Consider the following 57,671-nt stretch of genomic DNA (forward strand, 5'->3'; position numbering starts at 1 on the left):
GCAGTCAGGGGTTTTGTTTTGGGCGGTCGGAAAACGGGGAGAGAGCTGTTGGCCGTAAAAAAGATCCAGCCTGGTTAAAAGCCTTGCTCCCTGATCAACTCAATCAGTGCCCTTAACCCGGCCGGCACATGGCGCCTACCTGGGTAATAGAGGCGCAAGCAGTCAAAAGACGGCGTCCATTCCTCCAGTACGCGCACTAACGTCCCGTTCGCTAAATCGGCAGCGGCATTCCATTCCGTAAGATAGGTCAAGCCTAGTCCCGCCCTGGCAGCCTCAAGCATCAGAGTCGGATTATCCAGGGTCAAAACCCCTTGCACCTCGACAGCAAGCGCTTCGCCATGTCGCTCAAACTCCCAGTGATAGATCGCACCGCTGGGCATCCGGCTGCGAATACACTGATGGGCCCGCAGATCCATGGGACTGACGGGAACTGGGTTGAGAGCAAAATAGTCCGGGCTGCCCAATACCGAAAAACGTTGGGCCGGACTGATATCGACTGCGATCATGTCTTGAGGAACCGTATCCCCGAGCCGAATCCCCGCATCAAACCCCTGCGCGACGATATCCACCAGCCGCCCCTCAGTGACGATATCCAATTTCATCCGTGGATAACGTCGCAGATACTCCAGCAGCAACGGCATCACCTGCTTTGCCGCCCCCGCCGAGGTATTCAGGCGCAAGGTACCGCTGGGTTCCGCGCTGCGATTTCCTGCCTGTTCGAAGGCCGTGCGAATGCTCAACAGTGCAGGGGTAATGGTTTCGACAAACTCCGCGCCCACTTCAGATAACGACACGCTGCGCGTGGTGCGATTGAACAGCCTCACCCCCATCCGCGCTTCAAGCCCCGCTATAGAGTGGCTCAACGCCGATGTCGACACATTCAACTCGGTCGCCGCTGCACGAAAACTGCGATGCCGAGCCACTGCCAGCACCGCTTCCAACTCATTCAGCCCGGATGTATTCATTGTCCTGAAACGCTCATCAACTCATGCCGATTTGTACGGCTTATCAGCTTAATCATAGTGACTTACCGTAGGACGCACTAGCTCAGCGTCCCGGAGGACCTATGCAATACATCAACCAGATTTACATCAACGGCGCCTTTGTGACGCCCCATGGCGAAGAGCTTTTTGACCTGTTCAACCCTGCAACAGGCCAGCGTATCGGCCAGGTTCGATTGGCAAATGAACAAGACGCCCTGGATGCCATCGCTGCCGCCAAGCGAGCTTTTACCGAGTTCTCCCATAGCTCTAAAGATGTGCGCATCGACTATCTCAAACGCCTTCACGCCGCAGTTGAATCCATTGAGGACGCACTTACCGACGCGATTATCGAGGAGTACGGCGCCCCATTATCCCGTGCGCGGTGGATGGCCAGGCATGCAGCTAGCGTCCTGCAAGATGCCGCTTCAGTACTGGAGAACTACAACTTCTCCCGACGCATTGGCATCGCCGAGGTGGTCATGCAGCCGCTGGGTGTGGCCGGCTTGATCACACCCTGGAACAGCAACGCCGGTTTTATCTGCGGCAAGCTCGCTGCAGCGTTGGCCGCCGGCTGTACCGCCGTGATCAAACCCAGTGAAATGAGCGCAATCCAGACCTCGCTAGTCACCCGCGCCCTGCATGACGCAGGCTTGCCTCCTGGTGTATTCAACATCGTCACTGGCCGTGGCGAAACCGTAGGCGCCGTGTTGAGCGCCCATCCCGACATCGCAAAAGTGTCCTTCACCGGTTCAACCGCTGTCGGCAAAACAATCCTGCGGACCGGCGCCGAGACCCTGAAGCGCGTGACCCTAGAGCTGGGCGGCAAATCACCGGTGCTGATTCTCGATGATGCGGACCTCAAGACGGCCGTGCCCATGGCCCTTCAGGCCGGTTTCATGAACAGCGGCCAGGCCTGTATCGCCGGCACTCGAATCCTGGTACCCGAAAGTCGTTTGGAAGAAATCGAAGCGCTGATGATCGACGAGGTGGGCAACGTGCAAGCCGGCGACCCTCGTGACCCAGCCACTGCGGTCGGCCCCATGGTCAGCCAAAAACAGTGGGAGCGCGTACAGCGCTACATTCAGATCGGGATCGAGGAGGGCGCCCACCTATTGGCAGGAGGTCGCGGTTTGCCTGAGGGCATCAAAGCCGGGTGGTTCGTAAAACCAACCGTATTCAGCCGGGTGACCAACCAAATGGCCATCGCCCGCGAGGAGATTTTCGGCCCAGTGCTCTCGATCATTACCTACGCAACCGAGGAAGAGGCCCTGACCATCGCCAACGACACACCCTACGGCCTCCAGGCATACATCCTGTCTTCAAATCCCGAACGCGCCCGCAGGCTGGCCAGCCGTATAGACGCTGGCCGAGTGCTGATCAATACCCTGGCCCATGAACCTCTAGCGCCGTTTGGTGGCTTCAAGCAATCGGGTATCGGCCGCGAGTACGGCACATTCGGCCTCGAAGCCTTCCTGGAGCCCAAGTCGATCCTGAGCTGATCGTCAGCATAAAAACGCATGAATAAGGTCAACGGCTCAAACCAAAGTGCATGAACAGGCTCCATTAGCACACCGTTCAGGGAAATCGATGCAAAGTGTTTCTGCATTTTTGGTATGGTGCAGCACATTTTCACAAGGACTGATTTTTCCTCCGCAGGAAGCGGCGTCGACCTTATTCAACGAGATGCTGTAGAAATGCCTGAACCAATACCGATCAAGGATCACGAAAAAGAAAACCGCCTGGTCAACAAGCGGCTGCTGGCCTGCGCGCTGCTGGTAATCGGCATTACCTGCGCCCTGGTAGGTCGGATGTACTTCCTGCAGGTGGTGCAGTACGACTACCACTCCACCATTTCCGAAAACAATCGCGTCCACGTCCTGCCGATCACACCGACCCGCGGCCTGATCTATGACCGCAACGGCGTAGTACTTGCCGACAACCGTCCCAGCTACAACCTGACCATCACCCGCGAGCGCACCACCGATCTCAAAGGAGAGCTGGACGCTATCGTCAGCCTCCTGCATTTGCCCGCCGAGGATCGCGGCGTATTTGATAAGGCGCTCAAGCAAGCCCGTCATCCCTTCGTGCCCGTCACCCTGTTCTACGAGCTGACCGAAGAGCAGATCGCCGTGCTGGCCGTCAACGAATTCCGCCTGCCGGGCGTGGATGTCGAGCCGCAATTCGTCCGCCATTATCCGCTGGGTGCGCACTTTGCCCACTCCATTGGCTACGTAGGCCGGATCAACGAAAAAGAATCCAAAGCCCTCGACTCAGTGGAGTACCGGGGCACCCAGTCCATTGGTAAAACCGGGATCGAGCGTTTCTACGAGTCCGAGTTGCATGGCCACGTCGGCTATGAAGAAGTTGAAACCAACGCCCAGGGCCGCGTCCTGCGGGTGCTCAAGCACACCGACCCGATCCCCGGCAAAAACATCGTGCTGAGCCTGGACGTCAAACTCCAGGAAGCCGCCGAAGAAGCCCTCGGCGACCGCCGTGGTTCGGTGGTTGCTCTCGACCCGGCAACCGGCGAAGTGCTGGCGATGGTCAGCAAGCCAAGTTTCGACCCGAACCTGTTTGTCACCGGCATCAGCTTCAAGGAATACGCCGCGCTGCACGACTCCCTCGACCGTCCGCTGTTCAACCGCGTGCTGCGCGGGCTCTACGCGCCGGGTTCGACGATCAAGCCGGAAGTCGCCATCGCTGGCCTCGACAGCGGCGTGGTTACCGCCCAGACCCGGGTGTTCGACCCGGGCTATTACCAACTCCCGGATTTCGACCACAAATACCGCAACTGGAACCACAGCGGCGATGGTTGGGTGGACATGGACGCAGCGATCATGCGCTCCAACGACACCTACTTCTACGACCTGGCCCACAAGCTGGGTATCGACCGCCTGCACGACTACCTGGCCGAGTTCGGCCTTGGCCAGAAAGTCTCCCTCGACATGTTCGAAGAGTCAGCCGGCCTGATGCCGTCCCAAGCCTGGAAGCGCGCTACCCGGCGCCAGCCTTGGTTCCCGGGTGAAACCGTGATCCTCGGCATCGGCCAGGGTTACATGCAGGTCACCCCGTTGCAGCTGGCCCAGGCCACTGCGCTGATCGCCAACAAGGGCGTGTGGAACCGACCGCACCTGGCCAAGACCATCAATGGCGTGCCGCCGGTGGATGAAAACCCGATGCCCAACGTGGTGCTCAAAGACCCACGCGACTGGGAGCAGGTCAACCACGGCATGCAATTGGTAATGCACGATCCACGCGGTATCGCCCGGGCGGCTGCAGCCGGTGCGCAGTACCGGATTGCTGGCAAGTCTGGTACTGCGCAGGTAGTGGCGATCAAGCAGGGCGAGCGTTACAACCGTCTCAAGACCCTGGAGCGCAACCGCGACAACGCCTTGTTCGTCGGCTTTGCCCCGGCGGAGCACCCGCGGATCGTGATTTCGGTGATGATCGAAAACGGCGAGGCTGGTGGCCGAGTGGCGGGGCCGGTGGTGCGCCAGATCATGGACGCCTGGCTGCTCGATCAGGAAGGCCACTTGAAGCCGCAATACGCGACCCCTGCCAAGGCGCCGGGTGATCCCCACGTCTAAAGCCACAAATACACACAGGTGATTGCCCTTACTCCTACATTCGTCTAAATTGCGATTCGTTCTCATTAGCGCTAATCGCCATCATGCCCGAATCGATCCGCCACGCTCACCAGCCTGTTGCCACGCTTTACGGTGCCCATCACCGCTGGCTGGTGGGTTGGTTGCGTGCGCGGCTGGGGTGTTCGCATCAGGCGGCTGACCTGGCACAGGACACCTTCATTCGCCTGCTATTGGCCGACCGGGCCAAACCTCTGGCCGCCGACCTGAAGGAGCCGCGGCACTTCCTGGTGACCATCGCCAGGCGCGTGATGATTGACAGCTACCGTCGCAAGGCCCTTGAGCAGGCTTATCTCCAGGCTTTGGCCGAACAGCCCTTGGCCTACGCCCTGTCACCTGAAGAGCGCCTGCTGATCATCGAAACCCTGCAGCGCCTCGATGCGATGCTCGACGGTCTCGGGCGCAAGGTGAAACGCGCGTTCCTGCTCTCGCAGTTGCAGGGCATGCCTTACAAGGAAATCGCTGAGCAGCTACAGGTCTCGGTCAGCTCGGTGACCAAATACATCGCCAAGGCCACCGAGCATTGCCTGCTTGAAGCGCTGGACCAATGACCCTTGACCCGCAACGCCAGGCGCTGAGTGCCGCAGCCCAATGGGTTGCACGCCTGGCGGAGGTGCCCGGTGATCGCCAGCTTCAGCAGGACTGGAACACGTGGCGCGAAGAATCCCCGTTGAACCAGTGGGCCTGGCAGCGTGTGGAGATGCTCCAGGGCCAACTCCAGTGCCTGCCGGGATCCCTGGCCGTCAATGTGCTGGACAAGGCCGCCGATCATTCCCGGCACCTGGGGCGACGCGGCTTGCTCAAGGGCCTGGTGATCGGTGCCGGGGTGAGCGCCATGGGCTGGACCGGCTATCGCCAGGCACCGATATGGATGGCCGATCAGCGCACCACCACCGGCGAACGTCACACTGTCACCCTCGAGGATGGCACCCGGCTGTCGCTCAATACGGCCAGCGCCGTAGATGTGCGCTACGGCCCGGACCAGCGGCTGCTGATCCTGCGCGCCGGTGAGATCCTGATCGAGACCGCCAAGGATGCACGCCCTTTCATGGTACGCAGCGCCCACGGCGAGATGCGCGCGCTGGGCACACGTTTCACCGTGCGCCAGTTCGACGGCTACACCGCCATGAGCGTCCTGCAACACGCCGTGGCCGTGCGCCCGGGTGATGAGCTGGCAGAGACGGTGATCACCACCGGCAACGCCGTGACCTTCGATACCAGCCGCCTGCTGACGCTGCGCGCCATTGAGCCCGGCGAGGGCGAATGGGCGGCGGGGCGCCTGGTGGTGGACAACTGGCGGCTGGATCGCCTGCTCGAAGAGTTGCAGCGCTATCGGCCAGGTTACCTGGGGTGTGCTGCCGAGGTCGGCCACCTGCGGGTCTCCGGCGCCTATTCCCTGGATGATCTGGACCTGACCCTCACCGCACTGACCCGTGCGCTACCGGTACGGCGCATCTCCCGCACCGATTACTGGACCCAAATTGTCGCCCGCGGATAAAAACGCAAAATATTTATCCGCCGCCGTTGTCGATTTGCCGCGCCTCGCTCGACTCCTCCTGCAATACCTCTTCATTTCTTTCGGTCACCAGGAGTCAGTAATGCGCGCAGGGCAAACTTCAGTCGCCAATCCACCGCTTCGATCATTTCGCAAAAAGCCCCTGCAGGTGGCGTTGTTCGGCGTGTCGTTGATGGTGCAATACAGCCTTCTGGGCCCGTTGCTGTCCCCAGGCTCCAGCGCTGTGGCGGCCAGCCCGCAAAAGACCTTCAGCATCGCGCCCGGCCCGTTGGGGTCGGTACTGAGCCGCTTTGCCAGTGACGCCGGCGTCGTCTTGTCTTTTGACTCGGGCCTGACCGCGGGCAAGCAGAGCCAGGGCCTCACCGGCACCTACAGTGTCGAGCAGGGTTTCGCGCGTTTGTTGGCGGGCAGCGCCCTGAGCGTGGCGGCCAATGGTGATGGCAGCTACGGCCTGATCCCGCAATCCAGCGGCGCCTTGACCCTGGGCGCCACCAGCATCAATGCCGAAGGGCTGAGCCTGACCACCGAAAACACCGGCTCCTACACCACCGGCGCCACCAGTACCGCGACCAAGCTACCGTTGTCGCTGCGGGAAACGCCGCAATCGGTCAGCGTCGTCACCCGCCAGTTGATGGACGACCAACACCTGTCGACCCTCAACGAAGTGCTGGCCTTCACCCCCGGCATCAGCAGCAACCACCGCGACAGCGAGCGTTACTCGTTCTATTCCCGGGGCTTTGAAATCCAGAATTTCCAGTACGACGGTATTCCGTCGCAGGTGGCCAACGAGTCCCAGCAATACACCGGCGCGATCTCCGACATGGCGATCTACGACCGCGTCGAAGTGGTGCGCGGCGCCACCGGGCTGATGAGCGGCGCCGGCACTCCATCGGCCACCATCAACCTGGTGCGCAAGCGCCCGACCAAGGACTTCCAGGCCTACGTTTCCGGCGAAGCCGGGGCGTGGGACCGTTACCGTTCCGAAGTCGATGTGTCCGGCCCGTTGACCGAAACCGGCAACATGCGCGGACGTTTCGTCGCGGCTTATCAAAAACAGAATTCGTTCATCGACTGGTATAAGCAGGACAAGCGCGTGATGTATGGCGCCCTGGATATCGACCTGAACGAAAACACCACGCTGCGCACCAGCCTCGACTACCAGAACAACGACGCCAATGGCAGCACCTACGGCCATATTCCGCTGTTCTACAACAATGGCACCCAGACCCACTTCTCCCGCTCCTTCAACCCGGCCTCGCGCTCCAGCTACATGGACAACACCAGCTACACCTTCACGACGATGCTCGATCACAAGCTGGATGACGACTGGAGCCTCAAGACTGCCTACAGCCATCAGTATTCCTACCGCAAAGGACAGGGCGCGTCGGCCAGTGGCGGCTACCCGGACCCCGTGACAGGGCAGGGCGCGGGTGCCTTCATCTATCGCCTGGACAGCTATCAGACCCAGGACACCGTCGATGTGTATGCCACCGGCCCGTTCCAGCTGGGCGGGCGTGAGCATGAACTGGTGATGGGCGCCAGCAGTTCGCGCACGCACCTGAACTTCCCCGACTACAGCAGCGGTTCGGCCGATAACGACTACGGTCAGGTGGACAACATCTTCACCTGGGATGGCCGGCAGTACAGTCGCCGTTCGTACACCGAAGTCGGTGGCACCGTCACCACTTTGCAACAGACCGGCGTCTACGCCGCCCTGCGCTTGAAACCGATTGATCCGCTGACGATCATCCTGGGGACGCGGGTCAGTTGGTGGAACCAGGAGAACGCCGACCGGGACTACGCAGCAGGCACGAAAACCATCGATAAAACCAGGAAGACCGGCGTGGTCACGCCCTACGCCGGCGTCATCTATGACCTCAACGATACCTACTCGGTCTACGCCAGCTACACCAACATCTTCCTGCCGCAGACTTTCTACAAGACGTCTTCAAAGGGCTCCCTGGCGCCGCAGCAGGGCGACAACTACGAAATCGGTCTCAAGGGCGAATTCTTCAATGGCGCGCTGAACGCCAGCATTGCCCTGTTCGACATCGAGCAGAAGAATACTCCCGAGCAATCCGGCACCGACTCTTCAGGCGCAGCCGTCTACAAGGCCATCGCCGGCACCAGCACTCGTGGCGTCGAAACCGAAATCTCCGGTGAAGTGGCCGAAGGCTGGAACGTATTCGGCGGCTACACCTACCGCGAATCCCACGACAAGGACGGCGCACGCGTGCAGGCCAACCAGCCGATCAACCTGTTCAAACTCGGCACCTCATACCGCCTGCCCGGCAACCTCGACCGCCTGACCATCGGCGCCAACGTCACCTGGCAAAGCGAGATCTATGCGTCCTCCCAAATCAACTACGAAGGCCCGTACTACAAGGCCAAGCAGGACCCGTACGGTGTGGTCGGCCTGCTCGCCAGCTACCAGGTTGATGAACACCTGTCGGTGGGCCTGAACGTCAACAACCTGTTCGACCAGAAGTACTACGACGGCCTGGGCACGTTCAACTCCGGCTCCTACGGCGAACCGCGCAACGCGATGGTCAACGCCAAGTGGCAATTCTGACTCGCTGAAACCGGGAATGCGCAACCCCAGGGTTGCGCATTGGTCGATGTCGCCTACTGTCAATACAGGAGGTGTCTCATGCACGAATCAAATGAAATCAAACGTAAAGTCCTGCTCAACGCTCCACGCCAACGGGTCTGGGAAGCACTGACCGACGCCGAGCAATTCGGCAGCTGGTTTGGCATCGCCCTCAAGGGCAAACAGTTTGCCCAGGGCCGGGCCATTGAAGCCCCGATCACCTATCCCGGTTACGAGCACGTGGTGTGGAAGGCAAGGATCGAGCGGCTTGAACCACAGACACGGTTCTCTTTCAGCTGGCATCCCTACGCCGTAGACAAGGATGTGGATTACGACGCGGAAACCCCAACGCTGGTGGAGTTCACCCTCGAGGATCACGCCGAAGGCATCTTGTTGCGGGTGGTGGAGTCAGGTTTTGACGGGATCCCGGACGTTCGCCGCCAGAAGGCCTACAAGAAGAACTCCCGAGGCTGGGATGATCAGATGAACAACATCGAAGACTATCTGGCGAAATTCCATCAGCCGTGAGCTGATGGGGCGCCGCATTCATCACCCTTCGTGGGCGGTGCTGATTTCCAGGGTATCGGTGTAGGTCACCAACACGCTTTGGCCGACCTTGAGGTCTTTGAGGCCGGCGCGAATTTCCGGTTTCTCCACGGTCAGCACTTTGCTCTGGCCCGCCGGGTTTTCCAGGGTTACCTGGTTTTTCGCCAGGTCAATGTGGGTGATCTTCAACTGCACCTGTACCTGGCGGAAGGCCGCACCGCCCGGGTTCGGGTTATCCGCGGTGGCGCGCAATACGCCAGTCTTCTCGGTGGCGTCCGGTGCGCTCTTGTCGATGTCGGTGTCCAGCACGGCGGCTACCGAATGGGTCACCAGCACCTTGACCTGATCACCTACCTTGAGATTGCCCAGGTCCTTGGCCTGGTCGCTGAGCTGCACGTGCACCTTGCGGCCTTCGGCACCTTCGAGCACCACCTGATGGTTGGCGGCATCCACCTCCAGCACCTTGGTGGTCACCTCATCGGCTTCCAGCGACTTGGACAGCGGGATATCGGCAGCATGTGCCGTCAGGGCACCAGCAGACAGCAGGGTTGCCAGGGCAATTGCCTGGCGAAGAGGGCGCAATACATTCATGAGTGGACTTCCATGTGAGAGGAGCCTTGAGTCTAGTGGCGCGCTCGCGATTCGCAAATTCGCCACTGAGACGGAACGGCTACTTGATCACCACCGGATTCACCGGTGCGCCACTGCCCCCGACAATCTTCAGCGGGGCGGCGGTGTAGAGGAATTTCCACTGGCCGTCGTCCGCACAATCGGCGGCCAGTTCCTCCAGCAACACGATTTCGGTGAAGGCGATCCCCAGGTTGCGCATCAGCGCGCAATGCAGCGGAATCTGCACCCCGGACACCGGGTCGGTGATCACTTCGTTGGCGATGGTGTCGGTCACCAGGTTGGGGATTTCCATCTCGTGGAACCACTCCACCAGCTCCCGGCTGTAGGTCAGCCCCGGCTCCATCAGGTCCTTGAAGAACTCGGTCTTGCCCAGCTCATAAAACGCCCCCATGGACCCGGTGCGGATGATCAGGATGTCACGTTTTTCAATGGTCACGCCCTGGGCTTTGGCGGCGTCGAGCAGGTCCAGGTGGTTGAAGGTTTCGCCCCGGCCCAGGCACTTCTTGCCGCGATGGCGGGCCATGTCGATCAGCACCGCACGGCCCACCACGCCGCGTTCGGCAATCGCCAGCACGCTGGCCTTGGCCATGCCGCCAACGGTGGTCTGGGCGTCGTAGCCGTTCCACAGTTGATTGTCGTACCAGGCGTGGCCGAGGGCGTCGTACTGGGTCGAGCCTTGCAGCTGCATGAAGATCACGTCATCGGAATACGCCGCACCACCGGTCATGTGCGGCTGTTTGCCGAAGTGGTAATGGCTGTGGTCGAGGGTGTTGAAGCGCATCGACGGGTTGCGCGCCGGCCACATCGGGTCGCCGTCGGGGTGGCCGATCTGCACTTGCAGGGTAAAGGTCTTGCCCTGGCGCACCGAGGCCACGCCCCGCAGTACTTCGGCTTCAGTCAGGTAATTGAGGGCGCCGACTTCGTCGTCCGGGCCCCATTTACCCCAGTTCTTTGGCAGGCCTTCAAGCAATTCGCGGGTGTTCGGCTCGTTCTTATTATGAAGATCACACATAGCAATTCCGGTCCCTGTGAGAGTGAGTTACACGCAGCGCCCGCCATCGACTTCAAGGCAAGTGCCGGTGATGAACGCCGCTTCGTCCGACGCCAGGTACAGGCAGGCGTTGGCCACATCTTGCGGGGTGGAAAAGCGCCCCAGGGGAATGGTCGCCATGAATTTCTGGCGGTTTTCCGGGGTGTCCGGCACGCCCATGAATTCGCTGAGCAACGCCGTGGCACCCACTACCGGGTTCACGCAGTTGACGCGGATATTGTCCGGCCCCAGCTCCGCCGCCATGGTCTTGCTCATGACCACCACTGCGCCCTTGCTGCCGTTATACCAGACCAGTCCCGGACGCGGGCGGATCGCCGCCGTCGAGGCAATATTGACGAACACGCCGCCGCCCTGGCCGCGAAAATGCGGCACAAAATGCTTGGCGCTCAAGAAGATGCTTTTGACGTTGACCGCAAACACCCGGTCGAACTCGGCTTCGTCGACTTCCAGCATCGGCCGGTTGCGGTGGGTGGTACCGGCGTTGTTGATGACGATATCCAGGCCGCCGAACTGCTCCAAAGTGCCACGCAGCAGGGCGCCCATGCTTTCATCGTTGGCCACGTTGACCTCGATGAAATGCGCATGGCCGCCGCTTTCGGCGATTTCATTGACCACCCGCTGACCGCCAACGGCGTTCATGTCGGCGACGATGACCTTGGCGCCCTGGCGCGCGAAAGTCTTGGCGATGCCCTCGCCAAACCCCGAACCGGCGCCGGTGACGATCGCGACTTTATTGGCTAAACGCATGGTGTGTTCTCCGTTCTTGTTGTTGTGAGGAATCAACCGTGTTTGATCGCAATGGTCTTCAAGGTGGTAAAGCCCAGCAGCGCCTCGAAGCCTTTTTCCCGTCCATACCCGCTGGCCTTCACGCCGCCGAATGGCAATTCAACTCCGCCACCGGCGCCATAGTTATTGATGAACACCTGGCCACAACGCAGGGTGCGCGCCAGGCGCATTTGCCGTGCGCCATCGCGGGTCCACACGCCGGCCACCAGGCCGAACTCGGTGCCGTTGGCCAGGCGAATCGCTTCGGCTTCATCATCGAAGGGCATCACGGCCAGCACCGGGCCGAACACTTCCTGTTGCGCCAGGCGACTGTCAGGCGGCACATCGCGAAACAGCACCGCCTCCTGGAAATACCCGCCGCTGCCGGCCTCGGCAACCACCGTTCCGCGCGCGGCGACGGTGATCCCTTCCTGTTCGGCTTGACGAATAAACTCGCGCACCAGGCGCAGCTGCTTCTGATTGATCAGCGGGCCCATGTCCAGGTCCAGCGCCGAAGGCCCGGCGCGCAGTTCGCTGAAACGTTGGCTGAGGCGTGCGAGCAGGGTTTCGTAAATGCTGCGTTCCACCAGCAAACGGCTGCCGGCGGAGCAGGTTTGCCCGCAGTTCTGAATGATGGCGTTGACCAGCACCGGCAACGCTTCATCCAGGTCGGCATCGGCGAACACCAGTTGCGGCGACTTGCCGCCCAACTCCAGGGTGACCGGGCAGTGGCGTTCGGCAGCGGCTTTCGACACGGCAGTACCGGTGGCGGTGGAGCCGGTGAACGAAATGTGATCGATGCCCGGGTGTGCACACAACGCCGCGCCGGCTTCGTAGCCGTAACCGGTGACTACGTTGATCGCGCCGGCTGGAAAACCAACCTCGGCAGCGATTTCCGCCAGGCGCAGCAACGACAGGCTGGCATCTTCCGCCGGCTTGACCACGCACGCATTGCCCGCCGCCAACGAGGCGCCGACGCTGCGCCCGAAAATCTGCATCGGGTAATTCCACGGGATGATATGCCCGGTCACCCCGTGGGGTTCGCGCACCGTCAACACCGTGTAGCCGGCCTGGTACGGCAGGGTTTCGCCGTGCAGTTTGTCGGCGGCACCCGCGTAGTATTCGAAATAGCGGGCAAGGGCGGTGGCATCGGCGCGGGCGACTTTCAGCGCCTTGCCGGTGTCCCGCGACTCGATCTGCGCCAGCTCTTCATGATGTTCCAGCACCGCCACGCCGAGCTTGGCCAGCAAACGGCTGCGCTCCACGGCAGACAACCGGCCCCACGGGCCGTCGAAGGTTTCGCCGAGTGCCAGGCGCGCCGCGCTGATCGCCGCCTCGATATCGGCGGCCGTGCCACGGGCGATGCTCGAATAGGTGTCGCCGGTGCTGGGGTCGATCACCGGAATGTCTTCCAGCGAGGTCGACGCCAGCCATTGGTTGGCGATGTAATGTGCGTTGGTCATGTTTAGCTCCTGTTCCCTGCGACGCATTCGGCGATGGCGCGACCCACTTCGACAGTGCTGGCGCTGCCGCCCATTTCCCGGGTGCGCGGGCCTTCGGCAAGCACCGTTTCGATGGCGGACACGATGGCTGCCGCCGCTTCCTGGTAAAGCGGATCACCGTCGCCCAGGTGCTCGATCATCAGCGCGGCCGACCAGATCTGCCCGATGGGATTGGCGACACCGAGCCCGGCAATATCCGGCGCGGAACCGTGCACCGGCTCGAACAGCGACGGGTAGCGCCGCTCGGGATTGAGGTTGGCCGACGGCGCAATGCCGATGGTGCCGGTGCACGCCGGGCCGAGGTCGGAAAGGATGTCGCCGAAGAGGTTGGAGGCCACCACCACATCGAACCAGTCGGGATGCTGCACGAAGTGCGCGCACAGAATGTCGATGTGGAACTTGGCGGTCTTCACGTCCGGGTAGCGCCGGGCAACTTCGTTAACCCGCTCGTCCCAGAACGGCATGGTGATCGAGATACCATTGGATTTGGTCGCCGCCACCAGGTTTTTCCGCGGGCGCTGTTGCGCCAGTTTGAAGGCGTAGTCCACCACGCGGTCCACGCCTTCGCGGGAGAAGATCGACTCCTGCACCGCGATTTCCCGCGCCGTGCCTTCCCACATGCGGCCGCCAACGCTGGAGTATTCGCCCTCGGTATTTTCCCGCACCACGATAAAGTCGATGTCCCCCGGCACGCGGCCGGCCAGCGGGCAGGGCACGCCGGGCATCAGGCGCACCGGGCGGATATTCACGTATTGATCGAACTGGCGGCGGATCTTCAGCAGCGACTCCCACACCGCAGTGTGGTCGGCAATGATGTCGGGCGCACCCACCGCGCCGAAGAAGATCGCGTCATGGCTGCCGATCTGTTCGGCCCAGTCGTCGGGCATCATCGTGCCGTGGGCCAGGTAGTGTTCGCTGCACCAGGCAAAGTGGTCGAAGTGAAAGTGAATACCGAAGCGCCGGCTGACAGCGTCCAGTACCCGCAGGCCTTCGGGCACCACTTCGCGGCCGATGCCGTCGCCGGGAATCACGGCGATGCGGTGGGTGGGGCGGGTGTGGGATTGGGACACGCCGTGTCTCCTGTCTTGTTTTTATAGGAAGGTCTGGCGGGGGCATTCTTGGCACAGCTGTGACAACAGGGGAATTGCTAATTGTGGAATCGGCCTTCGCAAAATTCGAAGGCCAAAGGTTTACGCAGGGTTGGCGCTCAGGTAGTCGAACAGTGCCAGGCTCGTCAGTGACGGCTGTTCCTTGCGCATGCACAGGTACATCTGCCGGTCGGCCCAGCTGTCGTCGATTTCGATAAAGCGCAAGGCCATCTCCTTGCGGAAGATCTGCACCGCGCCCTGTGGCAACACGCCCACACCCTGGCCGGCGGCGATCAAGCGGCACACTGCTTCGAAACTGCGCACCTGCATCCGCAACCGCAACGGCATGCCAATCGCAGCGGCGGCTTCGGTAATCAGCGGCGTGATGGCGGCGTTGTCCTCCAGCCCGACGAAGTCATAGCCGAGCAAATCCTCGAAGCGCGCATGGCGCATTTTCAACGGATGATCATGGGGCACGATCAGGCACAGGCGGTCCTGGCAGTAGGGCTCGAACCGCAGCTCTTCGCTGGGGCGGGTGGTGACGATACCGACATCCGCCACGCCCTCGCGCACGGCCTGGAGGATCTCCCGGCTGCGCTCCTCGCGAATATCCAGGCGGATGCCCGGGTGCAAGGTGTTCCACTGGGTCAGTTGGCGCGGCAGTTCCTGGCTCATCGCCGAACTGTTGGCGTACAGGCAAACCCGGCCGGTGGCGCCCTTGGCGTAATCGGCGAGATCGGCGTGCATGCCGTCCACGGCCCGCAGGATCGATTGTGCATGCTGGGCCAATACTTCCCCGGCTGCCGTCGGTGAAACGCCGGTGGAGGTGCGGGTCAGCAGGGCGACCTTGAAGTGCTGCTCCAGCAGCGACAGGCGTCGGCTGGCGGCAGAGAGGGAGAGATGGGATTGCTCGGCCGCCCGGGACAGGTTGCCCAGCTTGACCGCCTTGAGGAACAGCTCGATGGAAGTGAGGTCGGGGGACATGCCGGGGTCCTTGTGCGCAGTGGTTGGGAAACTACGCAGTTGGCGTTCGGCTGTCCAATGTCCGGCAAACAACCCGGGTGCAGGCAGATCTGCTTTCTGTGGGAGCTGGCTTGCCTGCGATAGCATCACCGAGGTGCATCTGACACACCGAGGTGCCCGCATCGCAGGCAAGCCAGCGCCCACATTGACAGGGGTTAGAAGTCGATACTGGCCGACAGCTTGGCCACGCGCGGGTCACCTTGGGTCAGGTATCCGCCGAGTGCCGATTCCCAGTACTTGGTATTGGCGACGTTCTCCACAGTGGCGCCGAGGGTGACGTCTCGCTGGTCCACCTTGAAGGTGTAGCGGGCGCCCACGTCGAAGCGGTTCCAGGCGGGCAGGCTGAGGTTGTTGGCCGCGTCGGCATATTGGCCGCCGGTGCGCAGCATCCGTCCGTTGACTGTCACGCCTTGCAGGCCTGGTACATCCCAGTCCACGCCGGCATTCAGTTGGAAGGTCGGTACGCCGATGGCGCGGTTGCCGTCGTTGGCGCCGTTCTGGGTGCCGTGGACTTCGGTGTGGATGATGGTTGCGCCGCCCAGCAGGCGCAGGCCGGCGATCGGTTCACCGAACACGTTGAGCTCAACGCCTTTGTTGACTTGCTCGCCCTGGCGAACATAGGTGGCGCTCAAGCCGTCGGCGCTGAGTTGTGAGTAACCGTCGGTTGGTTGCTCGATGCGATACACACCCAGGGTTGCGCCATAGGTACCCATGTCAAGCTTGACCCCGGCTTCGGTCTGTTTCGAGCGCGCCGGGGCATAGGCCTGGCCGGCGTTGGTAATGGGTGCGGTGCCGGCGTTCTGAGGTGCGGTCGGGCCCTGGGCCAAGCCTTCGATATGGTTGGCATAGAACGACACGTGGTCCCACGGCTTGAACACCAGGCCGTACACCGGTGTGGTGATCGACTTGTCGTAATTGGCGTTACGTGGGCCCGACCCGTAGGCATACCCTTGGACCACCAGTTCCTGGCGGCGCAACCCGGCGGTCACCAGCAAGCGATCATCCATAAAGCCCAGGGTGTCCGACACCGCTGCACTGCGGGCGAAGGTCTTGGCGGTGATGCCCGGATCGTTCAGGTCGCCGCCGACGAAACTGCCCTTGACCGGTTCGGCAACGTCCACCGGGTTATAGATATTGCTGGCGTGGCCGTTGAGGTCGAAGTCATAGGCGTTGCGCGTCTGGGCCCAGATCCCGGTCAACCCGAAGTTCAGTTTGTGGCTGACAGCGCCGGTCTGGAACTTGCCATTCAAGCCCGCCATCAGGCTGGTGTTGTCTTCCTGGTGGGCGATGCGCGAGCCGCTGACGGTGGCATTGCCCAGGGTGTCATTCAACGTGACCGAGGAGTAACGGCCAATCTCGTTGGTGTGCTTGGCGCCGCCTGCGATGTAGGCGGTCCAGTTGTCATTCAGGTCGTACTCGGCGCGCAACATGCCGAAAGTGTCTTCCAGGCTGCTGGTGCCCCAGCTCGGCGCGTAGTTGGTGTCGGCCGAAGGCGCGTTGGGGATATGGGGCAGGTTCTGGCCGAGCAACACGGTGTTGCGCCCGCCATTGATCTGCTGTTTCGAGTAGACAAAGTCTCCCGACAAACGCAGCGCATCACCGCGATAGTCCAGGCCAACCGCAAACAGCTTCGAACGCTGGCTCTCGTCATCGATCCCGGTGTCGCCTTCGCGCTGGGAAATATTCACCCGTGCGCCAAAACGATTGTCCTCGCCAAAACGTTGCCCGATATCCAGGTGCTCGCCGACCCGGCCATCGCTGCTGATGTCGGTGCTGAAACGCCGCAACGGCACATCATCGGCGCGCTTGGGTTGCAGGTTCACGCCGCCGCCAATCCCGGAACCGCCGGGCGTCACGCCATTGATAAAGGCGTTGGGGCCCTTGAACACTTCAACCCGCTCCAGGGCGTCGGTGGACATGATCTGGCGCGGCAGGATGCCGTACAGACCGTTGAACGAAATGTCATCGCCGTTCAGCGGCAGGCCACGGATCACAAAGGCCTGGGCCTGGTTCGCGTACCCCGACGCCTGGCGCACGGACGAATCGTTGAGCAGCACATCGCCGACGTTCTCGGCCTGCTGGTCACGGATCAATTTTTCGGTGTAGGAAGACATGCTGAAGGGCACGTCCATGATGTCCTGGTTGCCCAGCACCCCCAGTTGCCCGCCGCGGGCGACCTGGCCGCCGGCGTACACCGTGGGCAGGGCGTTGGGCGTGGCCGCGTCGGCGCTGATGGTGGTAGCGCCCAGTTCCAGAGCCTTGCCGTCCTGACTGTTGTTCGCATCCTGCGGGGTTTCTGGAGTGGCGGCGTGAGCGGCGAGGCTCAGGGAGCAGCAAAGGGCGAGCAGGGTAGGGCGAAACGGCACAGCCAAACGGGTGGAAGTGGGCATGGTCGATCCTGACGGCGAACCGTCAATGTGAGGAAAAGGGCAACAACGTTGCGCGTCCTCGCTGCGCGGATACGACTCCGGTGCGAATGATAGTAATTGTCATTAATGTTCTGCAACAAGTTTGTGAGATTACTCTCTCCGTATACGTAGGCCATTTCGGTTAAATCGCCGCGCCGTGGCACAGGCCGAGTAGAATCACGCCCTGAAAGTGATTCTTGAGGTGTGGCAAGGTGGATTTACAGCAGGGGTTTGTCCTGACCCGGCATTGGCGCGACACCCCGGCGGGCACGGAGGTCAGCTTTTGGCTGGCTACCGATCAAGGCCCCAGGTTCGTGCGCTTGCCGGTGCAGACCTCCGTGATGTTCATCCCGCAAGCCCATCGCAAGCCCGCCGAGCTGCAGCTCAAGGGCGAGCGCGGTATCGAGTTGCGTGACCTGGCGCTCTGCGACTTCCACCATCGCCCGGTGCTGGGCCTCTACACCAAACAGCATCGCCAATTGATGGACCTGGAAAAGCGCCTGCGTCGAGCCGGCATCGACGTCTACGAAGGCGATGTGCGCCCGCCCGATCGCTACATGATGGAGCGCTTCATCACCGCGCCGGTGTTGTTCGGCGGCAAAGCGGGCGAGGGCGGCATGCTGGTGGAGGCGCAGATGAAACCCGCGCCGGATTACCGCCCGCCCCTCAAGCTGGTGTCGCTGGACATCGAGACCACCGCCCAGGGCGACCTGTATTCCATCGCCCTGGAAGGTTGCGGCGAGCGCCAGGTGTACATGCTCGGCCCGCCCAACAACACCGATGCGGTGGACTTCAAGCTCGACTACTGCGACACCCGCGCCGAACTCCTCGAACGCCTGAATGTGTGGCTCGCCACCCATGACCCCGACGCGATCATCGGCTGGAACCTGGTGCAGTTCGACCTGCGCGTGCTGCACGAACACGCGCAACGCCTGAACGTGCCGCTGCTGCTTGGCCGTGGCGGCGATGCCATGGGGTGGCGCGAGCACGGCAGCCGCAATCACTACTTCGCGGCAGCGGCCGGGCGGTTGATCATCGATGGCATCGAAGCCTTGCGCTCGGCCACCTGGAGTTTCGAATCCTTCAGCCTGGAAAACGTCGCCCAGACCTTGCTCGGCGAAGGTAAATCGATCTCCACGCCGTACCAGCGCATGGACGAAATCAACCGCATGTTCGCCGAGGACAAGCCCGCGCTGGCACGCTACAACCTCAAGGACTGCGAGCTGGTCACGCGGATTTTCGAGAAGACCGAGCTGCTGAAATTCCTCCTCGAACGAGCCAGCGTCACCGGCTTGCCGGCAGACCGCAACGGCGGTTCGGTGGCAGCGTTCACGCACCTGTACATGCCGCTGATGCACCGCCAGGGTTTCGTCGCGCCGAACCTGGGAGACAAACCACCCCAGGCCAGCCCCGGCGGGTTTGTCATGGATTCGCGCCCGGGCCTCTACGAGTCGGTGCTGGTGCTTGACTACAAAAGCCTCTACCCGTCGATCATCCGCAGCTTTCTGATCGACCCGGTGGGCCTGATCGAAGGCCTGCGTCACCCCGAAGACAGCGAGTCGGTGGAAGGCTTTCGCGGTGCGCGGTTTTCCCGCACCCGGCATTGCCTGCCGTCGATTGTCGCGCGGGTTTCCGAGGGCCGCGAAGTGGCCAAGCGCGAACACAACGCGCCGCTGTCACAGGCGCTGAAGATCATCATGAACGCCTTCTACGGCGTACTCGGATCCAGTGGTTGCCGCTTCTTCGACACGCGACTGGCATCGTCCATCACCCTGCGCGGCCACCAGATCATGCGCCAGACCCGCGAGCTGGTCGAAGCCCGGGGTTATGAGGTGATCTACGGCGATACCGACTCGACTTTTGTCTGGCTCGGCAGCCCCCATTCCCAGGAAGACGCGACGCGCATCGGCCTGGACCTGGTGCAGCACGTCAACACCTGGTGGCGCGAGCGCCTGCAGAATGAGTTCGGCCTGCAAAGCGCCCTGGAACTGCAATACGAAACCCACTTCAGCCGCTTCCTGATGCCGACCATTCGTGGTGCGGAAGAGGGCAGCAAAAAGCGCTACGCCGGGCTGGTCACCCGTGCCGACGGCAGCGAAGAAATGGTCTACAAGGGCCTGGAAACCGTACGCAGCGACTGGTCGCCCCTGGCCCGGCAATTCCAGCAGGAACTCTACCAGCGCATCTTCCACCGCCAGCCCCACCAGGATTATGTGCGCGACTACGTACGTCGCACCTTGAGCGGCGAGCTCGACGACCTGCTGATCTACCGCAAGCGCCTGCGCCGGCAACTGGGTGACTACGAGCGCAACGTACCGCCCCACGTGCGCGCCGCGCGGCTGGCCGACGAATACAACGACCGCCAGGGTCGCCCGCGCCAGTACCAGAACGGTGGCTGGATCAGCTACGTGATCAGCGTCAACGGCCCCGAACCGCTGGAAGTGCGCCAGGCACCGATCGACTACGACCACTACGTCACCCGGCAACTGCAACCGGTGGCGGACGCGATCCTGCCGTTTGTAAACGATGACTTCGGCACCCTGGTGGGCGGCCAGATGGGCTTGTTCTGAAACGGCTTGCCTTGAGGTGGCGAGAGCCTGCAATCTTGGCCACTGACGACCACCAGACAGCGCAGCCCTCCCATGACTGAAATCACCCTGACCGGCACCACGGTCGAACTCCGGCCCCTGCAACGCGAACACGCCACCGCCCTGGTACAGGCTGCTGCCGACGGGCAGTTGTGGAACCTCAAGGTGACCAACGTGCCGGGGCCCGACACCGTCGAAAAGTACGTGGACATTGCCCTGGCCGGGCGTGAGGCGGGCACCGTGATGCCGTTTGTCATCGTGCGCCGCGACACCGGTGAAGTGGTGGGCAGCACCCGATTCTGGAAGGTCGACCGGGTCAACCGCAAGCTGGAGATCGGCCACACGTTTATCAGCCAGTCGGTGCAGAAGTCCGGGGTCAACACCGAGGCCAAGCTGTTGCTGCTGACCCACGCGTTTGAAGTGATGGAGTGCGTGCGGGTGCAGTTCACCACCGATGAACTCAACGAAAAATCCCGGGCCGCGATCCTGCGCCTCGGCGCGGTACAGGAAGGGATCGTGCGCCACGAGCGCATCATGCCCGATGGCCGCAAGCGCAACTCGGTGCGCTTCAGCATCATTGATCCGGAATGGCCACAGGTGAAGGCGGGGTTGCAAGCCAGGCTGGCTCGCTAGGGCTTATGGCTCAGCTCTTCCACCAACTCATCCATCCGGTCGGCAATTTTCGGCGTGGTCGACAGCACAAAGCCTTTTTGCGTGCCCACATAGGTCTCGACGATGTACAGCGTGTCGCCCACATCCAGCCCCAGTTCCTGCAAGGCTTCGTCTGGCAGGCGGATGGCGCCGTCGCCGTCCCAGTCTTCGATCGTGACGCGTTTGCTGTGCATGATGGCTTCCCGTTGAACGAATGAACGGCCTAGCCTAACACCTCAATCCACTGCCAGGAGGCTTGGCACTGTGTACACCCTTTACGGAACCCAAGGCACCGGCTCGTGCATCATCGAAATTGCCCTGCAGCGTTGCGGTGTCGAGTGGTGCCAGGTCGACGCCTGCTCCTGGGAAGACCGCGTGGGCAACGAGGCGTTGGCGCGGATCAACCCGCTCAAGCAAATCCCTACCCTGCAACTGCCCAATGGCAGCGTGTTGACGGAAAGCGCGGCGATCCTGATTCACCTGGGCCTGCAGTTTCCCGCCTCAGGGCTGCTGCCCGAGGAGCCCGCCCAAGTCATTCGCGGCCTGGTGTACATCGCCGCCAACTGTTACTCGGCGATTGGCATCATCGACTATCCGGAACGCTGGACCGACAGCCCCGATGCGCAGCAGCATGAACAGTTGATCAGCGGCACCCGTCGCCGCCTGCGTAGGGCCTGGGAGGTGTTTGCCGATCAATTTGCCGAGCAACTGTTCACCCCGGCGCAGGTTCCGAATGCACTGGCGATCATGGCTGCGGCGGTGTCGCGTTGGGCAGGCGGGCGGGACGCGCTGCAACAGTCGCGGCCTGAGTTTGCCCGGGTGCTGGCGCAGGTGGATGCCCACCCAAACGTAGCGCCGGTATTTGCCCGGCATTGGCCGTCGTGAGCATCCGCAATCAAAAGAAACAATGAGGCGTAAGGTGGCTAAACGCCTTGCGTCGCGGGCGTCCTGACCTACGCTTTCTGAAGTTGTTGTAGGAATCATCCTTGAATTTGACTGTCGCAGACATGAAACTCAAGAACCCTGCATGGAATTCAAAGGAGGTGTGCATGCTCATCCGGTCGCTGACCCTGGCTACCCTGATGGCTTTTACGGGGCCGCTGTTGGCCGCGGATGATCTCAATCCGCTCAAGCAGGACCTGGGCAAGTCCCGTCCGTTGGTGGTGGTGGAGCTCGACTCCGGCAACCCGACGTTGGCCACCCTCAAGAAACAGCTGGACGAGCCTGCCAACAAGCAGTCCTTTGAAGAGCGCAACATGGTGCTGTACACCGTGTCCTTTGGCAGCATCGGCGCTGAAGGCGAGAAGTTCGCCAAGGACGCGAAGGACAACAAGAAGCTCGCGCCGCCGGAAACCAACGCGCTGATCCGCGCACTCAAGCTGGGCGCCGGCAGTGGTACCAAGGTGATCCTGGTGGGCAAGGACGGCGAGAAAAAACTCGAGAAGACCGTGCCACCCGACACCCTCAGCCTGGCGGATTTCTTCAGCGCGATTGATCAGATGCCCCAGGCTGAAAAGGACCTTGCCGCCCCGGCCGAACCTGAGCCCGCTGCCCCTGCAGCAGGCAAGCCTGGCGCCAAGGCCGGCAAGAACTCCAAGCATCCAGCGCCACAACCGGCACTGGATGATTGAGCGTTTTTCTGTAGGAGCTGGCTTGCCTGCGATAGCATCACCTCGGTAATTCAGGCACACCGCGGTGATGCCACGCAGCCTCGCTAAAGCTCGACAGCTCCCACATCACGCCTCAAGCTCCAGGCTTTTCACCGGCCACCGCCGGTGCCTTGCGCACCGGGAACGGGAAGTAGAAAAACCGCAGGAAGGCCACCCGCTTGATCACCTCGCCGATCATCAACGGCACCACCACCGCCACCACCAGCCCGATAAACGCCGCCGCCACATCCGGCATGCCCAGGTGCTGCAGGAGGGCAATGGTCTTGTGCTGGATCTCGCCGTGGAAAATCAACAGGATCAGTGTCGACTGGCCGATGTAGGTCATGGCGCGGGTCAGCACCGCAGACGTCATCATCAACCCGGCCAGCGCCCAGCAGATGTACACACCGATCACCGCCAGTGCACTGGTCCACAGCCAATGGTCATAGCGCCGTTGAGCCAGGTCCATGGTGTCCCAGGTCGGGATGAAAATCGCGAAGTACACCACCAGCGCCACCACCATGCTCAGCAGTGAGCTCTGGTGTTTGCGCAGCACGTCCCGCAGCAGATAACCGAGGATGAAATAGGTACTGCTGATCAACGTGACATCCAGGCTGAAGGGCAGCCCCGGCATCGTCCAGGTCTGGCCGCCGACGGTGATCGGTACCTGCCAGAACCAGTCCAGGGTCCAGACCCCCAGCAGCAACTGCACGCCCACCACCACGCAACTCCACACCAGGGACAGGCCCAGGCGTTGCATCAGCCGCAGCATCACCCAGGCAAACAGTATCGCCGCCCAGAAGTGTGGCAAGAACCACAAGGCCTGCCAGGGCAGGGTATCCACCGAGGCGTACAGCACGCCGCCAATGTCGGGCAGCAGCGGTTGGCCGCGCAGGATGTCGCGCACCAATACGTACACCAGCATCGTGGTGAAGAACGGCTTGAGCAGGGCATCGGCCTTGCGCACCGCCATTTCAACGAACGGCTGCTCGGGCTTGAAGAACACCCCGGAGAGGAAAAAGAACAGCGGCAGGATGAAGACCGCGAGTATCGGGTACAGCAGGTTCGGGGAATGCTCCACGAACCAGCCATGCCCGAACACGATGATCAGGATGCCAATGCCCTTGGCAATATCCATTTGAATCCAGCGTTTTTTCACCTGACTGCTCCCACTCTATAAATCTGCCTTGCGCCACGGCTTGAGCCACAGGCCCATGCCCAGCAACACCACGGCCCCCGCCAGGGTGCTCAACCCCAGCTGAAGCCAGATACCTTGGATCCTGAACAACACCAACGCCGCCAGGCCCATCATCAATGCACTCAACACCCAGTGCCCCTTCCAGGGCAGGGCGCCGAGCAAGGCCTGGCGTTGCATCAGCAGCAACGCCGTGCACAGCACGCCGGCGAGGGCGGCCAGCGGGATACCCGCCAGGCCAAACACAAACGGCAGCACACCCAGCAGCAACACGTTCACCAGGCTGCCCAGCAACTCGCAACGCAGCGGCTGGCGGGTGTCGCCGGCGGCATAGGCATAACGCGCCAGCAGGGCGTTCCAGGCGCCGAACACCAGCGGCACGGCAAACCAGGCCAGCAACAGCGGCAACGGCGAATCCACCGACTGCTTCGGCAGCAGCAACGCCACCAGGCTCGGCGCCGCCGCCACCAGGCCGACGCCTGCGGGCAAGGTCAGCAGGCTGGCGGTTTCCAGGCCACGCTTGAGCAGGGCCAGGCGCTCGTCGCCCTGGCGCCGGCTCATCATGCCCAGCAGCACCTGGTTGAGGCTCATCAGGGCAATCAACGGCAAGTTCATCAGCTTGCGGGCCAGGTTGACCCAGGTCACCGCACCTTCACCCAGCAAGGACGCCACCAGCCGTTCAATCAGCGCCAAACCCTGGCTGGCACCGTTGCTTAAAAGCAGCGGGCCTATGCGAGCGCCCAGCTCGCGCAATTCCAATGTCGAAGCCCGCAGCCGCCACGGCCGCCAGCCCAGGCGCAGCATCGACGGCAACAGCGCCAGGGGCATCAGCAGGCTGCCGGTGAGGCAGGCCAACGCCAGCGAGTGCGGTTGCGTGGCGGTACCGGCGAGGGCGAGGTAGGTCACCGGCGGCAGGTTGAACAGCAACGAACCGAGCCCCGCGACCACAAAGCGCTCGCTGGCCTGCAGCGGAATACTGAACAGCGCATGCAGCATCAGCCCCGGCACACTCCAGGCGAGAATCTGCAAGTTGCTGCTGGCGAGGCTGGTGGCCGTCGCCGCCAGCCCCGGGCCGAGCAGCTGCACCAGCCATGGCGCCAGCAACGTCAGCAGCAGGCTGGTCACCAGGGCGATCAGCAACAGCGCCGGGAACAACACCGCCAGCCAGTCCAGGCGCTCGCCGTCCTTGCGTTGCAGGTACAGCGGCAGGGCGGCGGCACTCAGCACACCGCCGGCCAGGGACATGCGTAACGCTTCGGGCAAGAACAGCGCGATCAGGAACGCATCGCTGCGCTCGCCCGCACCCCACGCCGCCACCAGCAACCACTCACGGGCAAACCCGAGGCACAACCCCAGCAAGGTTGCCAGGGTCAACCAGAACGCCGATCCGAGCATGCCTAGGGCCCGACGCTATTGAACACAGGCTTGCGATGCGCCACGGTCTTGACCTTTGGCAGACGCGCCGGAAACAGCCGCCGCGCCTCCAGCACGTTGATCCCCACCATCAGCCAGAACAGCGCAATCATCACCAGGGCGAAGCTGAAGTAGTGGTCGAAAAAGCCGCTGACCAGCGCCGACAGAATCCCCGCCGTGCTGCCCAGCCAGATCGCATTGTCCTTGGTCAGGCGGATCGGGCCGATTTCCGGACGGGACTCGCGCCACCAGCGCCAGGTCACTGCGATAAACAGCAGCATGCTGATCACCCCGGTCTTGTAGACGAAATTCAGCCACAGGTTGGAAATCCCCAGCAGGTGCGTACCCGGCACTGGAGGGTCAACCTTGAAGCCAATGCCCAGCGGGTAACTGGCCACGGCCTGGGGGAACATGCGGTATTCGTCAAAGCGCACTTCGGTACTCGCGTTCTGCGCCGAAAAGATTGTCGCCAGACGTTCCTGCAACGGTGGGTACGACAGCACCAGCGCCACGGCCAACGCCACGCCGATCATCAGCAAACGCCCGGTGTACGGCACCCGTCGCGACGCCATCCAGATCAGCACCAGCGCCAGGCTGACCATCGCCCCCCGGCTACTGGCCAACAGCAGGGCCGCCGCACCCAGGCAGGCAACGCCCAGGCCGAGACCGCGTTTCCAGCCGGTGTTGGTGATGCCGTAGCAGAACGCCAATGGCAGCAGCAGCGCCATGATCCCGCCGGTGGCATTCGGGTGCATCCATGGCGAACCCATCCGCGAGGCCATGGCACCCAGGCCCAGGGACAGGGTGTCGAGGCTGCCGTAGTTCATCAGGGTCAGGATCGGCAACATGCCCGAGGCCGAGCGCGAGCGGATAAATACACCGATGGACATCACCAGCATCGCCAGTGTGCCCAGCAACAAGGCGATCACCAGGGCTTCGCGGTTCTTCTGTTCAACCAGCAGCTTGGCGGCGAGGAACAGCACCGACAGGTTCAGCAGCCAACGCAACCAGTTCGCCACGCCGCTGGCCTCGGCGGTGATGCTCACCTGGCCGACGATAAACGGCACCACTGTGAAGATCATCAGCCACATCAACATGCGGTCGGTAGGGCGCCGCGACAGCGGTGGGGCGGCCGGCAGGCGCGAGAGGAAACCGTGCCAGATCACCGCCGCCCAGGTCAGGGCGATCAGCGCCTCACTGACCGTACTGCGAATCCCCAGGTTGAGGGTGGAGTAGGGCATGAACGTCGCCACCAGGGCGAACAGCAGCAGTCCCCAGAACGGGAACCGCAGAATCGTCACGGCAGCGGCCAGGCCGATCACTGCCAGCACGGCCTTGACCGGGGAAAGAAACAGGATCAACCCACCAAACAGCAGGCCGAAGACGATGGCGACGAGGCTACCCAGTGAGATTCTCAATTCAATTCCTCGATCAGTTCGGCCAGGCGCCGACGGTAGGCCTGGTGGTTGAAGCGTTCGGCCCAGCTGCGTAACTGTTCAGGTGGTTGTTCGACGGGTTGGTCGGCCAGGTGCAGCATCAATTGCACCAGCGCCGCGCCGTCCGTGGGTGAAAACCGCGGTGCCAGCGGCGGGGTGATTTCGTCCAGCGAGGTACCGCTGGCCACCGCCACCGGAGTGCCGACGCTCAGGGCTTCGATCACCGGCAAGCCAAAGCCTTCCGCGTAGGAAGGCTGCCACAGGCGCAAGGCCTTGCGGTAGAGCCCGTGCAATTCAGCGTCGGATACGCCGCTCAAGGCGCGTATCCCCGGGTAGTTGCGTTGTGCTTCGGGCAAATGCTCCAGGCTGCCCACCAGCACCAGTTCCGGCACGCTCGGCGACTGGCTGCGCGCTCGCTGCCAGGCGTCCACCAGGAACGGCACGTTCTTGCGCAATTCCCGGGTACCCACCAGCAGCCAGTAGCGCTCGGGCAGTTGCCGCGCCGAGAGGTCCGCCGGCAGTCCGACAAAACCGACCACCTGGTTGGGCAATACGCGAATCTTGCCTGCCGCCTTGGGAAACAGCCGCGCGGTTTCGTCGGCACTGTACTGCGAAGGCGTCCACACCCGGTCTGCCGTGTGCACCGCATAGGTGATCGACAGCCGATCACTGGCCTTGTAGATCAGCGCCTTCAGGCGGTTGGCGTGATAGTTGTCCAGGGTGATCTGAAACAGGTCATGCAGCAGCACCACGGTGCGCAGGCCCTGCGGCTTGGGCGGCAGCGGCAGGCCCATATTGAAGGTGCTGATGTACACATCGATGTGCTCATTGCGCAGCGCCTTGGGCAGGTAGCCCGCCTCGAAACGCAGGCGCTGGTGCGGCTGGTGCATGGCGGTCTTGGCGCAGCCCCAGTCCGGGCAATGCACGTTCAGGCGCAGCTCATCCCCCAGCGGCGCGACGCTGAAGCGTTCGAGCTCGATGCCGGGCAGGGTGCGCAGGGCATCTTCCAGGGCGTACACCTGGCGACTGATGCCTGATTGCGGCGAGGTGCCGACGGTGCGGTAATCGAGGCCTATGCGCATGCCGGCTCCTTTTGGCTCTGGGGCGACAGTTGCGCGTACACCTGCTCCAGCTGGCTGGCGGCGACGCTCCAGTCATGGGCACGGCGCACATAAGCGCGACCGGCTTCGCCCATGGGAGCAGCGACTTCAGGCTGTTGCAACAGGCGCACCACGGCGTCGGCCAGGCTTTCAGCGGTCTGGCCGCCGAGGTAATCCAGGCCTTCCACCAGGTCCAGGCCGGACACGCCCTGGTCGGTACTCGCCAGCGGCAGGCCGGCGGCCAGGGCTTCAAGCACCTTGAGCTTGGAGCCGCCGCCATGGCGCAACGGTGCCAGAAACACCGAGCAACTCGATTGCAGGGCCAGCAGGTTGGGGACAAAGCCCTGCCATTCGATGCGTCCGTCCTGCCAGCGTTCGCGCCAGCTTTCCGGCATGCCGAAACCGCAGACGCTCATGCGTGCGTCGGGGCAGCGGGCCCACACTTTCGGCAGGATCTCATCCAGTGCCCACTCGATGGCATCGACGTTGGGCGCGTATTCGTAGTTGCCCAGAAACAGCACGCGGCGGGTCGTCGGGTCGGGTCGGGCAGCAGCAAAGTGCGCGCAATCCACCCCGTTGACCACCACCGGTACCGGCTTGCCGGCAATCTGCGCCAGGGTCTGGGCGTCGGCGTCGGTCACGGCGACCACTTGCGCGGCCTGGCGCATCACCCGGTGTTCCCAGCGGCCGTAGCGCCATTGATCGTAGCGTATGAACGGCAACGCCCAGCCGGGCAGGCGGTCGTAAGTCGCGGCGCCGAGGGACGATTCGACATTGTGCTCGGTCAGCACAAACGGCTGGGAGCGACGGGCCAATGCAGCTTCGTAAGGCTGGAAGGTGTAGGTATGTTCGATCTGCACCACGTCCCAATGCTCGGTCAGCAAGCGCTCGAAGGTGTCCTGCAGTTCACCCGACAGGCCATTCACACTGGCCAGCAACGGGTACGGCGCAAACAGCCCGGCCAGCAGGGTCTTCAGGCTGCGCAGCGGGCGCCGGGGGAGGATGATCACCTGTTCCAGAAAGGCTTCCAGCACGTGGCGATCCGTCAGCGATACCGCATGTTTGTCATGCAGCAGCAAGGTGATCCGATGCCCGCGCGCAGCCAGGCTGCGCAGCAAATGAAACTGGCGCGTCTTGCCGCCGCTGGTAGCGGGCCAAGGCGAGTAGGGCAGGATCCAGAGGATGCGCATGGGTGGCTTCAATCCCATAACAGAATTTGCAGGTTCGGCTTGACCGGTACGTCCAGTCCATTGGTGCCACTCAACGGTGTTTCGGTGCCGCGCAACGGGTCATACAAGGTGGCGGTGGTCATGCCCGGCAAGTGCGCGCTGCCGCCACGGGCCGACCAGAAGAACCACACCTTGCGCCCGTCGGCACGGGACCAGCCGATGCTGAACAGGCCATCGGGCAACTGATCGGCGGTGGGTGGGTCGCCGGGGGTCAATTTGGGCCCGCTCACCTGCAGGAAATTCTGCAGCGCGGTGTACGACGGCTTGGGGTTGGCGTCGATGTCGAGCAAGCCATAACTCTGGTCGCGCACGCTGGCGCGCTGGTCCAGGTCGCTCAGGGTGAACAGGAAGATCTTGTCGAAATCCAGCGCGCTCATCAGCGCGACGCGGCGCACGATGTAGTCGGCCTGGCCCTGGGTGGTGATGAAGTCCTGCACCTCTTTCGGGCCTTTGTAGGTCGACCAGCCCCACTCGGTGCTCCACAGGGTATTCACCCCGGCCGCCCGCAGTTTCTGGTTGAGGGCGCTGGTTTTTTCGACAAAGTCGAGGTTCGACGGCGTGTTGCCTTCGGGCAATTGGGTGTAGGGGTGATAGGACATGACGGTATTCAGGCTCGGCACGCCCAGTTGCAGCAGCCCGTCGAGCATGTTCTGGCCGTTGGGCATTTCGCTGAAGAATGCCATGCCGGCGGCCACCACCGGTTTGTTCGGGTTCACCACCCGCAACGCGGCGGCGGTGACTTGCAACAGGTTCGCATAGCCGGCCGGGTCGGCGGCGGGGCGCCAGAACCCCAGCAGGTTCGGTTCGTTCCACACCTGCCACGCATCTACGCTGGGGTAACGCTGTTCCAGCAATGCCATGCGGTTGGCGAAGATATTCGGGTCCTTGGGCGGGAACTGGTCCTGGTACGGCGAGGAGGCGGGCGCGGTGGTGGCGAACTTCGCCGAGCCCACCAGGTAGAACACCGACTTGATCTGGTTCTGCTGCAGCTTGTTCACCAGTTCGTCGAGGGTCGCGACGTTGTACTGGTTCTCGGCGGTTTCCAGCTGGTCCCAGTGCAGGTCCAGGCGCACCCACTCCAGGCCCAGGGCCTTGAGGCGGTCGATCTGCTTCTGATAACGCTCGGGGCTGAACCACAGGAACTGCGCGTTCACCCCCAGGAAGTCCTTCCACACGACCTCTTTGCTGCCCTTGAGCACATGGCTCTCGGCATCGGCCGGGCGGCCCCAGAGAAAGGCGGTCAAACCCAGCGCAGCGACGACTGCGAGGGTAGCGAGGTAAGTCCGTTTACGCGCCATGGTTGCCTCCTGCAACGGTTTGCTCAAACAGGCTCGCGAACTTCTGCGCGGTCACTGGCCACAACCGTTCGCGGCCTATGGCGGCGGCGCGTGCGGCCCAGTCCGTGGCCATGTGCGGGTTGCGTGCGAGCCGCAGCAGTTGTTCGCTCAAGGCGGCTACATCGCCTTGTGGATAGATGGCGCCATTGCCGCTGGCGACTTCCTCGGCAAACGCCCTGGCATCGGAGGTGATCGCGCCGCGCCCGCAGGCGGCAGCCCAGGACAATGCGCCGCTGGTGCCGCGCTGGCGGCCCAGCAGGCCGAGCTTTTTCGATTCGCGATACGGCAGCACCATCACATGGTGCGCCTGGATCGTCTGCGGGATCTCGCTGGCCGGCAAATTCAGCCGCCAGTCGATGGAGCCTGCCAGGCCGAGTTCGGCAATCTGGCTGTTCAACTGCTCCAGGTAATTGCCGCCTGTGCCAAACGCCATTTCGGCGGCAGTGCCACCGGCCAGGGTCAGGCGCACACGGTCACGCAATTCGGGGGCTTTTTCGAAGGCGGCGGCCAGGGCCTGCAACAGGTCTTCGATGCCTTTGCCACGGTAGATAAAACCGAAATACAACAGGTGCAGCGTGTCCAGCGGCGGCAAGGCCAGCGGCGGGATATCCAGGTTGGCGTGGTTGATCACCGCCACCTTGCCGGCGGGCAATTGCATGCGCGCCGTCAGGCAGTCGGCGCCCAGGCGGGTGAGGGTCACCAGCCGGGTCAGGCCCTGGGCGACGTGACGTTCTTCGCGCAGGGTCAAGGGATCGGCCAGCACCACTGCCGCCTGGGGCAATGGGCTGGGCAAGGATTCCAGCAGGTTCAGCGGAAAGGGCAATTGTTCGCGCCGCCAGACCATGCGCTCCGGGTCATGCACCGTGGCGGTCAACGGCAGGGCGGGGTAGGCCTTGCGCAATTCGCGCAGGGCCAGGAACTCCCCCAGCCGCCCACCGCCCAGCTCGGCGTGGACCAGGTCAACACCCTGCCAGTCGAAACCGGCAATGGCTTGCTTGATCGCCGCCGTGCTGCCGACCACGCCCGTCAAGGGCGTAGCCACCTCGACGCCCAGTTGCTCCAGTGCCGTCTTGAAGTGGTTCGCGTAGTCGGCGATCCCGTTCTTTTCCGGCGGCAGGGGAGCGAGCAGGGCGATGCGCATCAGAACGAACCCCGGTATTTGGCGATGGTTTTCAGCACCTTGACCGGTACCTCGAACTTGCGGCGGTTGATGATAATGCCATCGACCTTGCCGAACGCCGTGGTGAGGATCGACAGTGCGTGTTCCACCACCGGTACCGTGCTTTTTTGCGCTTCCACTACCAGCGCAATCAGGTCGGCACGGCGCAGGTTGATGAACGCATCACGATTGTCCAGCAGCGCCGAAGCATCCAGCAGTACCACCTGGCCCGGAATCGCCGGCTCAACCCCGCCGATCCGCACCCGCACGCCGTTCTCTTCCAGCAACTGGCGCAACTGCTCGACGATAAAGCTCACGCCTTCACCGTGCCGTGCCGAGGTCAGCCCCAGGGTCAGGCCCTGTTCGGCAATACGCTCCAGCGGCAGCAACCCATACAGGCGATAGATGCTCGCGTTGAAGGCGTTGGTGCTTTGCGCGGTGCTGGTGTCCAACTCCGGCAGCGTGGTCCACAGCGGCAGGCCGAATTTGCCTTCCACCAGGCCGCCGTCGTGGATCCGTTGATCCAGCAGGTAGCACAGGTAGATCACCAGCAAGCCGACCACGATGGAGAACGGGATCGCCAGCAACAGCATCAGCAGGGTTTTCGGGAAGACGCGCCCAGGGTTCAGGGTAGCTTCTTCGATCACCGCGATGTTACTGATCTGGCTCTTGTCCAGTTCACGGTCGATCCGCGATTTTTCCAGGCTGTCGACATACAGCGCGTAGTTTTTCTCGGTGCCGTTCAACTCACGGGCCAGGCGCGCCAGTTCCGGCTCGATGGCCAGGGCGTCCTTGCGCTGGGCTTCCAGTTCAGTCAGTTGCTTCTGCTGTTGCACCAACTGTGTACGCAGCGACTGGTTGCGGCTGGTCTCATCCAGCAGTACCCGTTGCAGGTGGATTTCCAGGGTGTTCGGCGCGCGGTTCTCGGAGCTTTGCACCGTGTCGCTTTCACCGGCGACCTGGGCCTGCATGGCACGGATCGAAGCGTCCAGGGCTTTGACCGGCGGCGCGTTATCCGTATAGGTACGCATCATGTCGGCTTTTTCCAGGAGCTTCTGGTTCAGCAGGCGACGCAAGTCTTGTTGCTGCGGGTTCAACGCGATCTGGCGAACCGTGGTCACCTCTTTGGGCTGGCCCTTGAGTTGGTCACGGGTGCTCTGCAACGCCACGTCGGAGGAAGCGATCAGCCGAGTGGAGTTGAACACCTCGCCACGCAGCACGTTGATCCGCTCGGACAAGTCTTCCAGGCGATCGGTGATGCTCGAGGCGCCGATGTCGTTCAAGTGCGCGAGGATCTGCTCCTTGTAGCTCTTGATCTGCGCAGCGCTGGAAGACACCTGGCCTTCATAGAACGCATACAGGCTCTTGCGGCCCAACGCCTGGGTGCGCTCGTCGATGTAGGTCTCGACCCAATCCTTGACCACCGCCTGGGCGATTTGCGGGTCATCCCAGCGGAAGCTGATGTCCATCACCGTAGAGCCGATGGCGTGGGTCACTTCGAAGTTTTTCTCCAGGCTTTTCGCCAGGCGTTCCACCGGGGTGGTTTCTTCGACGATGCCAACGGTTTCCAGCACCACTCGCACACCGTCAAATACGGCACTGATGCCTTTCTTGACGTACCACTTGGTGCGCTTCCACACGCCTTCCGGCGGCTGCATCTTGTCCATCACGTCCAGGTAATGCTCGGCCACTGCACGCACGATAGGGCGGCCGGTCAGCAGGCGCTCTTCGTCGACAATCGGGTCGCGCTGGGTGCTCGGCATGACGATTGGCTGACGGTTGTCGACCTCGATCGGCATCGTCGAGTCACGCCCTGGTTTTACCAGCAATCGCGCGGTGGATTCATACTTGGCCGGCAGCAGGAACGCCCCCAGCAAAATGATCACCAGCGCGGCAATCGCCGCCAGTTTGAACTCGTGCTTGAAGATGAAGAACAGACGCAGAAGATCACGAAAAGAACGGATCTCGATCATGGGATGTCGCTCCTTTAGTGGTTCGTGGTGTAGCTGTAGCCCACACCAATGGATTTGGTGAAGGGAATCAGCTGGTTCAGGTAAGTGTCCACGCCTTGGATCCGTTCGCCGACGTTGGACTTGGGTACAAACACCACGTCACCGCGTTGCAGCGCCACGGGCTTGCGGCCCAGTGCGCCGTTCTTCAGGTACTGGCTGAAATCGAGGAAGTAGGCGTGGTAGACGCCTTGGCCATCTTCACGCAGCAGGGCGACCATGCTCGCGTTGCCCACCGAGCTCACGCCGCCGGCACCGAGAATCGCCTGCTCCATGGTCGGGGCCGTGGCGATGGAGATAGCCGACGGGTTTAATACCGCGCCGCCGACGATCACCGTGTTGCCCGGCGCCTGGTTGATGTTCACCGTCACCCGAGGCTCGCGATACACCGGTGCGAGTTTCTGGCTCAGCTCGGCGGCGACTTCCGCCGGCGTGCGCCGCGCCACCTGGATCGGCCCCAGGAAGGGATAGTTGATCTTGCCGTCGTTCTGCACGGTGTACAGCGTCAGCTCGTAAATCGTGCTGACGTTGAACGCCGACAGGGTTGGCATTTCCCCGGCATCGCGGACAATCCGCAACTGGTCGCCGATGCGGATCCGCTCCACCGCCGGCGGCAGTTGGGCCATGCGATCGAGGGCCTGCTTGCCCTCGTCCACCGTCTTGCCATCGGGCGCGACGATCCGCGCGGGCGTATTGCAGGCGGCCAATGCCATCATGGCCAGGACGAGCAAGGTTCGTTTCATCAAAGGGGTCTTCCTGTAGGTCATGATGCTCACCTCCAATAACCGGGGAACATGCTGATGCGCCGCTTGAGGGCGAGGGGGAGCTGGCGCTCCAGATGGCCCAGCCGGTAGCCGAGCAATTTGAACGCGCTGCGCACCAGTACTTCGGGTACGCGGTGCAATGCACCGGCTTCGCGTAACGCTCGAAGCTCGGCCAGTACATAGCGTTTACCTTCACCGCCGGCATCGCCAAAAGCCTGGCGGATCCACGGCTCGCGGCCGTAGAAAACGCCAATGTCGAAGTAGCGGTGAAACTCATCCATGAGACGGTAATCGTGGGAGTGATAGACCAGGGCGGTGGCGGCGTAGCGCACCTTGTAGCCTTCCAGCAGCATGCGGGCGGCGACGTAGGCGTCCTCGCTGCCGATCACATCCGCGGGGAAGCCACCGACGGCTTGCAGGGCGCTGCGCCGGTACACCGAAAACGAATCCGAGCTGAAGCAGGTCTTGATCCCCAGCTCCGGCGCATCCGCCAGGCTTTTGCTGCGGCTTTGCGGCGGGTAATTGAAGTGGCGTGACTGGGCGCCCAGCACGCCGGCATCCGGGTGCGGCAACTGGCGGCCGTAAGCGACGCCGTTGAGCGGGTCCAGTTCCAGTTCGCCCACCAGGTTGGCGAACGTCTCGGGTTCGGCGGGGATCGCGTCCTGGGTCATCACGATCAGCGCGTCGCCGTCGACTTGCTCGCTGGCCCAGCGGCGGGTGCCGCCATGGTTGAAGTCCTTGGCATCGATCACTTCGACCCGTACGCCGAACTCGCGAAAACGCGCCACGGTGTCATCGCTGGAAGCGCTGTCGACCACCAGGGTTTCGTCCGGTTGCAGGGTTTGCATGCGCAGCGCCGGCAGCAGCCGGTCGAGGTGGCTGGAAGCGTTGCGGGTCGGGATGATCAGGGCGGTACGCATCACTTCTTCACTTCGGCCGGAGCCCGGCCGTAGATGTCGTCAAAACGCACAATGTCGTCTTCGCCCAGGTACTCGCCGCTCTGCACCTCGATCATCACCAGGTCGATGATGCCGGGGTTGGTCAGGCGGTGCTTGTGCCCGGCCGGAATGTAGGTGGACTCGTTGGCGTTGATCAGGAATTCACGGTCGCCGTTGGTAATCATCGCCGCGCCGCTGACTACTACCCAGTGCTCGCTGCGGTGATGGTGCATTTGCAGGGACAAGGAGGCCTGGGGCTTGACCACGATGCGCTTGATCTTGAAGCGGCTGCTTTCTTCCAGCACGGTGTAGGTGCCCCACGGCCGGGTGACAGTGCGGTGCAGGCTGAATGCCGGATGGTCCTGGCGCTTGAGCTCGGCGACGATGTAGCGCACGTCCTGGCTGCGCTTGGCGTCGGCAATCAGGATCGCATCCGGGGTGTCGACGACGATCAGGTCGCGCACGCCCACTGCGCCCAACACGCGCTTGGGCGAGTCGATGTAGCAGTTGTGCACGTCATGCAGGATCGCCTGGCCATTGACCTGGTTGCCGTTGGCGTCGCTGGGGGTGAGTTGGCGCACCGCGTCCCAGGAACCGATATCACTCCAGCCGATGTCGCAGGGCACCACCGCCACTTGCGCGGATTTTTCCATCAGCGCCACGTCGATCGAGATGTCGGGCGCCGCGCCGAAACCTTCAGCGTTCAGCTCGCGCTGACGGCAACTGTTGTTGTTCAGGCTGTGGCCGTGCTCGAGGGCGGCCTTGGCGGCGTCCAGCACGGCGGGGGCGTGCAGCGCCAGTTCCTCCAGCAATGTACCGGCCTTGAAGCAGAACATCCCGGCATTCCACAGGTGCTTGCCGCCGTCCAGGTAGCCCTTGGCGGTGGCCAGGTCGGGCTTCTCGACGAAGCGCTTGACCCGGAACCCCTGGCCCAGCGCCTCGCCTTGTTCGATATAGCCGAAGCCGGTTTCCGGGTGGTCGGGCTGAATGCCGAACGTCACCAGGTAGCCGGCTTCCGCCAGTTCGCGGGCCTGGGTGACGGCATCGGCGAAGGCGCTTTCATCAAGAATCAGATGGTCGGCGGGCAGGATCAGCAACTGCGCCTCGCTGCCGAAGTTTTCCTGTACATGCAGGGCGGCCACGGCGATGGCGGCGGCGGTGTTGCGCCCGAACGGCTCCAGCAACAGGTCAAGGGCCAGATGGGCCTTGTTGACCACGCGGTAGTCATCGAGGGTGCGAAACAGCAGGTCGCGGTTGGTCACCGTCAGCACGCTTTCCACGCCCGGCAGGTGACTGGCCCGCAGGAACGTCTTCTGCAGCAGGCTCTGGTCATCACGCATGCGCATGAAAGGCTTGGGCATGTTTTGCCGCGACACCGGCCACAGCCGGGTGCCCGAACCACCGGAAATGATGCAGGGAATCAAGCCGTTGAGGGTGTTCATCAATAGACTTCCTTGGTCGAAAGGACGGCCGGGACCGTCATGAAAACGATGTACAAGTCGAACCACACCGACCACTTCGAGATGTACTCCAGGTCGTACTCAACGCGTTTCTGGATTTTGAACAGGGTGTCGGTTTCACCACGATAGCCGTTGATTTGCGCCCAGCCAGTGATGCCCGGTTTTACCCGGTGGCGCGAGCTGTACTCGCTCACGGCAACTTCGTAGGGCACGCCGGCGGCCTTGGTCGCGGTGGCGTGCGGGCGCGGGCCGACCATCGACATGTTGCCCAGCAGCACGTTGAACAGCTGCGGCAGCTCATCGATGCTGGTCTTGCGAATGATCCGGCCCACGCGGGTGATGCGCGGGTCGCCGCGGGTGGTCTGGCGGTCGGCGTTGAAGTCGCTCATCTCGGCGTACATCGAGCGGAACTTGAACACCCGGATCACGTTGTCGTTGTAGCCAAACCGGTTCTGGCGAAACAGCACCGGGCCCTTGGAGTCGAGCTTGATGGCAATCGCCGTGATCAGCATGATCGGCGACAACGCCACCAGGCCCAAGGTCGCCAGAATCAGGTCTTCGCAGCGCTTGATAAACGGCGACCAGCCCCGCAGCGGCACATGGGAGGTGTTGAACATCAGGATGCCGCCGACATCGGTGATACGGCTGTGGCCATAGCGCAGGGCCGCCATGTCGGGCACCAGCATGACGTTGACCGACATCTGCCGCAGGCGCTTCACCAGCCCGTTGATCCGCTGTTCGGCGGCCCAGGGCAGGGTAATCATCACCTGGTTGACCTGCTCGGAGCGGATCAGTTTTTCCAGGTCGCGCGTGTTGCCCAGCAGCGGCAGGTTGCTCAGTTCCTTGGGGATGCGCTCGGTGCGGTCGTCGATAAAACCGATCAGTCCGGAACGGATATCGCCGTTGCGCTGCAAGTGGTCGGCCACGTGCACGGCGGTGTCGGTGAAGCCGAGGATCACCGTGCGTTGCAGGTATTTGCCGCTGGCCATCAGGTTGCGGAACAGGCGCAGCATCACGATCCGCTCCAGCCCGAACAACGCAAGGCTAGTGATAAACCAGAACGCCAGGTTGCGCGGGCTCAACTGCGGGAACATCAGCAGAATCTGGTACATGAACAGCAGGATGCAAAAGGCCGCGGACCAGGCCACCAGCATGGTGCGAAACCGCAGGCGATTGCTGAACAGCTCCTCGGAGTAAACCCCCATGGCCTGGAACAGAATGATCGTCAGGATCGCGAAAAACAGCAGCAAGCCGAGAAAGTGCGCGCGCAGTTCGGGGGCCATCGGGTCTGGATAAAACAGCAGGATCAGTGCTGGAAAAACGGCGGTGAGGCCGTGCATCAATTTTACGAAAACAACAAAGAACTCAATGAAACCGGCCCGGGTCAAAAACAGGCTGTCGACTGACGACTTCTCGCGCATAAAAACATCCCTCATTGCACACCAGGGCTTCCTTGTTCGGCTGCTCATCCATAAAGGCAGGGCTTGCTTTATAAGTGGCGCCAGACGAACGGTTACTTCGCTGGGTAATACGCAATTACCTATCTATCTGCAGGGAATTTGCGGGGTAATGGCTAAATGATGGTTCCCTTTTCGTCGCTCGTCAAGGTTTTGACTATTTTATAAGACCTTCGGTCTAGACACGTCAGGTACTCTTCCGCGTGACAGTTTGTTGACTGTCTTGGTCGGATTTCCGGGTTTTCCCGGAACAAAATGCTGGCGTTTTGGAGTGTAGGAACAAATTTAGGAAATTTCCTGCGGCTGAGGAAAACCTTTTTTTGACGGAGGTCGGATGCGGGGTTTTTCGGGGACAAGCGACGAGTGGTGAGGACGTGAGTCCGTCACCACATTGAGGCGGTACTAGCCTTAAAAATTGCCTTTCAAACTGACAGTGAAGTTGCGCGGTTCGCCGTAGAAATTACCCCAGTCGGCCGTTCCCACCGTCTGATAGTAATTTTTGTCGAAGAGATTGTTACCGTTCAGCGCCACCGTCCATGTGTCATCAACCCGGTACGCCAACCGCGCATTCCATACCGCATAACCGGCTTGTTCCAGTTTGATGCCTTGAATTCGGTAGTTGCTGCTCTGGGCGTTGACGCCGGTGCCGACGCTCCATTTCGACAGTGTGCCGTCCAACTGATAATCGCCCCACAAGCGCAGCATGTGTCGCGGCACGTAGCTGTTTGCGACCGCGCCAATTGCGGCGCTGTTGATGTTGTTGAGATTCTTGGTCTGGGTGTAGGTGTAGCCGCCCGCCACTTGCAAGCGTTCCAGCAACTCGCCACTCAACTCGGCTTCGACACCTTGTGCGCGAACCTTGCCAGTGTCGGTGTAGCAATAGCCGTCTGCCGAGGTACCGCATTGGGTGGTGTAGTCGGTTTCGGCGGCGTTTTTCTCGATAGCGCGGAACAATGCCAGCGAGCTGTTGAGGCGCCCCTCAAACCATTCGCCCTTGATGCCCAGCTCGTAGTTTTCGCCGATTTTGGGCTTGAGGGCAGCCCCGGTCACCGTGGCGTTGGAGCTTTGTGGCTGGAAGATATCGGCGTAGCTGGCGTACACCGAAAGGTTGTCGTCGAGGTCATAGATCACCGCGGCGAACGGCGTGACTTCACCGGTTTCCTTGGTGCGTGCATCCTGCAGGGCCCATTCGCCCCAGGCGAGGTTATTCGACTGGCGGCGGTTTTCGAACCAACTGACGCGACTGCCGAGCACCACCATCAATGGCTCGGCCAGCCTCAGGCGCAAAGTGGCGTAGGTACCGTACTGGGTGGCGGTTTCCTTGACGGTGCCGCCCCGGTACATGTTGGGCCAGAAGGTATCGTTGGCGGGCTGCGGGAAGTGGTGGTTGGGCAGGAAGATACTTTGCCGGTCGGGCAGGCTGCGGATCGCGTAGACATCGTCCTGGGTGCCACGGCTGCCATTGGCGCCGATGATGAGTTCATGCTGCAAACCGAACGCTTCGAACTTACCGTCCAGGTAGGCATCCAGTCCGAAATCCCGGTGGTCGTAGTCAAACAGCGCGGCGTACATCTCGGCGGTTGGCGCCGGATCACCGTACTTCACGGTGCCTTGGCTGGCGGCGTATTTGATGTCTTGCAGGTTGCGGCTGTTCACCGCCGTGACCTTGAGTTGCCAGTCGTCGTTGAAGTGGTGGGTGAGGTCGGCAAACAGCGTAGTGCGTTGGCTCTGCCAGTCGTTCCAGGCCTGGCCCAGGCAGGTGGAACGGCTCAGGCCGATGCTCTTGCCGTCGCTGTAGCGCGGCACACCGCCCCAGCAGGGCGTTGCATCGACATCTTCGTAGCTGGCACCGATGCCCAGGGTGGTGTCAGGCGAGAGGTCAACATCCAGTGCGAGGTAGACAGCTTGGTCCTGGCGCTTGGAGACGTCCATGTACGAGCCACGGTTCTGTTGGCTGACCACGGCGCGGCCGCGTACGGTGCCGCTATCATTGAGCGGGCCGCCGGTATCGACGTCGGCGCGGTAGTTGTCCCAGGTGCCGGCAGACAGCGACAGGCTGGTGGTGGGTTTGTCTTGTGGCCGCTTGCGCACGAAGTTCACCGCACCACTGGCGGTGCCGGCGCCCTTGAGCATACCGGCCGCGCCCTTGAGCACTTCCACCCGGTCATAGATCGCCATGTTGGCGGTGAAGCTGTCGGCCTGTACGTAGTCTTTGCCGATGTCCAACGGCACACCGTCGAACTGGTATTGGCCGAGCATCTTGAAACCACGGGAATAGAAATACTTGCCACCCATAGGTGAGTCGTAGGTGGTGATGCCCGGGGTGTGTTCCAGTAATTGATCGATGGTGGTGATGTTCTGGTCGTCGATCAGCTTGCGGGTCATGACGCTGACCGATTGCGGTGTTTCCCGCAGGCTGTGGGCGCCCTTGCCGATGGTCACCGCGCCGGTGGTGTAGGAACCGCTGCCGTCAGTGGTGACGCCGAGGTGTTCGCCGGTCACGGTGGTGGCGCCCAGGTTCAGCGCGCCGGTGTCCGCGACTTGCGGCAACAGCAGCCAGGTGTTGTTGCTCTGGCGCTGGGCTTGCAAACCCTGGCCCTGGATCAATTGGCTCAAGGCCTGTTGGCTGTCCAGTGCGCCGTTGAGGCCGGGGCTGGTCTTGCCGGCGACGCTGGTGGCGTCATAGGACAGGCTGATACTCGCCTGGCGCGCAAACTGGTCGAGCACCGTGGCCAATGGGCCGGGTGCAATGTTCCAGTCACGGGCCTGGGTGTCGCTGACAGGCGTTTGCGCCATGACCGCCAGGGGCAGGGCGCTGCCGTTCAGGCAGGCACCGAGCAGGGCGGCGTGCACCGCATGCTTGAGGGGAGAACGCTTGGAGGGGAACGCTTGCATGACCGCGGAATGCTCCTGAAGGAAGTGGACAGAATCGGCCTGTTGATCGGCCTTTCCTTACAGGTCGAGCGAAGATGAGAATTCACCTCATTTATTTTCGGAAGGTCATGCACGAGCTGCGACGGTCACCCAATAACGGCTGCGATAGGTGATGTTCACCGACAGTGCCTGTGCCACCAGGGTCAGGACCTGATCGGTATCGTCCAACTGGTAAGTCCCGGACACACGCAGGCCGGCGACCGCTTCGCTGCAGCGCACCAGCCCAGTGCGGTAACGGCTCAGCTCCGCGAGGAAATCGTCCAGACGCATGTTGTGAGCGCTGATCACACCGTCGCTCCAGGCCCAGGGATCCAGGCCCGTGGTGGCGGGTGGACGCAAGCCGTTTCGATCAAACAGCACCTGCTCGCCGGGCTGTATCACCCCACGTGCGCTGGCCTGATGGCTGTCGGCGAATACCGCGACGCTGCCTTTTTGCACGGCGAGCAAGGTGCCGTGGGGCTCCTCGCGCACCATGAACCGGGTGCCCAAGGCGCGCAGATAACCGTCGCGGGTTTGCACCCAGAAGGGCCGTGGCGCGCTACCGTCGGCGCCCATGTCGATCAGGATTTCACCTTGGCGCAACTGCACCAGACGTCTTTCGGTGTTGAAGACTGTGTCGATGGCGCTGGCACTGTTGAGCTGGATACGGCTGCCATCGTCGAGGGCGACCCAACGCCGCTCTCCGGTGGCGGTGCGGTAGTCGGCCAGCAGGCCGGGCAATGGCGTGTAGCCGCGGCCGAACCATGTCAGCCCTGCGGCACCGGCGAACAGCCCGAGCAACTTCAACCCTTCACGGCGGCTGATGCGTTGGCGGGCACCTTGCAAGGCATGGCGGCCGACCTGTGCCGGCAACTGCGCAAACTCGTCACTCATCGACGAGACCCGTTGCCAGGCCTGCTGGTGATCGCCACTGGTTTCAAGCCAGCGTTCGAAGGCAGCGGTGGTGGCGTCATCGGCAATATTGAACCGCAGCTTGATCATCCACTGGATCGCCTGGTCCACCAATGGCGGATTAGCCTTCGGCATAACGCAACCGATAACAGGCATGCAGTGCCTTGGCCAGGTCGCGCTCCACGGTGGCCTTGGACACCCCCAGGCGCAAGGCGATCTGTTGGCAGGTCAGGCCGTCCAGTTGCGCCAGCAAAAACGCTTCGCGCACCCGTGGCTTGAGTTGGTCCAGCAGGCGGTCGATGCGCTCCAGGCTGTCGAGGATCAGCAGGCGGGTTTCTTCCGACGGCACCTCGACTTGCGGGAAATGCGCGAGACTCTCCAGATAGGCACGCTCCAGTTCGCGGCGGCGATACTGGTCGATCATCAGGCTGCGGGCGATGCTGCTCAGGTAGGCCCGGGGTTGCAGCAAGGCTTGCTGCTTGCGCGCATTGAGCAGGCGCACGAAGGTTTCCTGCGCCAGGTCGGCGGCGTGCTCACGGCAGCCCGTACGCCGGCTCAACCAGCCGCGCAGCCAGGAATGATGGGCATGGTAGAGCTGGCCGATGGCGGCATGATCCAGTGGGTGGTCGCTCGACATGGGCATCCTGGCGCGGGCGTCTTAATTGATAACGGTTCGCATTCTATGCGTTGGCCAGAGGATTGGGCAATCGTTGCCGTGTGGATTTGGCCGGATGCACAAACCCACACAGGCTTGACGGGGTTGCGGCTAAGCCTTGCGCAGGTGCAAACACTCAATCGAGCGGTCGACGGTGGTCTTGGCAATTTCCAGTAAATGCCACACCGCCAGCAACTTTGCCCGCTCGGGGCTTTGCAGCAGTTCGCCGCAGTCTAGAGCGGTGGCCGAGGCGCTGCTGAGCAGGCTGGCGGTGTAGAGCAGGGAGTCTTCGAAGCTCAGGTCTTCGTTGACGGTATGGAAGCCCTGGGAAGGCAGGTAGTGTTCGAGGGCGCGATTGAAGGCCGCGCGGTTTTTGAGCAGGTCGATGGGTGGGTCGGGGACGGGTTTATTCATGGTGTAACTCCATATGTTTTAGGAGCTGACACCCGTCGCGACTAAACGAGGGTGGCGGCTATGCGCAGGTTAGTCGACCGGCCACATGGAAAACCGGCGCACCCGAAGGCGCCCTACGCATAGCCACCATAAAACTTCATGAGAACCATGCGCCATGTAAGACCCGGGCGACTAAACCCGATCACTGATGAGCAGTGACGGGGCGAAGACTAGCCACAGGTTCCAATGGGCACAAGGCCGAAAGATTGTCTCGGAAATGTCCCGCAAATCAAAGGGATTTACCCTGCTGGCCCTTTATTCATATCCGAATTGCCTCGCGAATTTTCCCCAAGGCTATTCTCAACGTCGCCAAGTCAATCGACCCCAGCGCCACCCGCAACGCATGCGGCACATGGGCCGTACAGGCAAACGGCTCGGCACTGGTGACCCGCACACCCTGGCCCTCAAGCGCAGCCACCACTGCATCCGCCCGCAGACCTTCCGGCAACACCAGCCACAGGTAATACGACGCCGGATGCGCAATCACCTCACACCCTCGCAAGACCTCCCGGGCCAGCGCCTGGCGTTGGCGCGCATCCTGGCGCTTGTGCTCTTCCAGTGCATCCACTGCACCGGATTCTATCCAGCGGCACGCCAGGTTCACCGTGAGCGTCGGCGTGCTCCAGGTCGAGACACGGATCGCTTGCTCCAGCGCCGGCACCCACGCCTTGGGCGCGACGATAAACCCCACCCGCAACCCCGACGCCACACTCTTCGAAAGGCCAGACACATACACCGTGCGCAGCGGTGCATAAGTAAACAACGGCTTCGGTGCGGGCTCGGCGAGAAAGGCGTAGGCGCCGTCTTCGATCAGTAGAAAATCGTAGCGTTCAGCCAACGCTGCAAGGCGCTCGCGGTCGGCTTCAACCATCACTGTGCCCAGCGGATTGTGCAACGTGGGCATGCAATAAAAAGCCCGCACCGGGCGCCGTTTGCACAAAGCCTCCAGCGCATCCAGATCCGTATGCCCAGCCGGTTGCGGCAGCGGCTCCAGGTCGATGCGCTGGGACTGGGCCAGGGTTTTCAACCCGGGATACGTCAGCGCATCCACCGCCAATACATCCCCCGGTTGCAGCAGCGCCATCAGGCTGACGGCGAGGCCTTGTTGCGCACCGTTGACGATCAGCACTTGCTCGCCACTCACGCGAATCTGCCGATTGCGCAGGTGCCGCGCGGCGGTCTGTCGTTCATGGGCGCGGCCACCCTGCGGGGCGGAATGCAGCAGCGCATCGAGGTCGCCCGAGGCGGCAATGGCACGCAAACCGTCGCGCAGCATCTCGGCCTGGCCCGGCAACGAGGGGTAGTTGAGGCTCAGGTCCACGGTGCCCGGTTGCAGCGGTTGTTGCACCAGGCCCATGCCCCGCAGCAACGTGGTGTCGCGCACAAACGTCCCGCGTCCCGGTTCACCCACCACCAGGCCGCTGGCCTCCAGTTCGCTGTACACCCGCAAGGCAGTGGCGAGGGCGATGCGATGGCTGTTCATCAGGCTACGCAGGGTCGGCAACTGGGTGCCCGGCGGCAACTGTCCGGCGCGAATCCGCGTGGCCAGTTCATCGACGATCAGTTTGTAGCGAACCTGAGCCATGGTGCGTTCCTGTGCAAAGTGTATCTAGATCAATTTTTTGTTTGTATCAGGTGGGCTGATTAATCTACAGGCTTTCCCGGCTGATGGCTTGAGCATGATCGACCTCGCAACCCTGGCTGTGTTCTCTGGCGCAGTCCTGCTGCTGTTGTTATCCCCGGGCCCGAACATGGCCTTCGTCATCAGCCACGGTGTGACCTATGGCTGGCGTGGCGGGGTGGCATCCGGGTTGGGCATCAGCGTGGCGGACCTGCTGCTCACGGTACTGACCGCAACCGGCGTGACCGCTCTGGTCGCCAGCTGGCCGCCGGCCTTCGACCTGATTCGCTACGCCGGGGTGTTGTACCTGCTGTGGCTGGTGTTCAAGACCCTGCAGAAAACGCCCGCCCTGGACACGGCCCACGTCAGCCGCGTGCCGCTGGGCCGGGTGTTTGCGCGGGCAATGCTCAACAGTTTGCTCAACCCCAAGGCGCTGCTGTTTTTCATGGTGTTCCTGCCGCAATTCGTCAGCCCCGAGGCGGGCCCCATCGCGCTGCAACTGGTGCAACTGGGGATCATCCTGACGCTGATCAGCGGTGTGTTTCATGCCGTGCTGGGAATTTTTGGCGGGGCGGTTAGCCGGTTTTTTGCCGGCAAACCGGGGAGCGCAGGCTTACAGAAATGGGGCCTGGCAACCGTGCTGATGGTGCTGGCCGTGCGCTTGGCATTGATGTCTCGCCCGACGTGAAACATCACTCATAAAAGGACGTTACCCATGTACATCGCAGCCTTTATCTACAAGCCCGGCGAACGGGATGACGAGTTCCAGCGCCTCACGAATCTGATCGACGCACTGGCAGCAAGGCTGCCGGGATACGTGGGGGCCGAGTCGTGGCGTTCGGCGGATGGCGGGTTGATCAACGCCAGTTATTACTGGCGTGACGAGGCCTCCATTCGCGCCTTTGCCAGCCACCCGACCCACCTGGAAGCCAAGCGTCTATACCGGCGCTGGTACGGCGGTTATCACGTGGTGATTTCCAAAGTGGAACGGGCGTATGGGGACGGCACGATCGGGCATCTGGTGCCCGCCGACCGCCACGGGCGGGCGAACGCTTAACCCAACCTGGCCGCCGCCCGTGCCACGATTTCACCCCGGGTCTTGCGCGACTCGGCGGTGCGCTTGCGGGCTTCTTCCAGTACATGCGGCGGTGCGGTTTCCGGCCGGCCAGCATTGAACGGCGGCGCCGGGGCGTACTCAATCTGCAACTGCACCAGTTGCGCTGCCGCCTCGCTGTACAGCTCGGCGGCCAGGGTGAGGGCAAAGTCGATCCCGGCGGTAATCCCGCCACCGGTCAACAGGTTGCCGTCACGCACCACGCGCTCCTGCACCGGGATCGCACCGAGCGGTGCGAGCAGGTCGTGGTAGGCCCAGTGAGTGGTCGCGCGACGCCCGCGCAGCAAGCCCGCGGCACCCAGCACCAGGGAGCCGGTGCACACCGATGTCACATAGCGCGCAGTCTGGGCCTGTGTCTTGAGAAACGCCAGGGTCTGCTCATCCTCCATCAATGCCCCGACGCCAGAACCGCCGGGCACGCAAATCACGTCCAGCGTCGGGCACTCGTCATAAGTGGTGCTGGGGGTAAATACCAAGCCGGTGCTGGAGGTGACCGGCGCGAGGTCCTTCCACACCAGGTGCAGTTTCACATCCGGCAGCGATCCCAACACGTCGTAGGGCCCGGTGAGGTCCAGTTGCTGGATGCCGGGGAACAACAAAAAGCCGATCTGCAAGGTCATGGGGACTGCTCCTGATAAAGGGATGGACGGCTTCACTCTAGTCACCTAGGCTTTGGCGCATACGCCATTGAGCCCACGAATTACGCCAACATGCCCAGAATCATCAACGTGCTCGCCTTTCCCAATGTGCAGGTGCTCGACGTCACCGGGCCCTTGCAAGTATTTGCCTCGGCCAATGACCTGGCGCGCCAGCAGGGCTTGCCGTTGCCCTATGCGGTCAGTGTGATCGCCGCGCAGGCCGAGCCGGTGATGACCTCGGCGGGCCTGGCCCTGGTGGCCGAGCCACTGCCGCCTGCCGATGCTCCGTGCGACACACTGGTGATTGCCGGCGGCTGGGGGGTGTACGGCGCCGCCGAAGACCCGGCGCTGGTGGACTGGGTTCGGCAAAAAGCCACCCAGGCCCGACGCATGACTTCGGTGTGTACCGGCGCCTTTCTGCTGGCCGCCAGCGGTTTGCTCGACGGCCGCCGCGTGGTGACCCACTGGACGCGCTGCGAAGAACTCGCGCGCAAGTACCCACAGCTGACGGTGGAGGCCAATCCGATTTTCATCCAGCAGGGCAACCTATGGACCTCCGCCGGCGTGACCGCCGGTATCGACTTGTGCCTGGCGCTGGTGGAGGAGGACCTGGGTCGCGCCGTGGCCCTGGAAGTGGCGCGGCACCTGGTGGTGTTTCTCAAGCGCCCCGGTGGGCAATCGCAGTTCAGCGTGACGTTGTCCCTGCAAAAGGGCGGTAGCCGTTTTGCGGAGCTGCACGCCTGGATCGCCGAACACCTGACCCTCGATTTGAATGTTGCCACACTGGCCGCCCAGGCGGGCATGAGCGAGCGCAGCTTCGTGCGCCACTACCGCGCCGAAACCGGCCAGACGCCGGCAAGGGCCGTCGAATTGATCCGTGTGGAAACCGCCCGCCGGCAATTGGCGGACGGCAGCGCGTCGATCAAGCGCATCGCCGTGCACTGCGGCTTTGGCTGCGAAGAAACCATGCGCCGCAGCTTCCTGCGAGCGGTATCGATCACACCCCAGGCCTACCGTGAACGGTTTTCCTCACCCGGTTGAGGTCGAGCCTGTTTGAACGAATAGGTACGTTTTTGTATCAAGGTGCTATGTTACTCACAGTCCATTGCGCAGTGTCTTGATCCCAGGCCTCTACGTCGCGGTTTTGAACCTTCCCGGCGTGCGCACAGCTCATGAATTCACTACCTCCTGTCCTTGTCGAACTACGTGCGGCGACCGCTGCGCTGCACCGACGCCTCGATACCCGTCTGCCGTTTTCCCGCATGGACCTGGCGTTGTACCGCGAGTTGATGAGCGCCTACTACGGCTTCTATCAACCGCTGGAGCGCGCCCTGGCGCCGTGGGGCGAGATCATCCCGGACCTGGAGTGGGGGCGGCGCAGCAAAACTCCGTACTTGCAGGCGGATTTGCGGGCGCTGGGCCTGGAAAACCTGCAGATCGATGCCTTGCCGATATGCCCCGAACTGCCCGCCATCACCAACGTGGCCCAGGCCTTGGGCGCCCTCTATGTGCTGGAAGGCGCCACCCTCGGCGGCCAGGTGTTGCGCGACCTGATCGAGATCAAGATTGGCGTGGGCTCCACCAATGGCGGCGCGTTCATGAATGTGTACGGGGCCGAGACCAGCGCCCTGTGGCAGCGCTTTATGGCGTGCCTTTACCCGCTGCGAACCGCGTACGAGCGCGTGGAGGCGGTGAAGGTCGCCGAGTCGACCTTCCTGTGTTTCGAGCAGTGGCTGGACCGCTGCGGGGTGCTGCGATGACCACGGTCGATACGCTGATCGACGATTGCGCCAGCGAGCCCATCCATATCCCCGGCTCGATCCAGCCTCACGGGTTGTTGTTGACGCTGAGCGAACCGGCGCTTGAGGTGCTGCAAGCCAGCAGCAACCTGAGCGTCGCGCTGGGCCTGGACGCGCAACGCCTGTCGGGCCAGGCGCTGGCCAGTGTGCTGGGCAGCGAAGCGGCAGTACAGGTGAGTCGTGCCCTGGCAGACCTGGACGCCTTTGAGGAGGACGTGCATCAACTGACGCTGGATGGCTACGCCTACGACATCCTGCTGCATCGTCATCAAGGCCTGCTGTTTCTCGAACTGGAGCGGAGCCTCACGCTTGAGCACAGCGCTGTGAAGCAGCTGTCCCGAACGCTGCGCCGCTTGCAGTCGGCCAAGACGCTCGACAGCTTGTACCAGATCAGCGTGACCGAGATTCGTAGCCTCACCGGTTATGACCGGGTCACCTTGTACCGCTTCGAGCAGGAAGGCCACGGCAAAGTGATTGGCGAGGCCCTCAGCGACGGCATGCAGCCGTACCTGGGATTATGTTTTCCCGCGTCGGACATCCCGCCCCAGGCACGCGAGCTGTACCGGCTGAACTGGATCCGCGCGATTCCCGACGCCGAGTACCAGCCGGTGCCGATCCTGCCGGCCCTGCGCCCCGACAACGGCCAGCCCCTGGACCTCAGCTTCGCCGTGTTGCGCAGCGTGTCCCCGGTGCACTGCCATTATTTGAAGAACATGGGCGTGCGTTCCTCCATGAGCATTTCGCTGCTCAAGGACGACCAGCTCTGGGGCCTGATCACCTGTGGTCACCGTGAGCCGTTGCGCGTGCCCCATGAACTGCGCACGGCGTGCACCAGCATCGGCCAGTTGTTGTCGATGCAGATCACGTTGCTCCAGGAGCAGCAGGAGCGCCGCCAACAACGTGACAAGGCCGCCATGGTCGAAGAGTTGGTCGCCGCCATGACCGCGGACCAGTGCGATGTGATGGAAAGCCTGTTGCCCTATGCGCAAACGCTGCTGAACCTGACCGCAGCCGGTGGCCTGGCGATACGGGTGGAAGAGCGCCTGCATGTGTTCGGCGTTTGCCCTGCACGTGCTGAAATCCACGCCTTGTACCAGTGGGTGCGCGGACAGGGCAAAGGCGTGGTGCACAGCCATCAATTGTCGGTGGACTTTCCCCCGGCGGCGGCCTACCAGGCCCATGCCAGCGGCCTGTTGGCGTTCTGCCTGCCCAAGCCGGTGGACAACGCGGTGATGTGGTTTCGCCCGGAGGTCCAGTCCTCGGTGGAGTGGAGCGGCCAGCCGGTCAAACATCAGGAACCGGGCAGCACGACCTTGAGCCCGCGCCTGTCGTTTGAGTTGTGGAAGCAGCAGGTCGATGGCAAGGCGCTGTATTGGTCGCTGTCGGAGCTACAGGCGGCGGAGAGCCTGCGGCGCAATGCCCTGGAGCATGACCTGGCGCGCCAGGTGCAACGCGAACATGCTGCGGTGCGGGCGCGTGACGAGCTGGTGGCGGTGGTCTCCCATGACCTGCGCAGCCCGCTGACCATCCTGCTGATGCAATGCGGCATGATGCGCAGCATGGTGCCCGCCGAGGACAACAAGGCGAACCGGCGCCTCTCCACCGCGATTGAAACCATGCAAAACGCCACCGCCCGCATGAACACGCTGCTGGAAGACCTGATCGATATTTCGCGCATCGAGGCCGGGCGCTACAGCGTTTCGCTGCAACGACTCGATGTGGCGGCAACCCTGGATCAGATCTGTTCGATGTGGCAACCGCTGGCGGCTGCCAAGGGTGTGGACCTGACTTGGCGCTCAGTGGACGGGCTGAGTGCCCAGGCCGACCCGGAGCGCTTGTTCCAGGTGTTTTCCAACTTGCTGGGCAACGCCCTGAAATTCACCCCGGTGGGCGGAGTGATCGAGGTGATTGCCGAGGCGGCGGGGGACGAAGTGCTGTTTCGGGTATGCGACAACGGCATCGGCATCGACCCGGCGCAACTGCCGTATATTTTCGACCGCTACTGGACCTCACGCGAGGGCAACCCCACCGGCAGCGGGCTGGGGTTGTACATCTCCCACGGCATCGTCGAAGCCCACGGCGGCACCCTGTGGGCTGAAAGCGTGATGGGGCAGGGCAGCGTGTTCAGCTTCAGGATTTCGGCTGGGGGCTGAGGCTCAGCAGCTCGAAGATCGCCTCAAGGGTTGCCTGGGGCGCCTCCTGGGGAATGTTGTGGCCCACGCCGGCCAACACCTCGCGCCGATAAAACCCGCTGAAATTTTCCAGGTCGTCATCTTCAACCGGAGCCGGACCTACGCCGTCATCAGCGCCGCACAACGAGATGCTCGGTACTGAAATCGGCGGTGGCTGCACCAGGGCCTGCTCGATGCTTTCCAGCGCCGGGTCACCCGGTGCGTACATGAAGCGGTGCCGGTAGGAATGGACCACCACCTCGACAAAATCCGGGTTATCAAACGAAGGCGCTGTCTTGCCATACAGGCTCGGCCCTTCGGCCCAGGACGGCGACCAGAGCGCCCAGAGCAACTGGCAGAACTCGCGACGATTGGCGGTCAAGCCGTCGACGCCGCGTTGGGTATGAAGGTAAAACTGATACCACAGCCGATGTTCTGTTTCCGGCGCCCGAGGCTTGGTCGACGCAGCGATATCCTGAATGTTGTAGCCATCGCCCGTCACCAGGCCGCGCACCCGTTCAGGCCAAAGCGCCGCAACGATACACGCCGCGCGTCCGCCCCAGTCATAGCCCACCAGCGTGGCTTTTTCGATGGACAGGGCATCCATGAAATCCAGCAAATCCTTGGCCAGCGCTGCTTGTTGGCCGGAGCGCATCACCTGATCGTTGATAAAGCGCGTCGGGCCATAGCCGCGCAGGTATGGCACCAATACCCGGTAGCCACGTGCGGCGACCACCGGGGCGATCTCGTCATAGCCGCGAGGGTCGTAGGGGAAGCCATGCAGCAGGATCACCACCTCACCGCCTTCCGGGCCATGGGTTTCGTAAGCGATATCGAGCATGGGCGTGCGGATGTGAAGGGTAGGCATGGAGGCTCCGAGGGTGGAGGGAAAGTGTTGGAACTGTAGACCAAGCGGGTTACCGAGTGTGGTTCGAAAGGCTGCAATTGCTTGACTTGTCTAGACCGGCCTGGCGCAAGCCGATGCAATTACCCCAAGGGTCGCGCACCTGGCACATCCACTCGCCGCCCTCGACTTCCATTGGCCCGCGATACAACGTGGCCTCTAACGTGACTGATGTTCCCGTCGGCGACCAGGCTGGCAGTGACGCCGAGTAATGCGTCGGCAGAGCGCCGATCAATACGAGCCTTGTGTCAACGATGGTGTTTGCCAAACAACCTGTGGCGAGGGAGCTTGCTCCCGTTGGGCTGCGCAGCAGCCCCAGGTTTTGTTGACTGTGTTCTTTGAGTTAGATGGCGTTGAGCTTTTTAGGGCCGCTTCGCGACCCAACGGGAGCAAGCTCCCTCGCCACAGTGAGGGGCTGACTTAAATCTCTGCGTGGGTGATGACGTCTTTAAAGTGATGCCGCCACAAATCCGCGCCCAGTTTCCCCGAGCAATCCAGCGACGAACCCACGGTCAAATCGCTGATCAGCGTGGGCTGTAATCCGGCATCAAACAACGCAAACCCGGCCGCCAGCACACAGGTATCAGTCTGGATGCCACACACCAGCACTCGGTCCGGCGCGAGGCTTTTCAGGTGGCTGATGGTCTCGGGCGTGGGCGCATAGCCGTGTTTGATGAAGATATGGTCAGCGGCGATCAGGCTGTCGTCGTCGGGCGCCGGTTGCCAGCCGAGTTGGCGAGCGAAGGGGGTTATGTTTTCGTCGTGGCGCTCTACGGTGGCCGCTGACGGCATGCGACCCAGCAGGGCGTTGATGCCGATTACCAGCCAGTCGGGCGGGGCGAAGGAGGGTTGTACATCGATGATCAGTAGGACTTGGCGCATTGGCATCCTGGTATAGATCGAAGGACCACGCATTGTGCACCGGGTACACCTCGTCTCCAAGTCTGGCGCGGTCATGTGGGAGCAGGCAAGCCAGCTCCCACAAGGTTACTCAATTGCCTTCAGATTGTGCTCGGGCTCAAGGCTGCCAAACCGTCTTCACCCCACTCAACTTCCGGTCCAGGAACGTTGCCGCGCTGATCAGCGCCAAATGGCTCAACGCCTGCGGCGTATTCCCCAAATGCCGTGCCTGGTTATCAAACTCTTCGGCATACAACCCCAGCGGGTTGGCATAGCGCAGCAACTGTTCAAACTCCAGATGCGCCTTCTCCACTTGCCCGGCCCGGGCCAGGCATTCCACGTACCAGAACGAGCACGCTGCAAACGCGCCCTCGGTGCCTTGTAGCCCATCAATCTGGCTGTCGTCGTTGCGGTAGCGGTAGACCATGCCGTCACGCACCAGGCTTTTCTGGATCGCCTCCAGTGTCGACAACCAGCGCGGGTCTGTCGCCGCAACGAAGCGCACCAGTGGCATCAACAGCATCGAGCCATCCAGCGCGGTGCTGCCGATATGCTGCACGAAGTGGCCGCGTTCTTCGTTCCAGAAGTTGCTCCAGATATCGGCATAAATCGCCTGGCGAGTCTGGTCCCAACGGGCAAACGGCGCCGGTAGCGAGCGCTTGGACGCCAGTCGAATCGCCCGGTCCAGCGCCACCCAGCACATCAGCCTTGAGTGCAGGAAGTGATGCTGCTCACCGCGCATTTCCCAGATGCCGACGTCTTTGTGGTTCCAGGTTTCGCAGACCTGGTCGGCTACTTCCACCGTGTGTTTCCAGCCCTCATGGGAGATGGCCTCACCGTATTTGTTGACCAGGTATACCGCGTCCATCAACTCGCCGTAGATATCCAGTTGCACCTGGTCGTACGCCTCGTTGCCGATGCGCACCGGTTGCGCGCCGCCGTGGCCGCTGAGGTGGCTCAGCTCGGTTTCCGGCAGTTCCTGGCGGCCGTCGATGCCGTACAGGATGTTGATTTTCATCGGCTGATCGCAGCAGTCACCCACCCGGCCTTTCAACCAGCGCATGTAGCCGTTGGCTTCCTCGATAAACCCCAGGCGCATGAACGCGTAGACGGTGAACGAGGCGTCGCGGATCCAGGTGTAGCGGTAGTCCCAGTTGCGCTCGCCGCCGGGTGTTTCCGGCAGGCCGAAGGTGGCGGCGGCGAGGATTGCACCGTGTTTGCGCGAGGTCAAAAGCTTCAAGGCCAGGGCCGAACGATTGACCATCTCGCGCCAGCGCCCACGGTAGTTGGATTGGGAAATCCAGCCGCGCCAGAACTTCAGGGTGCGCTCCAGGCACAGGTCGGTGCAGTCGTTTTTGACTCGGGCATCGTCCAGCCCGCCGAGGACAAACTCGGCGCCTTCTTCCTGGCCGAGTTCAAAGGATGCTACGGCAGCGTCGCCATCCAACTGCAGGGTGTGGCTGCTGGTCAGGCGCAGGCCGGGTTGGTCTGCGGCCTCAAACAACACGTCGCCGTCATCTTGAGTGGCCCGGGTCTGGGCGCGGGCGTAGTCATGTCGCACTGCGCAGCGCATATGGATGCTCGCTTTGCCGCTGACCACCCGCACCCGCCGAATCAGGATCGGCAGGTCGTCAACTTCTTCACTGACGGTCAAGAAATCGGTAATTTCCACCACCGCGTCATTACTCAACCAGCGGGTTTGCAGCACGTTGGTGTCGGGCAGGTAGATCTGCTCGCGGCGGGCGTCGGGCAGGTCCGGCGTGAGCTGGAAGATGCCGGCGGCGGGGGAGTCCAGCAATGAGCAAAAGATGGAGGGGCTGTCGAACTCCGGCCAGCAGAAAAAATCGATGCTGCCTTTGTCGTTCACCAGCGCTGCACTGCGCATGTCGCCGATGATGCCGTGGGCATCAACGGCACTTTGTGGTTCGTTTTTCAGATCAACCATTGCCACGAAACTCCGGATAAAGGCTCATGCCGCCATCAATGAACAGGGTGCTGCCCACCACGTAGTCGGAGGCATCACTGGCCAGCCACACCACCGCGTTGGCCACGTCTTCGACGTCACCCACGCGGCCATAGGGAATCAACTTGAGCAGTTCCACTTCGGCCGCGCCTTCGGTGGCGGCGCGGTTGATGGCCGTGCGGATCGCTCCCGGCGCAACGCCGTTGATGCGGATGCGCTGCTGGCTGACTTCCTGGGCCAGGGTGCGCATCAGCATTTCCACGCCGCCCTTGGACGCGGCGTAGTTCACGTGCCCGGCCCAGGGAATCACCTGGTGCACCGAACTCATGTGGATAATCTTCCCGGCAGCCCGGGAAACACCTTCGCGGATGCCCTGGCGGTTGAAGATGCGCAACGCGGCGCGGGCGCAGAGGAACTGGCCGGTGAGGTTGACGCCGATCACGGTGTTCCAGTCGTCGAGGGTCATGTCCACGGCAGCGGCGTCTTTCTGCATGCCCGAGTTGGCCACCAGGATGTCCAAGTGCCCGAAGGCATCAAGGGTCTGGGCAAACAGGCGCTCCACATCGGCCTCTTTCGACACGTCGGCGCCAATCGCAATGGCCCGGCCGCCGTTGGCGTTGATCTGCGCCGCCAGTGCTTCAGCGGGCGCCGCCTGGGCGTTGTAGTTCAGTACCACGGCGGCTCCGGCCTCGGCCAGGGCCTTGGCGGCCCCCGCGCCGATTCCGGAACTGGCGCCAGTCACCAGCGCCACTTGTTGCTCCAACGAAATGCGCATTGCCCACCCAACCTTTTTCAGAGTGCCCAACTAGCTGACTGGCGGGGCGGCCTACAAGTTCACCGGCTGTCTGGAATGCGACGATGGCTGTCTATATCTATCGTTTTTGCCACAGGACTTTTCGCTAGAATCGACGCTTGATTGATGCGAGACCTCAGCCGATGAACAGCCCACCCCGCCCGTGGCTTGAAGCCTACGCCGACAACTACCGCAACGATGACGTGGTGCATCCCCATTGCCACGCCCAGGCGCAATTGATCCACGGCGTGTCCGGGGTGATGGTGGTCAGCACCGCCCAGGGCAGTTGGCTGGTGCCGTCCGGGCATGCGTTGTGGGTGCCGGCCGGCACCCCGCATGAGATCCGCATGGCCGGCGAGGTGCATATGCGCACGCTGTTCCTGATGCCCGAGGCCGAGCCGGGGCTGGGGCGCACCTGCCAGGTGATTGAAGTGTCGGCATTGCTGCGGGAGCTGATCGTCGCCGCCACGCAGATTGCCGGGCACCACAGCCCGCGTCTGCAGGCCATGATCGAGTTGATCCGCATGGAACTGCTCGCCGCGCCGGTTGTGGCGATGCACGTGCCGGTGCCCGGCGAAGCACGGCTGGCCAGGCTGTGCACGCATTTCATCCGCAACCCTTCTGACGACAGCAGCCTGGAATCCTGGGCCGACAGCCTGAACATGAGCGCCCGCACCCTGAGCCGGGTGTTCCAGCGGGAGTTGGGCATGAGTTTCGGTGAATGGCGCAAGCGTGCGCGGTTGGCCCTGAGCTTGAAGTTGCTGGCCCAGGGCGTGTCGATCCTGGAGGTGGCGCTGGAGCATGGTTACCAGAGCCCGAGTGCGTTCAGCGCGATGTTTCGCAAGTCGCTGGGTTATCCGCCAAGTCATTTTCGGCCCGGAGTTTAGTGTTGCGTCAGGTAACGCTATTGTCCGTTTAGCGACGATACATGGCCCTGACGCGGGCGAATCGGACAGGCCATCTGCCTAATCTGCAAGGCTCCTTCTTGAGCGAGCCTTGTGATGCACAGCCCTTCTTTTCACCCATGGATGCCCATCGCCCTGTTGAGTGTGCTGGCCGGGTGCACTGGTGTGCCCGGTCAACCGTCGACCGTCACGGCGCAGCCTGCACCGCGGCTCTCCGCCGAGTCGGCCGAGGCGTTGCCCGCCCGTTGGTGGCAGCTGTACCGCGACCCGCAACTGGACGCCCTGGTGGCGCGGGCCCTGCACCAGAACAAAGACCTCGAAGCCGCCGCCGCCCATGTCGATGCGTTGCTGGCGCAGCTGGAACAGGCAGACGGCGAGCGCCTGCCGTCGACTTCCCTGGATTATGGCCTGGCCTACGGTCGCAGCCGCGATGACCAGACGCTGGCCCAGGCGACTAACCGTCATGCCGGTGCCGAATGGAGCCACACCCCTGAGTTTTCCCTGAACTACACCCTCGATTTGTGGGGCGAGGTGCGTTATCGCATCGCTGCGGCACGGGCGGATGCCCAGGTGGCGCGGGCGCTGGAGGATGAGCTGCGGGTGACGGTGGCCGCGCAGACGGCGCGCGCCTATGCCCAGGCCTGCGTCTATGGTGTGCGCGAACAGGTGCAGGCGCACTCGGTGCAGTTGTTGGAGCAGAGCGTCGCGGTCACGCAGAAGCTGCAAAAGGCCGGCGCGGCCACGCAACTCGACCTGGCGCGCCTGCAAGGGTTGCTGGAAGAAACCCGGGCACCGTTGCCGATGTTCACGGCCCGGCGCAGCAGCGCGCTGTATGAGTTGGCCGTGCTCAGCGGGTTGCCGCCGGAGCAGGTCACGCCACGCAGCTGTACCCAGGCGCCGCAGTTGCAGGCGCCTTTGCCGGTGGGCGAGGGTTGGGCACTGGTGCAACGGCGGCCGGACATCCGCCGCGCCGAAGGGCAATTGCGCGCAGCCACCTTGACGGTGGGCCTGTCCCGCGCCGAGCTTTACCCGCGGATCACCTTCGGCGCGATGCTCGGTTCGTCCGCCAGCAGCCTGGGCAAACTCGGGGACCGCTACGCCACGGTGTATTCCGTCGGGCCGCTGGTGTCCTGGCGCTTTCCCAACCGGCAGGTCGCCCAGGCGCGGGTCAGGCAGAGCCAGGCCGAAGCGCGCCAGGCCCTGGCACGGTTTGACGGTACGGTGCTCAACGCACTGAAGCAGGTGGAGCAGGCCATGGCCCTGTACCAGGGCGAACAGCAGCGTGGGCAGGCCCTGGCCGCCGCCCTGGACAACAACCGCCGCGCCTTCGACCTGGCCTCCCGCAGCTACCATTCCGGCGCGCTGGATGCCCTGCAACTGCTGGACAGCGAACGCAGCCTGGTGGGCCTTGAAGCCCGCGTGGCCGAGTCCGACCTGCGCTTGATCAACCGCCAGATCGACCTGTTCCAGGCCCTCGGTGGCGGCTGGCAGCGTGACGATCCAACCGCCCCCTTATCTGTCGCTGTCAATGGAGCCAAACCATGAACCAGGCTGTTGAACCCATTCGCCTGACCGTTATGCAACGCCATCGTCGCGCCCTGGTGACCACTGCATCGCTCGCTACGTTGCTGGGGCTGGCAGCCTTTGCCGGGTATTGGTGGCAGTGGGGGCGTTTTCTGGAAGAAACCGATGATGCCTATGTACGCGCCGATTGGGTCGCCATCAGCCCACGGATTGCCGGGTATGTGGCCCAGGTACTGGTGGAAGACAACCAGCCGGTCAAGGCCGGCGATGTACTG

The 57,671-nt window shown here is 62.6% G+C and carries 49 protein-coding genes (1 of these 49 running past the window's edge); 18 read left to right on the forward strand and 31 right to left on the reverse strand.

The genetic code is table 11. The features are described 5' to 3' along the window. Positions 1 to 74 precede the first annotated feature (74 nt). A complete protein-coding gene (locus HX815_RS28795; RefSeq protein WP_177029321.1) occupies positions 75 to 965 on the reverse strand; it encodes a LysR family transcriptional regulator in 891 nt (296 codons plus the stop codon). A 101-nt stretch (positions 966 to 1,066) separates the two neighbouring features. Between HX815_RS28795 and HX815_RS28800 the strand changes: the two genes are divergently transcribed. From HX815_RS28800 to HX815_RS28825, 6 genes are all read left to right on the forward strand, one after another. Further along, positions 1,067 to 2,482 carry an aldehyde dehydrogenase family protein gene (locus tag HX815_RS28800; protein WP_177029322.1) on the forward strand — a complete coding sequence of 472 codons (1,416 nt, stop codon included), beginning with the start codon at positions 1,067 to 1,069 and terminating at the stop codon, positions 2,480 to 2,482. Between the two features lie 195 nt (positions 2,483 to 2,677). After that, positions 2,678 to 4,570 (forward strand): penicillin-binding protein 2, encoded by a 1,893-nt coding sequence (mrdA, locus tag HX815_RS28805; RefSeq protein ID WP_003208249.1) that lies wholly within the window; start codon positions 2,678 to 2,680, stop codon positions 4,568 to 4,570. A gap of 83 nt (positions 4,571 to 4,653) precedes the next feature. Beyond that, positions 4,654 to 5,178: a sigma-70 family RNA polymerase sigma factor gene (locus tag HX815_RS28810; protein WP_008434587.1), complete on the forward strand. Its 525-nt coding sequence runs from the start codon at positions 4,654 to 4,656 to the stop codon at positions 5,176 to 5,178. Beyond that, positions 5,175 to 6,125 (forward strand): FecR domain-containing protein, encoded by a 951-nt coding sequence (locus HX815_RS28815; RefSeq protein ID WP_008434584.1) that lies wholly within the window; start codon positions 5,175 to 5,177, stop codon positions 6,123 to 6,125. Before HX815_RS28810 ends, HX815_RS28815 begins: the two co-directional genes overlap by 4 nt. 100 nt (positions 6,126 to 6,225) lie before the next feature. Further along, positions 6,226 to 8,715 carry a TonB-dependent receptor gene (locus HX815_RS28820; protein ID WP_087695323.1) on the forward strand — a complete coding sequence of 830 codons (2,490 nt, stop codon included), beginning with the start codon at positions 6,226 to 6,228 and terminating at the stop codon, positions 8,713 to 8,715. A 78-nt stretch (positions 8,716 to 8,793) separates the two neighbouring features. Beyond that, positions 8,794 to 9,261, forward strand: a complete 468-nt coding sequence (locus HX815_RS28825; RefSeq protein WP_177029323.1) for an SRPBCC family protein — start codon at positions 8,794 to 8,796, stop codon at positions 9,259 to 9,261. A gap of 21 nt (positions 9,262 to 9,282) precedes the next feature. Here HX815_RS28825 and HX815_RS28830 read toward each other — a convergent pair whose 3' ends face one another. The 7 genes from HX815_RS28830 to HX815_RS28860 all read right to left on the reverse strand — a co-directional run bounded on the left by HX815_RS28830 (position 9,283) and on the right by HX815_RS28860 (position 17,728). Then, the gene (locus HX815_RS28830; RefSeq protein WP_003208246.1) at positions 9,283 to 9,870 is read right to left on the reverse strand and encodes a hypothetical protein; all 588 of its coding nucleotides are present in this window, start codon (positions 9,868 to 9,870) and stop codon (positions 9,283 to 9,285) included. 79 nt (positions 9,871 to 9,949) lie between these two features. Next, on the reverse strand, positions 9,950 to 10,921 hold the full coding sequence (locus HX815_RS28835) for a cyclase family protein (RefSeq protein WP_087695324.1): 972 nt from the start codon (positions 10,919 to 10,921) through the stop codon (positions 9,950 to 9,952). A 27-nt stretch (positions 10,922 to 10,948) separates the two neighbouring features. Beyond that, on the reverse strand, positions 10,949 to 11,707 hold the full coding sequence (locus HX815_RS28840) for an SDR family oxidoreductase (protein ID WP_008434578.1): 759 nt from the start codon (positions 11,705 to 11,707) through the stop codon (positions 10,949 to 10,951). A 32-nt stretch (positions 11,708 to 11,739) separates the two neighbouring features. Next, entirely contained in the window at positions 11,740 to 13,188 is a 1,449-nt protein-coding gene (locus HX815_RS28845) for an aldehyde dehydrogenase family protein (RefSeq protein WP_177029324.1), read from the reverse strand. Positions 13,189 to 13,190: 2 nt separating this feature from the next. Next, on the reverse strand, positions 13,191 to 14,297 hold the full coding sequence (locus tag HX815_RS28850; RefSeq protein WP_177029325.1) for a tartrate dehydrogenase: 1,107 nt from the start codon (positions 14,295 to 14,297) through the stop codon (positions 13,191 to 13,193). Positions 14,298 to 14,417: 120 nt separating this feature from the next. Continuing rightward, positions 14,418 to 15,299 carry a LysR family transcriptional regulator gene (locus tag HX815_RS28855; RefSeq protein WP_177029326.1) on the reverse strand — a complete coding sequence of 294 codons (882 nt, stop codon included), beginning with the start codon at positions 15,297 to 15,299 and terminating at the stop codon, positions 14,418 to 14,420. A gap of 194 nt (positions 15,300 to 15,493) precedes the next feature. Continuing rightward, positions 15,494 to 17,728 carry a TonB-dependent siderophore receptor gene (locus HX815_RS28860; protein ID WP_177029327.1) on the reverse strand — a complete coding sequence of 745 codons (2,235 nt, stop codon included), beginning with the start codon at positions 17,726 to 17,728 and terminating at the stop codon, positions 15,494 to 15,496. 230 nt (positions 17,729 to 17,958) lie between these two features. Here HX815_RS28860 and HX815_RS28865 point away from each other — a divergent pair, with 230 nt between their 5' ends. Both HX815_RS28865 and HX815_RS28870 read left to right on the forward strand, forming a co-directional pair. Beyond that, positions 17,959 to 20,316: a DNA polymerase II gene (locus tag HX815_RS28865; protein WP_102605361.1), complete on the forward strand. Its 2,358-nt coding sequence runs from the start codon at positions 17,959 to 17,961 to the stop codon at positions 20,314 to 20,316. A 72-nt stretch (positions 20,317 to 20,388) separates the two neighbouring features. Next, complete coding sequence (locus HX815_RS28870) at positions 20,389 to 20,967, forward strand: GNAT family N-acetyltransferase (protein ID WP_008434573.1); 579 nt, start codon at positions 20,389 to 20,391, stop codon at positions 20,965 to 20,967. Here HX815_RS28870 and HX815_RS28875 read toward each other — a convergent pair. Continuing rightward, the gene (locus tag HX815_RS28875) at positions 20,964 to 21,179 is read right to left on the reverse strand and encodes an AbrB/MazE/SpoVT family DNA-binding domain-containing protein (protein WP_003208231.1); all 216 of its coding nucleotides are present in this window, start codon (positions 21,177 to 21,179) and stop codon (positions 20,964 to 20,966) included. The genes HX815_RS28870 and HX815_RS28875 overlap by 4 nt on opposite strands. Positions 21,180 to 21,249: 70 nt before the next feature. Here HX815_RS28875 and HX815_RS28880 point away from each other — a divergent pair, with 70 nt between their 5' ends. After that, on the forward strand, positions 21,250 to 21,870 hold the full coding sequence (locus HX815_RS28880) for a glutathione S-transferase (protein WP_177029328.1): 621 nt from the start codon (positions 21,250 to 21,252) through the stop codon (positions 21,868 to 21,870). A gap of 164 nt (positions 21,871 to 22,034) precedes the next feature. After that, positions 22,035 to 22,616, forward strand: a complete 582-nt coding sequence (locus tag HX815_RS28885; RefSeq protein ID WP_134327043.1) for a DUF4174 domain-containing protein — start codon at positions 22,035 to 22,037, stop codon at positions 22,614 to 22,616. A gap of 112 nt (positions 22,617 to 22,728) precedes the next feature. Here the strand turns inward: HX815_RS28885 and HX815_RS28890 are convergent, their stop codons facing one another. From HX815_RS28890 to HX815_RS28970, 17 genes are all read right to left on the reverse strand, one after another. Further along, positions 22,729 to 23,772, reverse strand: coding sequence for an acyltransferase family protein (locus HX815_RS28890; protein ID WP_177029329.1), 1,044 nt, complete (start codon positions 23,770 to 23,772; stop codon positions 22,729 to 22,731). A gap of 36 nt (positions 23,773 to 23,808) precedes the next feature. Beyond that, positions 23,809 to 25,224 (reverse strand): murein biosynthesis integral membrane protein MurJ, encoded by a 1,416-nt coding sequence (gene murJ / locus HX815_RS28895; protein WP_177029330.1) that lies wholly within the window; start codon positions 25,222 to 25,224, stop codon positions 23,809 to 23,811. Between the two features lie 2 nt (positions 25,225 to 25,226). Further along, a complete protein-coding gene (locus HX815_RS28900) occupies positions 25,227 to 26,654 on the reverse strand; it encodes an O-antigen ligase (protein ID WP_043225192.1) in 1,428 nt (475 codons plus the stop codon). A 2-nt stretch (positions 26,655 to 26,656) separates the two neighbouring features. Beyond that, positions 26,657 to 27,760, reverse strand: coding sequence for a glycosyltransferase family 1 protein (locus tag HX815_RS28905; protein WP_003208219.1), 1,104 nt, complete (start codon positions 27,758 to 27,760; stop codon positions 26,657 to 26,659). Then, on the reverse strand, positions 27,751 to 28,968 hold the full coding sequence (locus HX815_RS28910; protein WP_177029331.1) for a glycosyltransferase family 4 protein: 1,218 nt from the start codon (positions 28,966 to 28,968) through the stop codon (positions 27,751 to 27,753). The genes HX815_RS28905 and HX815_RS28910 overlap by 10 nt, the downstream gene beginning before the upstream one ends. An 8-nt stretch (positions 28,969 to 28,976) precedes the next feature. Further along, complete coding sequence (locus HX815_RS28915; protein WP_003208216.1) at positions 28,977 to 30,305, reverse strand: cellulase family glycosylhydrolase; 1,329 nt, start codon at positions 30,303 to 30,305, stop codon at positions 28,977 to 28,979. Next, the gene (locus tag HX815_RS28920; protein WP_177029332.1) at positions 30,295 to 31,485 is read right to left on the reverse strand and encodes a glycosyltransferase; all 1,191 of its coding nucleotides are present in this window, start codon (positions 31,483 to 31,485) and stop codon (positions 30,295 to 30,297) included. The genes HX815_RS28915 and HX815_RS28920 overlap by 11 nt, the downstream gene beginning before the upstream one ends. After that, positions 31,485 to 33,476, reverse strand: coding sequence for an exopolysaccharide transport family protein (locus HX815_RS28925; protein ID WP_003208213.1), 1,992 nt, complete (start codon positions 33,474 to 33,476; stop codon positions 31,485 to 31,487). Before HX815_RS28925 ends, HX815_RS28920 begins: the two co-directional genes overlap by 1 nt. 14 nt (positions 33,477 to 33,490) lie before the next feature. Next, positions 33,491 to 34,255 carry a polysaccharide biosynthesis/export family protein gene (locus HX815_RS28930; RefSeq protein WP_003208211.1) on the reverse strand — a complete coding sequence of 255 codons (765 nt, stop codon included), beginning with the start codon at positions 34,253 to 34,255 and terminating at the stop codon, positions 33,491 to 33,493. A 29-nt stretch (positions 34,256 to 34,284) separates the two neighbouring features. Beyond that, the gene (locus HX815_RS28935) at positions 34,285 to 35,196 is read right to left on the reverse strand and encodes a glycosyltransferase family 2 protein (RefSeq protein WP_003208209.1); all 912 of its coding nucleotides are present in this window, start codon (positions 35,194 to 35,196) and stop codon (positions 34,285 to 34,287) included. After that, positions 35,196 to 36,656, reverse strand: a complete 1,461-nt coding sequence (locus HX815_RS28940) for a mannose-1-phosphate guanylyltransferase/mannose-6-phosphate isomerase (protein WP_177029333.1) — start codon at positions 36,654 to 36,656, stop codon at positions 35,196 to 35,198. The genes HX815_RS28935 and HX815_RS28940 overlap by 1 nt, the downstream gene beginning before the upstream one ends. Then, positions 36,656 to 38,095, reverse strand: a complete 1,440-nt coding sequence (locus HX815_RS28945) for an undecaprenyl-phosphate glucose phosphotransferase (protein ID WP_003208206.1) — start codon at positions 38,093 to 38,095, stop codon at positions 36,656 to 36,658. The genes HX815_RS28940 and HX815_RS28945 overlap by 1 nt, the downstream gene beginning before the upstream one ends. 444 nt (positions 38,096 to 38,539) lie before the next feature. Next, on the reverse strand, positions 38,540 to 41,026 hold the full coding sequence (locus tag HX815_RS28950; protein ID WP_008434551.1) for a TonB-dependent receptor: 2,487 nt from the start codon (positions 41,024 to 41,026) through the stop codon (positions 38,540 to 38,542). A gap of 105 nt (positions 41,027 to 41,131) precedes the next feature. Continuing rightward, entirely contained in the window at positions 41,132 to 42,091 is a 960-nt protein-coding gene (locus HX815_RS28955; RefSeq protein WP_177029334.1) for a FecR domain-containing protein, read from the reverse strand. After that, positions 42,078 to 42,593 carry a sigma-70 family RNA polymerase sigma factor gene (locus HX815_RS28960; protein ID WP_102369583.1) on the reverse strand — a complete coding sequence of 172 codons (516 nt, stop codon included), beginning with the start codon at positions 42,591 to 42,593 and terminating at the stop codon, positions 42,078 to 42,080. The genes HX815_RS28955 and HX815_RS28960 overlap by 14 nt, the downstream gene beginning before the upstream one ends. A 129-nt stretch (positions 42,594 to 42,722) precedes the next feature. Then, on the reverse strand, positions 42,723 to 43,025 hold the full coding sequence (locus HX815_RS28965; RefSeq protein WP_003208197.1) for a DUF6124 family protein: 303 nt from the start codon (positions 43,023 to 43,025) through the stop codon (positions 42,723 to 42,725). A 298-nt stretch (positions 43,026 to 43,323) separates the two neighbouring features. Next, a complete protein-coding gene (locus tag HX815_RS28970) occupies positions 43,324 to 44,649 on the reverse strand; it encodes a PLP-dependent aminotransferase family protein (protein ID WP_003208195.1) in 1,326 nt (441 codons plus the stop codon). Positions 44,650 to 44,743: 94 nt separating this feature from the next. Between HX815_RS28970 and HX815_RS28975 the strand changes: the two genes are divergently transcribed. Further along, complete coding sequence (locus HX815_RS28975; protein WP_177029335.1) at positions 44,744 to 45,373, forward strand: LysE family translocator; 630 nt, start codon at positions 44,744 to 44,746, stop codon at positions 45,371 to 45,373. 27 nt (positions 45,374 to 45,400) lie between these two features. Continuing rightward, positions 45,401 to 45,742 (forward strand): antibiotic biosynthesis monooxygenase, encoded by a 342-nt coding sequence (locus HX815_RS28980; RefSeq protein ID WP_003208192.1) that lies wholly within the window; start codon positions 45,401 to 45,403, stop codon positions 45,740 to 45,742. On the opposite strand, the gene inhA is transcribed toward HX815_RS28980, so the two are convergent. Further along, positions 45,739 to 46,419 (reverse strand): isonitrile hydratase, encoded by a 681-nt coding sequence (gene inhA / locus HX815_RS28985; protein WP_102369581.1) that lies wholly within the window; start codon positions 46,417 to 46,419, stop codon positions 45,739 to 45,741. The two genes, HX815_RS28980 and inhA, sit on opposite strands and share 4 nt — an antisense overlap. A 90-nt stretch (positions 46,420 to 46,509) precedes the next feature. On the opposite strand from inhA, the gene HX815_RS28990 reads away from it, so the two are divergent. The 3 genes from HX815_RS28990 to HX815_RS29000 all read left to right on the forward strand — a co-directional run bounded on the left by HX815_RS28990 (position 46,510) and on the right by HX815_RS29000 (position 50,389). Continuing rightward, positions 46,510 to 47,478, forward strand: coding sequence for a GlxA family transcriptional regulator (locus HX815_RS28990; protein ID WP_003208189.1), 969 nt, complete (start codon positions 46,510 to 46,512; stop codon positions 47,476 to 47,478). Between the two features lie 131 nt (positions 47,479 to 47,609). Then, positions 47,610 to 48,197, forward strand: coding sequence for a biliverdin-producing heme oxygenase (locus tag HX815_RS28995; protein WP_043225183.1), 588 nt, complete (start codon positions 47,610 to 47,612; stop codon positions 48,195 to 48,197). After that, positions 48,194 to 50,389: an ATP-binding protein gene (locus HX815_RS29000; RefSeq protein ID WP_177029336.1), complete on the forward strand. Its 2,196-nt coding sequence runs from the start codon at positions 48,194 to 48,196 to the stop codon at positions 50,387 to 50,389. The genes HX815_RS28995 and HX815_RS29000 overlap by 4 nt, the downstream gene beginning before the upstream one ends. Here the strand turns inward: HX815_RS29000 and HX815_RS29005 are convergent. From HX815_RS29005 to HX815_RS29020, 4 genes are all read right to left on the reverse strand, one after another. After that, entirely contained in the window at positions 50,367 to 51,275 is a 909-nt protein-coding gene (locus tag HX815_RS29005; protein ID WP_032899294.1) for an alpha/beta fold hydrolase, read from the reverse strand. The two genes, HX815_RS29000 and HX815_RS29005, sit on opposite strands and share 23 nt — an antisense overlap. Positions 51,276 to 51,731: 456 nt before the next feature. Next, entirely contained in the window at positions 51,732 to 52,193 is a 462-nt protein-coding gene (locus tag HX815_RS29010; protein ID WP_177029337.1) for a cysteine hydrolase family protein, read from the reverse strand. Between the two features lie 136 nt (positions 52,194 to 52,329). Then, the gene (locus tag HX815_RS29015) at positions 52,330 to 54,156 is read right to left on the reverse strand and encodes a glycoside hydrolase family 15 protein (protein ID WP_177029338.1); all 1,827 of its coding nucleotides are present in this window, start codon (positions 54,154 to 54,156) and stop codon (positions 52,330 to 52,332) included. Beyond that, positions 54,149 to 54,949 carry a glucose 1-dehydrogenase gene (locus HX815_RS29020; RefSeq protein WP_003208175.1) on the reverse strand — a complete coding sequence of 267 codons (801 nt, stop codon included), beginning with the start codon at positions 54,947 to 54,949 and terminating at the stop codon, positions 54,149 to 54,151. The genes HX815_RS29015 and HX815_RS29020 overlap by 8 nt, the downstream gene beginning before the upstream one ends. A 161-nt stretch (positions 54,950 to 55,110) precedes the next feature. On the opposite strand from HX815_RS29020, the gene HX815_RS29025 reads away from it, so the two are divergent. The 3 genes from HX815_RS29025 to HX815_RS29035 all read left to right on the forward strand — a co-directional run. Then, positions 55,111 to 55,854, forward strand: coding sequence for a helix-turn-helix domain-containing protein (locus HX815_RS29025; protein WP_003208174.1), 744 nt, complete (start codon positions 55,111 to 55,113; stop codon positions 55,852 to 55,854). A 114-nt stretch (positions 55,855 to 55,968) separates the two neighbouring features. Then, positions 55,969 to 57,417 (forward strand): efflux transporter outer membrane subunit, encoded by a 1,449-nt coding sequence (locus tag HX815_RS29030; protein WP_177029339.1) that lies wholly within the window; start codon positions 55,969 to 55,971, stop codon positions 57,415 to 57,417. Beyond that, a protein-coding gene (locus HX815_RS29035) for an HlyD family secretion protein (RefSeq protein ID WP_087695350.1) crosses the window boundary here: on the forward strand, positions 57,414 to 57,671 show its start. It continues 873 nt past the right edge of the window; 258 of the gene's 1,131 nt are visible here — the first part of the coding sequence; it begins with the start codon at positions 57,414 to 57,416; the stop codon falls past the right edge of the window. The genes HX815_RS29030 and HX815_RS29035 overlap by 4 nt, the downstream gene beginning before the upstream one ends.

Source organism: Pseudomonas sp. E6002, assembly GCF_013385565.1.
Lineage (GTDB): Bacteria > Pseudomonadota > Gammaproteobacteria > Pseudomonadales > Pseudomonadaceae > Aquipseudomonas.

Excerpts from the sequence above, each read along its gene's own strand:
- HX815_RS28795 (WP_177029321.1), bottom strand. The coding sequence starts at position 965 with ATGAATACATCCGGGCTGAATGAGTTGGAAGCGGTGCTGGCAGTGGCT.
- HX815_RS28800 (WP_177029322.1), top strand. The coding sequence starts at position 1,067 with ATGCAATACATCAACCAGATTTACATCAACGGCGCCTTTGTGACGCCC.
- mrdA (WP_003208249.1), top strand. The coding sequence starts at position 2,678 with ATGCCTGAACCAATACCGATCAAGGATCACGAAAAAGAAAACCGCCTG.
- HX815_RS28810 (WP_008434587.1), top strand. The coding sequence starts at position 4,654 with ATGCCCGAATCGATCCGCCACGCTCACCAGCCTGTTGCCACGCTTTAC.
- HX815_RS28815 (WP_008434584.1), top strand. The coding sequence starts at position 5,175 with ATGACCCTTGACCCGCAACGCCAGGCGCTGAGTGCCGCAGCCCAATGG.
- HX815_RS28820 (WP_087695323.1), top strand. The coding sequence starts at position 6,226 with ATGCGCGCAGGGCAAACTTCAGTCGCCAATCCACCGCTTCGATCATTT.
- HX815_RS28825 (WP_177029323.1), top strand. The coding sequence starts at position 8,794 with ATGCACGAATCAAATGAAATCAAACGTAAAGTCCTGCTCAACGCTCCA.
- HX815_RS28830 (WP_003208246.1), bottom strand. The coding sequence starts at position 9,870 with ATGAATGTATTGCGCCCTCTTCGCCAGGCAATTGCCCTGGCAACCCTG.
- HX815_RS28835 (WP_087695324.1), bottom strand. The coding sequence starts at position 10,921 with ATGTGTGATCTTCATAATAAGAACGAGCCGAACACCCGCGAATTGCTT.
- HX815_RS28840 (WP_008434578.1), bottom strand. The coding sequence starts at position 11,707 with ATGCGTTTAGCCAATAAAGTCGCGATCGTCACCGGCGCCGGTTCGGGG.
- HX815_RS28845 (WP_177029324.1), bottom strand. The coding sequence starts at position 13,188 with ATGACCAACGCACATTACATCGCCAACCAATGGCTGGCGTCGACCTCG.
- HX815_RS28855 (WP_177029326.1), bottom strand. The coding sequence starts at position 15,299 with ATGTCCCCCGACCTCACTTCCATCGAGCTGTTCCTCAAGGCGGTCAAG.
- HX815_RS28860 (WP_177029327.1), bottom strand. The coding sequence starts at position 17,728 with ATGCCCACTTCCACCCGTTTGGCTGTGCCGTTTCGCCCTACCCTGCTC.
- HX815_RS28870 (WP_008434573.1), top strand. The coding sequence starts at position 20,389 with ATGACTGAAATCACCCTGACCGGCACCACGGTCGAACTCCGGCCCCTG.
- HX815_RS28875 (WP_003208231.1), bottom strand. The coding sequence starts at position 21,179 with ATGCACAGCAAACGCGTCACGATCGAAGACTGGGACGGCGACGGCGCC.
- HX815_RS28885 (WP_134327043.1), top strand. The coding sequence starts at position 22,035 with ATGCTCATCCGGTCGCTGACCCTGGCTACCCTGATGGCTTTTACGGGG.
- HX815_RS28890 (WP_177029329.1), bottom strand. The coding sequence starts at position 23,772 with ATGGATATTGCCAAGGGCATTGGCATCCTGATCATCGTGTTCGGGCAT.
- murJ (WP_177029330.1), bottom strand. The coding sequence starts at position 25,224 with ATGCTCGGATCGGCGTTCTGGTTGACCCTGGCAACCTTGCTGGGGTTG.
- HX815_RS28905 (WP_003208219.1), bottom strand. The coding sequence starts at position 27,760 with ATGCGCATAGGCCTCGATTACCGCACCGTCGGCACCTCGCCGCAATCA.
- HX815_RS28910 (WP_177029331.1), bottom strand. The coding sequence starts at position 28,968 with ATGCGCATCCTCTGGATCCTGCCCTACTCGCCTTGGCCCGCTACCAGC.
- HX815_RS28915 (WP_003208216.1), bottom strand. The coding sequence starts at position 30,305 with ATGGCGCGTAAACGGACTTACCTCGCTACCCTCGCAGTCGTCGCTGCG.
- HX815_RS28920 (WP_177029332.1), bottom strand. The coding sequence starts at position 31,485 with ATGCGCATCGCCCTGCTCGCTCCCCTGCCGCCGGAAAAGAACGGGATC.
- HX815_RS28925 (WP_003208213.1), bottom strand. The coding sequence starts at position 33,476 with ATGATCGAGATCCGTTCTTTTCGTGATCTTCTGCGTCTGTTCTTCATC.
- HX815_RS28930 (WP_003208211.1), bottom strand. The coding sequence starts at position 34,255 with ATGAAACGAACCTTGCTCGTCCTGGCCATGATGGCATTGGCCGCCTGC.
- HX815_RS28935 (WP_003208209.1), bottom strand. The coding sequence starts at position 35,196 with ATGCGTACCGCCCTGATCATCCCGACCCGCAACGCTTCCAGCCACCTC.
- HX815_RS28940 (WP_177029333.1), bottom strand. The coding sequence starts at position 36,656 with ATGAACACCCTCAACGGCTTGATTCCCTGCATCATTTCCGGTGGTTCG.
- HX815_RS28945 (WP_003208206.1), bottom strand. The coding sequence starts at position 38,095 with ATGCGCGAGAAGTCGTCAGTCGACAGCCTGTTTTTGACCCGGGCCGGT.
- HX815_RS28950 (WP_008434551.1), bottom strand. The coding sequence starts at position 41,026 with ATGCAAGCGTTCCCCTCCAAGCGTTCTCCCCTCAAGCATGCGGTGCAC.
- HX815_RS28955 (WP_177029334.1), bottom strand. The coding sequence starts at position 42,091 with ATGCCGAAGGCTAATCCGCCATTGGTGGACCAGGCGATCCAGTGGATG.
- HX815_RS28960 (WP_102369583.1), bottom strand. The coding sequence starts at position 42,593 with ATGTCGAGCGACCACCCACTGGATCATGCCGCCATCGGCCAGCTCTAC.
- HX815_RS28965 (WP_003208197.1), bottom strand. The coding sequence starts at position 43,025 with ATGAATAAACCCGTCCCCGACCCACCCATCGACCTGCTCAAAAACCGC.
- HX815_RS28970 (WP_003208195.1), bottom strand. The coding sequence starts at position 44,649 with ATGGCTCAGGTTCGCTACAAACTGATCGTCGATGAACTGGCCACGCGG.
- HX815_RS28975 (WP_177029335.1), top strand. The coding sequence starts at position 44,744 with ATGATCGACCTCGCAACCCTGGCTGTGTTCTCTGGCGCAGTCCTGCTG.
- HX815_RS28980 (WP_003208192.1), top strand. The coding sequence starts at position 45,401 with ATGTACATCGCAGCCTTTATCTACAAGCCCGGCGAACGGGATGACGAG.
- inhA (WP_102369581.1), bottom strand. The coding sequence starts at position 46,419 with ATGACCTTGCAGATCGGCTTTTTGTTGTTCCCCGGCATCCAGCAACTG.
- HX815_RS28990 (WP_003208189.1), top strand. The coding sequence starts at position 46,510 with ATGCCCAGAATCATCAACGTGCTCGCCTTTCCCAATGTGCAGGTGCTC.
- HX815_RS28995 (WP_043225183.1), top strand. The coding sequence starts at position 47,610 with ATGAATTCACTACCTCCTGTCCTTGTCGAACTACGTGCGGCGACCGCT.
- HX815_RS29000 (WP_177029336.1), top strand. The coding sequence starts at position 48,194 with ATGACCACGGTCGATACGCTGATCGACGATTGCGCCAGCGAGCCCATC.
- HX815_RS29005 (WP_032899294.1), bottom strand. The coding sequence starts at position 51,275 with ATGCCTACCCTTCACATCCGCACGCCCATGCTCGATATCGCTTACGAA.
- HX815_RS29010 (WP_177029337.1), bottom strand. The coding sequence starts at position 52,193 with ATGCGCCAAGTCCTACTGATCATCGATGTACAACCCTCCTTCGCCCCG.
- HX815_RS29015 (WP_177029338.1), bottom strand. The coding sequence starts at position 54,156 with ATGGTTGATCTGAAAAACGAACCACAAAGTGCCGTTGATGCCCACGGC.
- HX815_RS29020 (WP_003208175.1), bottom strand. The coding sequence starts at position 54,949 with ATGCGCATTTCGTTGGAGCAACAAGTGGCGCTGGTGACTGGCGCCAGT.
- HX815_RS29025 (WP_003208174.1), top strand. The coding sequence starts at position 55,111 with ATGAACAGCCCACCCCGCCCGTGGCTTGAAGCCTACGCCGACAACTAC.
- HX815_RS29030 (WP_177029339.1), top strand. The coding sequence starts at position 55,969 with ATGCACAGCCCTTCTTTTCACCCATGGATGCCCATCGCCCTGTTGAGT.